The organism is Gluconacetobacter liquefaciens, from assembly GCF_003350405.1.
Taxonomy (GTDB): domain Bacteria; phylum Pseudomonadota; class Alphaproteobacteria; order Acetobacterales; family Acetobacteraceae; genus Gluconacetobacter; species Gluconacetobacter liquefaciens.
In genome coordinates, this window is sequence record NZ_QQAW01000004.1 from 229,687 (window position 1) to 287,357 (window position 57,671).

General features: G+C 64.3%; 43 protein-coding genes and 1 tRNA gene (2 of these 44 only partly in view). 18 read left to right on the forward strand and 26 right to left on the reverse strand.

The features are described from left to right. Both C7453_RS09370 and C7453_RS09375 read right to left on the reverse strand, forming a co-directional pair. Positions 1-59, reverse strand: partial view of a BadF/BadG/BcrA/BcrD ATPase family protein gene (locus tag C7453_RS09370; RefSeq protein ID WP_245948945.1) — the 5' portion only. Its footprint begins 922 nt before the window's first position; the window shows 59 of its 981 coding nt (coding positions 1-59); the start codon lies at positions 57-59; its stop codon lies off the left edge, out of view. A 116-nt stretch (positions 60-175) separates the two neighbouring features. Further along, positions 176-967 (reverse strand): DeoR/GlpR family DNA-binding transcription regulator, encoded by a 792-nt coding sequence (locus C7453_RS09375; RefSeq protein WP_114727276.1) that lies wholly within the window; start codon positions 965-967, stop codon positions 176-178. Positions 968-1,331: 364 nt separating this feature from the next. Here C7453_RS09375 and C7453_RS09380 point away from each other — a divergent pair, with 364 nt between their 5' ends. The 3 genes from C7453_RS09380 to C7453_RS09390 are packed head-to-tail and all read left to right on the forward strand — an operon-like array spanning position 1,332 to position 7,591. After that, positions 1,332-3,713: a TonB-dependent receptor gene (locus C7453_RS09380; protein WP_170143176.1), complete on the forward strand. Its 2,382-nt coding sequence runs from the start codon at positions 1,332-1,334 to the stop codon at positions 3,711-3,713. 3 nt (positions 3,714-3,716) lie between these two features. Continuing rightward, positions 3,717-5,723 (forward strand): alpha-galactosidase, encoded by a 2,007-nt coding sequence (locus C7453_RS09385; RefSeq protein ID WP_114727278.1) that lies wholly within the window; start codon positions 3,717-3,719, stop codon positions 5,721-5,723. Then, positions 5,723-7,591 (forward strand): beta-galactosidase, encoded by a 1,869-nt coding sequence (locus C7453_RS09390; RefSeq protein ID WP_114727279.1) that lies wholly within the window; start codon positions 5,723-5,725, stop codon positions 7,589-7,591. Before C7453_RS09385 ends, C7453_RS09390 begins: the two co-directional genes overlap by 1 nt. A gap of 66 nt (positions 7,592-7,657) precedes the next feature. Here the strand turns inward: C7453_RS09390 and C7453_RS19850 are convergent, their stop codons facing one another. Further along, positions 7,658-8,755 carry a TetR/AcrR family transcriptional regulator gene (locus C7453_RS19850; RefSeq protein WP_114727280.1) on the reverse strand — a complete coding sequence of 366 codons (1,098 nt, stop codon included), beginning with the start codon at positions 8,753-8,755 and terminating at the stop codon, positions 7,658-7,660. Between the two features lie 106 nt (positions 8,756-8,861). Between C7453_RS19850 and C7453_RS09400 the strand changes: the two genes are divergently transcribed. After that, a complete protein-coding gene (locus tag C7453_RS09400) occupies positions 8,862-9,458 on the forward strand; it encodes a glutathione S-transferase family protein (protein WP_114727281.1) in 597 nt (198 codons plus the stop codon). Positions 9,459-9,574: 116 nt separating this feature from the next. Continuing rightward, complete coding sequence (locus C7453_RS09405; protein ID WP_114727282.1) at positions 9,575-9,769, forward strand: hypothetical protein; 195 nt, start codon at positions 9,575-9,577, stop codon at positions 9,767-9,769. Between the two features lie 6 nt (positions 9,770-9,775). On the opposite strand, the gene C7453_RS09410 is transcribed toward C7453_RS09405, so the two are convergent. Beyond that, complete coding sequence (locus C7453_RS09410; protein ID WP_245948946.1) at positions 9,776-10,507, reverse strand: DUF2459 domain-containing protein; 732 nt, start codon at positions 10,505-10,507, stop codon at positions 9,776-9,778. Positions 10,508-10,692: 185 nt separating this feature from the next. Here C7453_RS09410 and C7453_RS09415 point away from each other — a divergent pair, with 185 nt between their 5' ends. After that, complete coding sequence (locus tag C7453_RS09415; protein WP_114727283.1) at positions 10,693-11,442, forward strand: TetR/AcrR family transcriptional regulator; 750 nt, start codon at positions 10,693-10,695, stop codon at positions 11,440-11,442. A gap of 15 nt (positions 11,443-11,457) precedes the next feature. On the opposite strand, the gene C7453_RS09420 is transcribed toward C7453_RS09415, so the two are convergent. Next, positions 11,458-12,240: an IclR family transcriptional regulator gene (locus C7453_RS09420; RefSeq protein WP_211311039.1), complete on the reverse strand. Its 783-nt coding sequence runs from the start codon at positions 12,238-12,240 to the stop codon at positions 11,458-11,460. 93 nt (positions 12,241-12,333) lie between these two features. Between C7453_RS09420 and C7453_RS09425 the strand changes: the two genes are divergently transcribed. From C7453_RS09425 to attM, 3 genes are all read left to right on the forward strand, one after another. After that, positions 12,334-13,800 (forward strand): NAD-dependent succinate-semialdehyde dehydrogenase, encoded by a 1,467-nt coding sequence (locus C7453_RS09425; RefSeq protein ID WP_114727284.1) that lies wholly within the window; start codon positions 12,334-12,336, stop codon positions 13,798-13,800. Positions 13,801-13,858: 58 nt separating this feature from the next. Then, positions 13,859-15,019: an iron-containing alcohol dehydrogenase gene (locus C7453_RS09430; protein WP_114727285.1), complete on the forward strand. Its 1,161-nt coding sequence runs from the start codon at positions 13,859-13,861 to the stop codon at positions 15,017-15,019. Between the two features lie 68 nt (positions 15,020-15,087). Then, on the forward strand, positions 15,088-15,879 hold the full coding sequence (gene attM / locus C7453_RS09435; protein ID WP_170143177.1) for an AttM family quorum-quenching N-acyl homoserine lactonase: 792 nt from the start codon (positions 15,088-15,090) through the stop codon (positions 15,877-15,879). An 18-nt stretch (positions 15,880-15,897) separates the two neighbouring features. Here attM and C7453_RS09440 read toward each other — a convergent pair whose 3' ends face one another. Next, positions 15,898-16,974, reverse strand: a complete 1,077-nt coding sequence (locus tag C7453_RS09440) for an ABC transporter substrate-binding protein (protein WP_114727286.1) — start codon at positions 16,972-16,974, stop codon at positions 15,898-15,900. A 185-nt stretch (positions 16,975-17,159) separates the two neighbouring features. Between C7453_RS09440 and C7453_RS09445 the strand changes: the two genes are divergently transcribed. Beyond that, positions 17,160-17,235: transfer RNA gene (locus C7453_RS09445), tRNA-Asn, on the forward strand. Positions 17,236-17,315: 80 nt separating this feature from the next. Here C7453_RS09445 and C7453_RS09450 read toward each other — a convergent pair. Next, on the reverse strand, positions 17,316-17,951 hold the full coding sequence (locus C7453_RS09450) for a LysE family translocator (protein ID WP_114727287.1): 636 nt from the start codon (positions 17,949-17,951) through the stop codon (positions 17,316-17,318). A 3-nt stretch (positions 17,952-17,954) separates the two neighbouring features. Next, positions 17,955-18,590, reverse strand: coding sequence for a TetR/AcrR family transcriptional regulator (locus C7453_RS09455; RefSeq protein WP_114727288.1), 636 nt, complete (start codon positions 18,588-18,590; stop codon positions 17,955-17,957). A gap of 116 nt (positions 18,591-18,706) precedes the next feature. Here C7453_RS09455 and C7453_RS09460 point away from each other — a divergent pair, with 116 nt between their 5' ends. Both C7453_RS09460 and yghU read left to right on the forward strand, forming a co-directional pair. Further along, positions 18,707-19,411, forward strand: a complete 705-nt coding sequence (locus C7453_RS09460) for a glutathione S-transferase family protein (RefSeq protein ID WP_114727289.1) — start codon at positions 18,707-18,709, stop codon at positions 19,409-19,411. Between the two features lie 15 nt (positions 19,412-19,426). Next, complete coding sequence (gene yghU, locus C7453_RS09465) at positions 19,427-20,296, forward strand: glutathione-dependent disulfide-bond oxidoreductase (protein ID WP_114727290.1); 870 nt, start codon at positions 19,427-19,429, stop codon at positions 20,294-20,296. A gap of 249 nt (positions 20,297-20,545) precedes the next feature. Here the strand turns inward: yghU and C7453_RS09470 are convergent, their stop codons facing one another. After that, on the reverse strand, positions 20,546-21,109 hold the full coding sequence (locus C7453_RS09470) for an HD domain-containing protein (RefSeq protein ID WP_114727291.1): 564 nt from the start codon (positions 21,107-21,109) through the stop codon (positions 20,546-20,548). 91 nt (positions 21,110-21,200) lie between these two features. Between C7453_RS09470 and C7453_RS09475 the strand changes: the two genes are divergently transcribed. Next, positions 21,201-23,351: a phosphocholine-specific phospholipase C gene (locus tag C7453_RS09475; protein ID WP_114727292.1), complete on the forward strand. Its 2,151-nt coding sequence runs from the start codon at positions 21,201-21,203 to the stop codon at positions 23,349-23,351. Positions 23,352-23,420: 69 nt separating this feature from the next. Then, complete coding sequence (locus C7453_RS09480) at positions 23,421-24,158, forward strand: UTRA domain-containing protein (protein WP_114727293.1); 738 nt, start codon at positions 23,421-23,423, stop codon at positions 24,156-24,158. On the opposite strand, the gene C7453_RS09485 is transcribed toward C7453_RS09480, so the two are convergent. Next, positions 24,145-25,428, reverse strand: coding sequence for a DUF5690 family protein (locus C7453_RS09485; RefSeq protein WP_114727294.1), 1,284 nt, complete (start codon positions 25,426-25,428; stop codon positions 24,145-24,147). The two genes, C7453_RS09480 and C7453_RS09485, sit on opposite strands and share 14 nt — an antisense overlap. A gap of 481 nt (positions 25,429-25,909) precedes the next feature. Here C7453_RS09485 and C7453_RS09490 point away from each other — a divergent pair, with 481 nt between their 5' ends. Continuing rightward, complete coding sequence (locus C7453_RS09490; protein WP_170143178.1) at positions 25,910-28,453, forward strand: TonB-dependent receptor; 2,544 nt, start codon at positions 25,910-25,912, stop codon at positions 28,451-28,453. 65 nt (positions 28,454-28,518) lie between these two features. Here C7453_RS09490 and C7453_RS09495 read toward each other — a convergent pair whose 3' ends face one another. Then, positions 28,519-29,439: an AraC family transcriptional regulator gene (locus C7453_RS09495; RefSeq protein ID WP_114727296.1), complete on the reverse strand. Its 921-nt coding sequence runs from the start codon at positions 29,437-29,439 to the stop codon at positions 28,519-28,521. Positions 29,440-29,893: 454 nt separating this feature from the next. On the opposite strand from C7453_RS09495, the gene C7453_RS09500 reads away from it, so the two are divergent. Genes C7453_RS09500 through C7453_RS09510 form a run of 3 tightly spaced genes read left to right on the forward strand, consistent with a single transcriptional unit; the run spans position 29,894 to position 35,716 of the window. Beyond that, positions 29,894-33,079, forward strand: coding sequence for an efflux RND transporter permease subunit (locus C7453_RS09500; RefSeq protein WP_114727297.1), 3,186 nt, complete (start codon positions 29,894-29,896; stop codon positions 33,077-33,079). Next, positions 33,072-34,247 (forward strand): efflux RND transporter periplasmic adaptor subunit, encoded by a 1,176-nt coding sequence (locus C7453_RS09505; protein ID WP_114727298.1) that lies wholly within the window; start codon positions 33,072-33,074, stop codon positions 34,245-34,247. The genes C7453_RS09500 and C7453_RS09505 overlap by 8 nt, the downstream gene beginning before the upstream one ends. Positions 34,248-34,249: 2 nt before the next feature. Beyond that, complete coding sequence (locus C7453_RS09510) at positions 34,250-35,716, forward strand: efflux transporter outer membrane subunit (protein WP_245948947.1); 1,467 nt, start codon at positions 34,250-34,252, stop codon at positions 35,714-35,716. 162 nt (positions 35,717-35,878) lie between these two features. Here the strand turns inward: C7453_RS09510 and C7453_RS09515 are convergent, their stop codons facing one another. From C7453_RS09515 to C7453_RS18925, 15 genes are all read right to left on the reverse strand, one after another. Then, a complete protein-coding gene (locus tag C7453_RS09515; RefSeq protein ID WP_114727299.1) occupies positions 35,879-36,763 on the reverse strand; it encodes an NAD(P)-dependent oxidoreductase in 885 nt (294 codons plus the stop codon). Between the two features lie 54 nt (positions 36,764-36,817). Continuing rightward, positions 36,818-38,233, reverse strand: a complete 1,416-nt coding sequence (locus C7453_RS09520; protein ID WP_114727300.1) for a TolC family protein — start codon at positions 38,231-38,233, stop codon at positions 36,818-36,820. Positions 38,234-38,253: 20 nt separating this feature from the next. Continuing rightward, positions 38,254-39,381, reverse strand: coding sequence for an ABC transporter permease (locus C7453_RS09525; RefSeq protein ID WP_114727301.1), 1,128 nt, complete (start codon positions 39,379-39,381; stop codon positions 38,254-38,256). Next, a complete protein-coding gene (rbbA, locus tag C7453_RS09530) occupies positions 39,378-42,134 on the reverse strand; it encodes a ribosome-associated ATPase/putative transporter RbbA (RefSeq protein WP_114727369.1) in 2,757 nt (918 codons plus the stop codon). The genes C7453_RS09525 and rbbA overlap by 4 nt, the downstream gene beginning before the upstream one ends. Positions 42,135-42,157: 23 nt before the next feature. Continuing rightward, positions 42,158-43,147: an HlyD family secretion protein gene (locus C7453_RS09535; protein ID WP_114727370.1), complete on the reverse strand. Its 990-nt coding sequence runs from the start codon at positions 43,145-43,147 to the stop codon at positions 42,158-42,160. 90 nt (positions 43,148-43,237) lie between these two features. Next, positions 43,238-44,503 (reverse strand): MFS transporter, encoded by a 1,266-nt coding sequence (locus C7453_RS09540; RefSeq protein WP_114727302.1) that lies wholly within the window; start codon positions 44,501-44,503, stop codon positions 43,238-43,240. Between the two features lie 86 nt (positions 44,504-44,589). Further along, positions 44,590-45,960, reverse strand: coding sequence for a bifunctional enoyl-CoA hydratase/phosphate acetyltransferase (locus C7453_RS09545; RefSeq protein WP_114727303.1), 1,371 nt, complete (start codon positions 45,958-45,960; stop codon positions 44,590-44,592). A 433-nt stretch (positions 45,961-46,393) separates the two neighbouring features. Beyond that, a complete protein-coding gene (locus C7453_RS09550; protein WP_114727304.1) occupies positions 46,394-47,404 on the reverse strand; it encodes a dihydroorotate dehydrogenase-like protein in 1,011 nt (336 codons plus the stop codon). A 217-nt stretch (positions 47,405-47,621) separates the two neighbouring features. Then, positions 47,622-51,245 (reverse strand): pyruvate:ferredoxin (flavodoxin) oxidoreductase, encoded by a 3,624-nt coding sequence (gene nifJ, locus C7453_RS09555; protein ID WP_245948948.1) that lies wholly within the window; start codon positions 51,243-51,245, stop codon positions 47,622-47,624. Then, positions 51,242-52,894, reverse strand: a complete 1,653-nt coding sequence (locus C7453_RS09560; protein WP_245948949.1) for an NAD(P)-binding protein — start codon at positions 52,892-52,894, stop codon at positions 51,242-51,244. The genes nifJ and C7453_RS09560 overlap by 4 nt, the downstream gene beginning before the upstream one ends. 304 nt (positions 52,895-53,198) lie before the next feature. Further along, positions 53,199-54,110, reverse strand: a complete 912-nt coding sequence (locus tag C7453_RS09565; RefSeq protein ID WP_114727306.1) for an N-acetylmuramic acid 6-phosphate etherase — start codon at positions 54,108-54,110, stop codon at positions 53,199-53,201. Between the two features lie 7 nt (positions 54,111-54,117). Further along, positions 54,118-55,629 carry a sodium:solute symporter gene (locus C7453_RS09570; protein ID WP_114727307.1) on the reverse strand — a complete coding sequence of 504 codons (1,512 nt, stop codon included), beginning with the start codon at positions 55,627-55,629 and terminating at the stop codon, positions 54,118-54,120. Positions 55,630-55,716: 87 nt separating this feature from the next. Next, on the reverse strand, positions 55,717-56,166 hold the full coding sequence (gene cynS, locus C7453_RS09575) for a cyanase (protein WP_114727308.1): 450 nt from the start codon (positions 56,164-56,166) through the stop codon (positions 55,717-55,719). Positions 56,167-56,181: 15 nt separating this feature from the next. Beyond that, positions 56,182-57,573, reverse strand: coding sequence for a sodium:solute symporter family protein (locus tag C7453_RS09580; protein WP_114727309.1), 1,392 nt, complete (start codon positions 57,571-57,573; stop codon positions 56,182-56,184). Then, positions 57,566-57,671: the 3' portion of a DUF3311 domain-containing protein gene (locus C7453_RS18925; RefSeq protein WP_170143179.1), read on the reverse strand. The gene runs 98 nt beyond the window's last position; 106 of the gene's 204 nt are visible here — the last part of the coding sequence; its start codon lies beyond the right edge, outside the window — the gene reads right to left on this strand; it ends in the stop codon at positions 57,566-57,568. Before C7453_RS18925 ends, C7453_RS09580 begins: the two co-directional genes overlap by 8 nt.

The following is a 57,671-nucleotide window of genomic DNA, read 5'->3' on the forward strand; positions in this document are numbered from 1 at the left end:
GTTTTCGATCCGCCACCATCCATCGCCAACAGGCAGGGCTCGCCGGAAGCATGCGGCACGTTCTTTCCCCCGACCAACAGGTGTCATGCGATGACCCGATGCTTCCGATCAGAAAGCTCTCATGTCAAGTCATTTATATGATCGTTTATGATCGTTACGATCATCAGCCGATCCATCACGCTTCTGCGGCCTCACTCCCCATGCCCCGCACCCGCGTGCAGGCAACCCCCGCCTGTTCGAGGCGAGCAAGCCATTCCGCGGGAATCCCGTCATCCGTAATCAGGTGCCCCAGATCCTCCAGCCCCGCGACGCGAAACGTCGCATGGCGACCGAACTTGCTGCTGTCGATCAACAGCAATCTCTCGCCCGCGCGCCGGACCATCGCGGCATTCAGGCTGGCTTCCTCACAATCGGGAGTCGCAATTCCACCATCGGGCTGCACGGCGCTCGCACCGAGAAAGAGCTGATCGAACCACAGCCCCTCGATGGAGCGTTCGGCCATGGGCCCGACGATGCTGCGGTTTTCATTGCGCACGCGACCAGCCAGCAGACAGAGCTGAAGCTCCGACGTATCGAGCAGCGCCTGCACGATGGCGATGCTGTTGGTAAACACGGTCAACGGAATCGGCCCCAGCCGCAGGCGCCGCGCCAGTTGCAGGACCGTCGTCCCCGAGTCGAGAAAGATCGAGGAATGAGGCCGCAGAGACGCATAAGCCGCCTCGGCGATGGCACGCTTGACCACCAGGCAATGGCTCTCGCGCGCCTCGAAGCCGATTTCAAGACCACCCGAATTGACGATTTCCGCTCCGCCATGTGTCCGGCGCACGTGGCCCAGTTCTTCCAGGCGTTGGAGGTCGCGCCGCACCGTCACCACCGAGGTATCCACGACACGCGCCAGTTCGTTCACCCCCGTGGTGCCATGGAGGTAGAGATAGTGACGGATCTGCGTCAGGCGATCGGGCTGCATGGGAACCTCCGACAGAACGGGCCGGATATTCTGGCACCATTCCCCCCCATTCTCAATTCGCCCATCAAAAACGATCACAGAGAGATCGGAACGATCCACCTCTCGCCGATTCGATGATCAATACGGAAATTATTTCGCCAGAAAACACCACAAAATTCCAACAAAACCGCACACTTTCATTCTATCTATCTGTATTAACATAATTTTTTTGGTATAATTTTTTATGATCGTTTATGATCGTTTTTGTATTGCAATTTCCTGACGGCCCATGGCTAAACTGCGTCATAACCTTGCAATGCGAAGCAATCCCATGAGCCAGCACGATCACGATCAATCATCATATTGTCGAATATCCCGCCGATCCGTGGGCCTGCTGTCACAGCTTGCCTTTCTTCTCTCCTGTTCGACCGCGCTCGCGGCGACCGCCGAGCCGGCCGGCGACAACATGGCGCGCCGCCATGATCATCCGCGCCCGGCATCCAGCCGCACCATGCCGGCGGCGACCCCGAAGCCTTCCGCGAAGGGGGAGGATATCCAGGTGGTCGGCGCGGTCTCCAACGCGACCGGCGTGACGAACACGACACCAGGCGGAGGCCTGCTGGCCCCTGAAACCGCCCCGCAGGCACAGCAGACCGTCACACGCGACTTCATCGCCAAGCAGTCGCCCACCAGCAATCCACTCTCGCTGATCCAGTATGTCCCCGGCGTCACGCTCTCCAGTGCCGACGCGTTCGGCCAGTCGGACCAGAGCAGCTTCTATATGCGCGGCATGGGGCAGACCTCGGTCGGCTATACGCTCAACGGCATTCCCACCGCCGACCCGACGCATTACGTCCCCTATACGTCGCAGGCCGCCGACACCGAGAATATCAGCCACCTCACGGTCCAGCAGGGCGTGGCGGACATCGCGATGCCGGTCTACAACGCTCTGGCAGGATCGATTAAGGAATCACTGGCCGATCCCGCCGAACATTTCGGCGGCAAGATCGACCTCAGCTACGGCAACCATCAGGCCGCGCGCGAATTCATCCGCCTCGACAGCGGCGAGATCGGCCATTCGGGAATCAAGACATTCGCGTCCTACTCCTACGGCACCCATGCGATGTGGCTCGGACCGGGCCGCAGCCGCCGTTCGCATGTCGATGCGATGGCGCTCAAGGAATGGGGGGACGGAAACAGTGCCCGCGTCTTCCTGACCTACAATCAGAGCAGCGAACCGTATCTGATGAGTATCACGAAGCAGCAATGGAAGCAGTACGGCCGCTCCGCCGCCTATTACGACCCGACCTACACAACGGGCGATTACAATTATTACAAGCTCAACGCGACCCAGCAGCACTCCGTCATCATCGGCGCGCCGGTTTCTTTCAATCTCGGCCACGGCCTCACCTTCGAGTCCGCGCCCTATTACGTGCATATCCACGGCGCCGGCAATAACGGGCAGACTCAGGCAGAATACGGCTATAACGGCACCCAGCCCACAGGAAACCTCAACCTCCCCAATGCCGAGGACGGATACGCATCAGTACTGGCCATCGACAACTGGAACCAGCACACGGCGGGTTTCAACAACACGCTCAGCTGGAAGCTCGGCCATAACGAACTGAAGGCCGGTTACTGGTACAATTATTACGACCAGCACGAAATCGCCCCCCTGTCGCAGATCGGCCCCAATGGCGAAGGCGAAAATTACTGGGGGAAATACCCTATCCGCGGGCAGGACGGCGTGCCCCTGATGATGTTCAACATCCACCTGATCCAGCAGCTCAACTCTCTGTTCATTTCAGACACCTACAAGGCACTGAACGACAGGCTGACCCTGAATGCCGGCTTCAAATACGTCATGATGTCCTATCATTCGACGAACGACATCCCTGGCGACCAGTATAATTACGGCCGCAACGACGCTCAGCCCCTGCCGCAGGTCTCCGCGTCCTTCCAGATCACCCCGCACGACCAGATCTACCTGGACGGCGCGACCGCCTTCATGGAACCGTCCGGCATCCTCGTCTACGGCACATACTGGGACGGTTCGGCACCGATCGTAGACCAGGCCCATTCAACAAACCTCAAGGCAGAATACTCGATTTCCGAGGAAATCGGCTACCGTCACACCGGCCTGGTCAACGTCACGGCCTCGTTCTTCAACTACAACATGACCAACAAGCAGAGTGCGATTTCCACTTATATCGGCGGCCGGCTGGTGTCGAATTACATCAATGCCGGCGGCCAGACCTCGCGCGGCTTCCAGTTCGCGGCCGGCCTGCGGCCGTGGCACGGCTTCAGCCCCTACGTGTCGTTCCAGTATCTGCACGTCACCACGGACAACAATCTGCCCCGCGGGGTCGACTATATTCGCAGCGCTGGCAAAATTGCCCCCTACAGCCCGAAAACCACAGTCAATGTCGGGCTGTCCTACGATAACGGCAATTTCTTCGCCAACGGGTATATGAGCTATGTCGGCTCGCAATACGCGACCTACATGGACGACCAGACGATGCCCGCCTACGCCACCGGCAACGTGACGGCGGGCTATCGCTTCAAGAAGCTGTGGATCGCCAAGTCCCCGCAGGTCCAGGTCAATGTCATGAACATAACCGACAACAAATATCTTTCGGCCGGCAATGGCGGTTACAATGCCAAGACCACGACGGGCGTCTTCGGTTCGACGATCGCCGGCAGGGCTCCCACCTATATCGTGGGCGGCGGCTTCGGCATCGTCTTCTCGGTCACAACGGGCTTCTGATTCATGAACATGAGAAAACTGGTCGTCTGTGCCATCCTGACGTCAAGCGCCCTGACCGCGGTCGCCCCGGCGCAGGCTGCCGACACCCTGGTCCTGGCCCCAGGCAATCCCGTCGGCGATCTGACCGCCGCACGCCAGGGCTTCGGCAATCAGGCGGTGCGACTGTCGTGGACCAGCCAGGGCGACAGGCTCGTCGATCCCCGGTTTTCCGACCTCGTCCATGACAGAACGATCACGCTGCGCGGATTGTTCACGCTGACCCTCGCTGACGGCAAGAGGATATCCAGCGCCGATCTGACGGTCACCCAATCCCCGCGCGTCGAGACGATCACGCCGGATGCGACCAGCGCACGCGCAGCCGACCGTCTGTCCGGCCGCGCCGTCACCGCACGATTCGCCGATTCGAAAGGCCGTTTCACAATCGCCTGGCGGGTCGAGCAGCGCGACGGCTCTCCCTATCTGCGCGAAATCGTGGCGCTGACCCCAAAGGCCACGCCCCTTGCGCTCAAGGACGTGGCGCTGTTCGAAGCCAATGTGGAGGCAGGCGAGGTCGTCGGCGACGTACAGGGTTCGCCCGCAATCGTCGATGACAGCTATTTCGGCATCGAAAATCCGCTGGCCAACAGCCTGGTATTCAACGGCCGCTCGCGCCTGACACTTGCACAGGCGCTGCCGATCCAGCCCGACCACACGCTGGTCGTCTCCGCCGTCGCAGGCATCGTCCGGCACGGGCAGTTACGCCGCGATTTCCAGATCTACGTCGAACGCGAGCGCAGCCACCCCTACCGCCCGTTCCTCAACTATAATTCCTGGTACGATATCGGCTATTTCACACCCTACACACAGAAGGACGCCGAGAACCGTATCCGCGCCATCGGCGAAGAACTGGTCCGCAAGCGGGGCGTGGTCCTCGATTCCTACCTCTTCGACGACGGATGGGACGACCGGAGCGGCTTCTGGCGCTTCAGCCGGGATTTCCCTTCCGGCTTCAAGCCGCTCTGCACACTGGCCTCGTCCTATGGCGCTGCTCCTGGCGTCTGGCTTTCCCCCTGGGGCGGCTACAGCACGCCACAGCAGATACGCCTGGCCAACGGGCGCAAGGCCGGCCTGGAAATCCGCGGGGACGGGTTCGACCTTTCTGGGCCGAAATATTACACTGTCTTCCACGACGCCGTCATGCGTATGCTCAAGCAGGACTGCATCAACCAGTTCAAGTTCGACGGCACCGGCAATGCCGACCAGGTCGCGCCCGGCAGCGTATTCAACAGCGACTTCGACGCAGCCATCCACCTGATCGCCGACATCTACGCCGCCCGCCCCAACACCTTCATCAATTTGACGACGGGTACCTTTCCGTCACCCTTCTGGCTACGCACCGCCGATTCCATCTGGCGCGGCGGTGAGGACGACATGCTGCGCGGCGTGGGCACCAGGCGCCAGCGCTGGATCACATACAGGGATTCCGATACCTACCACAACATCGTCGTCAAGGCCCCGCTCTTCCCCCTGAATGCGTTGATGTTGCACGGCATCATCTACGCACAGAAGAACCAGCGCCTGAACACCGATCCCGGCCATGATTTCCCCGACGAGGTGCACAGTTTCTTCGCCACCGGCACGGATGAGCAGGAACTCTACGTCACGCCGGACCTGCTCAAGCCCGCCGATTGGGACGTCATCGCCGACACGGCGAAATGGGCACGGGCCAATGCCGAGGTCCTGAAGGACAGCCACTGGGTCGGCGGCGACCCCGGCCGCCTCGAACCCTATGGCTGGGCGGCCTGGACACCGAAAAAGGCTTTCCTGACCCTGCGCAATCCCGATCAGGTTCCGCGCCGCATCCTGATCGAGCCGGCCAAGGCGCTGGAACTTCCCGAGGACGCGCCGACACGCTACAGCGTGCATCCATTGTGGGCGAAGTCCCCCGCGCCCCAGACCCTGGACGCCGCCACGCCCGTCGTCATCCAGTTGGCACCGTTCGAGGTCATGACGCTGGAACTGACACCCTGATGCGGCACGCGGGCCGCCGCGCCGTCCTCTCCGGCTCCATGGCCATTGGCCTGTTCACGGTCGGCGGCCGGCTCCTGGCCGCCGACCGTGAGGCGGCGTCCGACCCTTTACCGGATGGCCGTCCCCACGCCTTCACCCTCCATCGCGACGGTTTCCGCCTGGACGGCGCCCCGTTCCAGATCCGGTCGGGCGAAATGCACCCCATCCGCATCCCGCGCAGCGAATGGCCGGCACGGATTGCGATGGCGAAGGCGATGGGCCTGAACACCATCGCCATCTACCTGATGTGGAACAGTCTGGAACCCGCACCCGGACAGTTCGACCTGACCACCGACCGGCGCGATTTCCGCACCTTTCTGGCCTTGTGCCAGCAGGCCGGGCTATGGGTTTCCCTGCGCCCAGGCCCCTATGTCTGTGGCGAGTGGGATTTCGGCGGCCTGCCCACATGGCTGCTGTACGAGGGCGATATCCGCGTCCGCAGCATGGACCCAGCCTTCCTTGCCGCCGCCGAGCGCTATATCGCCACCATCGCACGGGCCGTGCGCCCCTTCATGGCCGATCGCGGCGGCCCGGTCCTGATGACGCAGATCGAAAACGAATATGCGTCCTTTGGCGGCGATCCCGCCTATATGGCCTGGACCCGCGAAACCTGGAACCGGTACGGCATAACCGGCGCCTGCACCACTGCCGACGGACTGGTCCAACTGCGCGAAAAACGCACCGTCCTGCCCGCGTGCGCAATCGGGCTGGACGGCGATTATGAACTCGACAAGGCCCGCGACCTCACATCAAAGGCTCCGCTCTGGATCAGCGAGGCCTATCCCGGCTGGCTGACCCATTGGGGTGAGAGGGGCATGGCGACAGTCGATTTCATCCCGGATTTCCAAAAAATCCTGGATCAGAAAGCATCATTTAATCTCTATGTCGTGCATGGCGGGACGAATTTCGGCTTTGGTGCAGGTGCGAACGCCCATCGTGACGGCAGCGAATTCCAGCCCGTGGTCACCAGCTACGATTACGACGCACCGATCGACGAGGCCGGACGCGCCACGCCGAAATATCACGCCCTGCGCGCCATGATCGCCCGCGCCACCGGCCGCCCCGCCCCTTCCGTTCCCCCAGACCCACCGGTCCTGGGCTTCGCCCCGGTCATGGCGCACGCCGCCGGTTCGCTCTGGGACGCCCTGGGCGATCCGGTCCATGCTCCAGATCCCGTATCGATGGAACGCGGCCTGCGCCAGTCTTCCGGCATGGCGCTCTATCGCTGTGTCATCCCGACCGGGCGCGGCGGCCCACTCCATCTGCCGCCGGTTCATGACGATGCGCGCCTGATCCTCGACGGCACGGATATCGGCACGCTGTCACGTCTCTTTCCAACGAAGACCCTTCCCGTCATCACACCCGCACCGCACCCCAGACACCTGGACATCCTGGTAGACAGTTTCGGCCACATCGGCTTCGGCCCCGCCATGGGCGACCGCAAGGGCCTGGATGGCCCAGTTACACTGGGCGGTATGCCACTCAGGGACTGGATGATCTTCGGCCTGCCCCTCGATGCCACCCAACGCGCGCGGGCCACCCGTCACCTACCGGCACCCGACCTTCCCACAGGTCTGTACCGCGCGACCTTCAACATGCCCGGCACCGGCAGCACCTATCTCGACCTGTCGGAATGGAAAAAGGGCTATGTCTGGGTCAATGGCCACGCGCTGGGGCGCTTCTGGTCGATCGGCCCGCAGCGGCGCCTCTTCTGTCCGGCGGAATTCCTGTATCCGACGAGAAACGACATACTGGTGCTCGACCATCACGTCACCGCGCCGGCTCCGATCGCCGGCATGCGTTTCCTGGTCGGAGCCGAGCCCGCCTGATCGACGCATCACCGCAAAACAATGCCAGGCCGACAGCCGGAACGCCTGTGGTGAAGCCGCGCCAACCTATCCCGCTCTGCTGCGGCACGCCAGTTCGTCGCCCGTAACCCATTCGGCATCCGGAGTTTTTTTGACCTGCCAGGTCACGGAAAAGCCCGATGGTTCAAGAAGCCGATAAATAAAGCGGTTGAAGCGATAGGGCGCCCCCTCACCCGCGTCATCCGACGACAGGACCAGCACCCCGGCATACCAGCCTTCGGGACTGGCATAGACCGCCGCACCGGCATTATTGGCATCGAACATGATATCGCGCCGCCGCTGGGCGTCGAAACCCAACAGATACAGTGCGGTATAGCCAGAGGCGGGTTCGATGTCCGTCTCAGCCAGTTGCAACCACGCCCCATCCAGGATCACGCTGCCGGTATAAGTCGAGCGATGAACCCGCCCGGAATGAAAATGCCCGGAACATTGCCAGGAACCAACCAGCCGCGCGGCCTCGATGGGCACGCCATGCGACGCTCCGGCGGCCAAGGCGCCGGTCGCCGCCAACGACACACCGAGCAAAGCGAGAGATCCGGCCACCAGGACGGTGCGCCGCCGCACGCCAGGCACGCCCTTTTCCTTCTCCGGCCCCGCCAGCGCCAAAAGGCGTTCCCTGGCCCGGCGCAGCACACGCCTATCGCCATGGGTCGCGATCCACAGCGTGGCCCCTTCAAGCTGGGCCAGCGCGTCAGCCGCATCATCATCAGGCGTCTCGCGGCCTCCAGCGCGCAGGATGCCGGCCATATGCCCCCGCAATGCATCAAAAAACGCCCTGACCGCCACCTGGCCCTCTGGCGTCGCCGCCGTCATGCCATAGGCAAGATGCAGACCAACGCAGCGCCCCCTTTGCTCCAGCGTATCCGCAATCCGCACGACCAGCAGGTGCCACGCGGCCCGCCAGTCCACCGAGGGATCGGGCAGGTCCGCCAGTGTCTCCTCCAGAGTCAGCGCCAGCACGTCAGGCACCAGCGCCTGCTTGGCGGGAAAGCGCGTATAGAGGCTTTGTGGCCGCAACCCCACACGCGCGGCCAGATCGCGCATGGATGCGCCTTCATAACCATGTTCGCGAAACAGCTCGCGGGCTTCGACAACGATCCGGCGAAGGGCAACAGGCTCTTTCATTCGATCCTTGACTCACGAACACGCACGAACGATCGTTCGTTATCGATAGACGGAATGCCGTAGCAGAGCAAGCAGGCCATCCGCAGGAAAAGGAGGGTACGCACCCATGCGTCTCTACGATCTCGACGTTTCGGGGAATTGCTACAAGGTCCGCCTCTTCGCCGCGCTCAGCGGCACGACGCTGGATCTCGTGCCCGTCGATCTCGCCGCCGGCACCCATCACTCAGCCGCCTTCCACGCCCTCAACCCGTTCGACGAAGTCCCGGTCCTGGAAGATGGCAGCCTCGTGCTAAGGGATTCGCAGGCGATCCTCATCTACCTCGCAGGAAAAAGCAGGGATCGAAGCTGGTGGCCCCAGGAACCGGCGGCTCAGGCAACGGTCGCCGAATGGCTGTCCGTCGCCGCCGGCGAAATCCGCAACGGCCCGAACGCCGCCCGGCTGATCCGGAAATTCGGCTATCTGCTGGACATGGCGGACGCCCTGCGTTGGACCAACCGACTCCTGCCAATCCTCGAATCCCATCTGCATGCGCAGGACTGGTTCGCGCTCGACCGCCCCACGATCGCCGATTGCGCCCTGTTTCCCTATCTGGCGCTTGCTCCCGAAGGGGGCATCGACCTCACGCCCTATCCAGCCCTGCGGCGATGGTTCAGCCGGGTACGGGCCTTGCCGAATTTCATCGGCATGCCGGGGCTGGGCTGAGACCGGAGCGCCTAACCGACGAACATCAGGGGAAAAATTACAGTCAACCGGCAACCGGAACGAAAACCGCGCGATTGAATAGCTGCCTCTCTCATTTCTCCCGCAAGGCGCTTTCCATGACCGACGTTCCGTTGCCACGCCACCCGTTCCGCCTCTCCACCGCCCTGTGCCTGGTCCTTCTTCCGCTGGCAGCATGCAGCTCCGCCAGTGGCGAGGGCGACGACCATCCGCCCCACGGCAAGAACGTCATCGTCGTCCCGCGGGGCACCGACGTCGTCTGCCCCGACGGCAACCATCCGCCCTGTCCGTAACACCGCTCACGGCCCCTCCGGACGGCACATCATGGCGGCGGCACGCGCGCCGCGCGCCATGACCTGGCCCGCGAACACCACTCCATCGTCCGAAACCGGCAAGCCCGCCCGGCCCAGCGCCTGCGCCACCCATCCGTTACAGGTATGGAACAGCGTATAGCGGCTGCGCGTCGCATAAAACAGGCTCTCCGGCCGATGGCCGACCGCGATCAGCCGTGGCCGACCGTCCTGCCCTCGCTCCAGATCCCCCCCGATAAATTCCGACAGACGATCGGTCTCCTCCCGGCTCATCGGCAGCACCACCACGGCATCCGGGCCATAGGCCCGATCGGGCGTGGTGGTCATGGCAAAGACCTGCACCACCGCCGGGCCGGGAAACGGCCCGATCAGATATTCCTCCACGCTGGACGCCGGCGCGGTGAAGAACGTCTTCTTGCCGTAACCGAACAGAACGGTCCGCGCACCGGGAAAGATATCGCGATAAACCGCCAGCGGGCCAGAGAGTGCGGCCACCGGCACGCCGATTTCGGTATGCCACCCCCGATCGACCAGATAGACCGCATTCCCGCCCACGGCCCGGCAGTCGGGGGGCCGACCGGTTCCGGCACAGCCGGCCAGCAGCCATCCCAAGACAGCCAGAACCGGCAGACGCCGTGCAACGGCGCATCCGCGCGTCATGCGCATCGACAGCACATCCGGACAGACCGCCTTTCCATGCCCCGAATATCGACCCTTCATGCCATTCCACGTTCCTGCCCGGACCGAAAAGACGCATGCCTCATCGCGCATGATAGCATGCGGACCCGCCGGATGCGGACGCGCGAACCACGCCCTTTCAGCCAGACCGCACATCAGACCATGGAACATGAACCGGCCATGCACTAAGAATTACCAGAAAGCAGGTATCAGGAGCACAGGTCGGCGTGAGCGCGAGGCAGAAAACCACCGGTTCGAACAGGACGCATGACGATCCCCCGACCCGTCCGGCCCGGCGCGGCCGCACACAGGCCCCCGCGACGGCCGATGCCGTCCCGAACCCGGAACGCCGGCAGGAAATCCTGGAAATCGCCGCCAAGCTGTTCGCCGAATATGGTTACAAGGCCACATCGATCCGCGAGATCGCCGAACGGGCCGGCATGATGGGCGGATCGCTATACTACCATATCCGCTCGAAAGAGGCCCTGTTCATCGAAATCCACGACCGGGCGCTGGACGCTGCGGCAAGGCGGGTGCGCGCCGCCATGGCCCCACACACCGCGCCATGGGCCAGGCTGGAGGCCGCGTGCAGCGAGATGCTGGAAATCCAGCTCAATGCCGAATCCCTCACCCTGCCGATCATGAACAATTTCCGCTCGGTGCCCGAGGAGGTGAAAGCCATCCTCGTCAAGAAGCGCGACGAGTTCGAAACCATCTTCCGCGACATCGTCGACGCCCTGCCCCTGCCGCCGGAGATGGACCGCCAGATCTATCGCATCCTGCTGCTGCGCCTGCTCAACACGGCGGATACCTGGTACCACGAAGGCCGCATGTCCCGTGCCGAGATCGCGATGCAGATCCTCGCGATCTTCCGCCACGACGCCCCGACCACGCAGCGTACCAAGGGCACGACGAAAAGCAGCACGAAGGCCGCCCCAAAGGACCCCCCGGCCCGCAAACGCCGCGCGGCGGCATAAGACCGGCAACGCCGGTCAGCCGCCGCCCAGCCGGCGCGACAGGTCGGCGGCAGCCTCGACCAGGCTGCGCCCCACTGTCGCGATCACCTCCGGCGTCGCCTCGCTGCGCGTAAGCGACAGCGCCAGCGCCGCCACGGCGTGGCCGGTATGGTCGCCAACCGTCGCCCCAAGGCAGAACAGCCCCTCGCGGATCTGCCCATCGTCGATCGAAAAGCCCCGCTCCCGCGTCTCGACCAGTTCCCGCCGCAGAGCGCCCAGCGAGGCAACGCTGTAGCGCGTCAGCGGCGCCGGAAATCCCTGCGCGAACAATCCGTCCAGGTCCCCCTCCGGCCGGGCCGCCAGCAGCGCCTTGCCCGTCGCAGTAAAAGGGGCGGGCAGACGCATGCCGATCCGAAACGTCACATCCAGCGGGCGACTGGCATCCGAACAGGCGATATAAACCACCTCACTCCCATCCAGCACCGTCATCGTCACGGTGAACCGTTCGAATCGCCGCGATTCAGCTATGGCATGCCGGAAGACCGAGACCAGATCGGTCCGGGCCAGGAAATCGCCCGCCCAACGCATGGGATGCGGCCCCGTCCGCAGGCTGCCGTCAGCCGCGCGCACCAGCAGCCCCAATTCCTCCATCGCCTGCACCAACCCATGCGCGGTGCTCTTGGGCAACCCCAGCGCGCGCGCCAGTCGAGAGAGCGTCGGCGCGTCGGAAGACGCCGAAATATGGTCGAGAATCGCCACCGCCCGGCGCAGCGCGGGCACATGCGCCCCGGCGGACCTGATCTGATCGTGAGCCTGCACCGCCCTCTCCCGTCTTGACCGAGGAAGCGCGATGCTCCCACAGTTCATCATGATGACCATCCGTTCAATATATTGAACGATAGGGAGACGGCAATGGTAACGCTGAAAGACCCGACCCTTCTGCGGTCGGACTGCCTGATCGACGGAAAATGGATCGCCGCCCCCGGACGTGACGCTCCAGAACGCACCACGCCCGTGACCGACCCGGCCACCGGGCAAATCGTCGGCCAGGTGCCCGATCTGGGCGCGGCCGAGGCCGAAACGGCCATCGCGTCGGCCGCCCGCGCCCTGCCCGCCTGGTCGGCCCGCACCGCGAAGGATCGGGGCGCCATCATGCGTCGCTGGTTCGACCTGGTGATCGCAAACGCCGACGACCTGGCGGCGCTGATGACCGCCGAACAGGGCAAACCCCTGGCCGAGGCGAAGGGCGAGGTCCTCTATGCCGCCTCGTTCCTCGAATGGTTCGCCGAGGAAGCCAAGCGCACCTACGGCGAGACGATCCCCGCCCCCACCGCCGACAAGCGGCTGCTGGTCATCAAGCAGCCGGTCGGCGTCTGCGCCGCGATCACGCCGTGGAACTTCCCCGCCGCCATGATCACCCGCAAGGCGGCGCCGGCACTCGCCGCCGGCTGCACCATGATCGTCAAGCCAGCAGAACAGACGCCGCTGACCGCCTTGGCCCTGGCCGTGCTGGCCGAACGGGCAGGCGTACCGGCCGGCGTCCTGCAGGTCATCACCGGCGATGCTCGCGCCATCGGCGGCGTGCTGACCGGATCGGACGTGGTGCGCAAGCTGTCCTTCACCGGCTCCACAGAGGTCGGGCGCATCCTGATGGCCCAGTCCGCCCCCACGCTCAAGAAACTCAGCCTGGAACTGGGCGGCAACGCCCCCTTCATCGTCTTCGACGACGCGGACCTCGACGCGGCGATCGAAGGCGCCCTGGCCTCGAAATACCGCAATGCCGGCCAGACCTGCGTCTGCGCCAACCGGCTCTATATCCAGTCCGGCATCTATGACGCCTTCGCCGCCCGCCTGGCCGAGGCGGTGCGGAAGATGAAACTCGGCCTGGGCACCGAACCCGGCGTCACCGTCGGCCCGCTGATCGACGACGCCGCGGTCCGAAAGGTCGAATCCCACGTCGCCGACGCACTGGCCCAGGGCGCGACATTGGTGACGGGCGGCAAGCAACCCCCGCTCGGCGGCAATTTCTACGAACCGACGATCCTGACCGGCGTCACCCAGAAGATGAAGGTCGCCCGCGAGGAAACCTTCGGCCCCGTCGCCCCCCTCTTCCGCTTCGAGACCGAGGAAGAGGTGATCGCCATGGCCAACGACACCGAATTCGGTCTGGCGGCCTATTTCTATACCGAGAACGTCCGCAGGGTCTGGCGCGTCGCCGAAGCCCTGGAATACGGCATGGTCGGCCACAATACCGGCCTGATCTCCAACGAGGTCGCGCCCTTCGGCGGCATCAAGCAGTCCGGCCTCGGCCGCGAGGGCTCGCGCCACGGCATCGAGGAATATCTGGAAATCAAATATCTCTGCTCCGCCATCGGCTGAAGCAGCCCGGCATCGGGCCAGAATCGTTCAAAAAACAAGATCAAAAGAGAATAACGATATGACCTTCACTCCCTTCGGCTTCACCACGGTCCCCCATATCCATGTGGAATGGGGCGGCGCAGGCCGCCTGGGCGAGACACTGGCCGGGCAGTTCGCAGCCCGGTCGGCCCTGCTGGTCACCGATGCCGGGTTGGTCCGCGCCGGACTGATTGACCCGGTGCGGACCTCGCTGGAACAGGCCGGCTTTCAGGTCACGCTCTTCGATGACGTCGTCGCCGATCCGCCGGAAAGCGTGGTTCTGGACTGCACGGCCGCCGCGCGGGCACGCGGCGTGGATATCGTCATCGGGCTGGGCGGCGGCTCATCGCTCGACATCGCCAAGCTCATCGCCGTCACGGCGGGGTCGGCGCAGGATCTGGCCTCGATGTACGGCGTCGGCAACGTCACCGGCACACGCCTGCCGCTGGCGCTGATCCCGACCACGGCCGGCACGGGGTCGGAAGTCACCAACATCTCGATCATCACCACGGGCGAGACGACCAAGATGGGCGTCGTCTCCCCCCAACTCTACGGCGATTTCGTCCTGCTCGATGCCGCGCTGACGGTCGGCCTGCCGCAGATCCACACGGCCGCAACGGGCATCGACGCCATGGTCCACGCGATCGAGGCTTATACGTCGAAATTCCGGAAAAACCCGATCTCGGACATGCTGGCGCGCGAGGCGCTGCGCCTGCTGTCGGCCAACCTGCTGCCCGCGTGCCGCGACGGCCACAACCACGCGGCACGCGAGAACATGCTGCTGGGCGCCCTGTTCGCCGGCCAGGCCTTCGCGAACGCGCCGGTCGCCGCCGTCCATGCGCTAGCCTACCCGCTGGGCGGCCATTACCACCTGCCCCACGGCCTGACCAACGCCCTGATGCTGGGGCCGGTGCTGCGCTACAACGCCCGCATCGCCGCCCCGCTCTATGCCGAACTGGCCGAAGTCGTCGGCGCACCAGGCACAGGCGACATCCACGCCCGCGCGGCCGCCTTCGTCACGCATATGATGACGCTGATGGACGAAAGCGGCGCCCCCCGCCGGCTGCGCGACGTCAAGGTGACCGACAACAGCCTCGCCATGCTGGCCCGCGACGCCATGAAACAGACCCGGCTCCTGGTCAACAACCCGGTCGAAATCACCGAAGAGGACGCCCTGGCCCTCTATCGCGAAGCCTTCTGAACCGCTCCGCGAAATCCAGTCGAAACCACGAGGCCGGCAAACGGCCCAAGCCACGAAGACGCACCACCATGACCGATATCCGGCTGTACATGTTCCAGAGCGGGTCTCTGAAATGCAAACTGCACAACATCAAGATGAACGAAGGAAACGGCGCGGATTATGAAATCCCGGTTCCCTTCTTCCTGATCACGCACCCCAAGGGCCACACGATCATCGACGGCGGCAACGCCGTCGAGGTCGCAACCGACCCACGCGGCCACTGGGGCCGCATCTGCGATGTCTACTGGCCCGTGATGACCGAGGAAGACGGCTGCGTGGCCCAACTCGCCCGCCTGGGCATCCGGCCCGAGGACGTGCGCTACGTCCTGCAATCGCACCTGCATCTGGACCATACCGGCGCGATCGGCCGTTTCCCGAACGCCACCCATATCGTCCAGCGGGCGGAATACGAATATGCCTACACGCCCGACTGGTTCGCGGCGGGCGGCTACATCCGGCGCGATTTCGACCGTCCCGGTCTGAAATGGCAGTTCCTGAACGGTATCGCGGACGACCATTACGATCTGTATGGCGACGGCGTGCTGACCACACTCTTCACACCCGGCCACGCACCGGGCCACATGTCGTTCCTGGTCCGCCTCCCCGGAACCGGCGCCACCCTGCTGACGATCGACGCCGCCTACACACTGGATCACTGGGAGGAACGCTCCCTGCCCGGCTTCCTCACTTCGACGATCGACAGCGTGCGCTCGGTGCAGAAACTGCGCGTCCTGGCCGAACGCACCGGCGCCCGGATCGTCACCGGCCACGACCCCGAGGCCTGGGCCAGCTTCCCGCAGGCGCCCGCATTCTACGACTGAACGAATGCCGGGCCGGTATCAGGCCGGCCCGGCATCCGGAATCACCAGTGCACCGGATTCATCGGCCTCCAGCACATTGACGCACAGCCGCCGCGCATAAGCTGCCGAACCGACCGCATCGGGCACGCGATCCAGCAGCTTCATTTCATCCACATATTGCGACACCTGCACCCGCAGGTCATGCCCCACGGGGCTGACACCCAGGCTCTCATGCCGCAGCATGGCCAGGATCTGGGCAGCATCCATGCCATCCGTCGCCTCGGCCATCAGCCCGGCAGCCTCGTCGGGATGCTGGCGGATCCAGTCCGAGGTGGCCCGTAGCGCCATCACCAGCGACGCAGCCCCCACCGGGTCGGACCGCAACAGGGCGTCGGAGAGGCCGAGGGCCAGATTGGTCCGCTGGCTGTAATGCCCGGTCGTGCTGTTCTCCAGTTCAAAGAACAGCGGATCGGGCGCGTGAAGCCATTCCCACGCCTGCGGATCATGCGCCGCCACGGCGTCGATCTCGCCTGCCCGTGCAGCCTCTTCAATTTGTGTCGGTGCCAGCGTCACCCAATGCACCGCATCGTCCGGATTGATGCCCTTGCGCCGCATCATGACCGAGAAGAACAGCCGGTCGGCCATATCCTGGTCCGTCACCGCGATTCGCATTCCGGCGACATTCTCCAGCCGCGAGCCCTTGACCCCACGCCGCACCAGCAGGCGAAAGCCCCCCGATTGCAGGCCGGTGACGAGATGCACCGGAATCGGGCCAAGCCGGTAACGGTCCAGCCAGGTCAGAATCGGCGCCGCCGCGCCGACGGCCCGTCCTTCCACCACATCGGCGATGGTCGCCCGACCGGTTCGCGCCCCATCCACAAGCGTCACGTCCAGATTGTACGTGCCGAAAAACCGCGCCTGCGCGACATGAAACAACAGACGATTCGACGACGGCCAGGACAGGACCAGCCGCCGCTCCCGGCCATCCGGCACGAGCTTGTGCATCACCACCGGCCGGGGGCGCCGATAATGCACCACCACGGCGCCTACACCCGCCGCCCCTGCTGTCACACCGCCCGCACCAAGCAGCAGGCGCCGCCGCGTCAGGCCACGCATGGATGACCGGCCCTCTGATCCATTCTCGTCTCAGGCCTCCTTCAGCCCATGTCCGGCGCAATGTAGGCCATCGCGCACGAGGCTTCTTCGCATGGTTGGGGCCTCCTCTCCTAGCCGTCAAAAAAAACGCATCAGGGGGGTTTACCTCCGTCCCGAACCTCCGCTATACGGTGCCCCGGCGCTGATCCCGAATAGCTCAGTTGGTAGAGCAAGCGACTGTTAATCGCTGGGTCGTAGGTTCGAGTCCTACTTCGGGAGCCACCCTCTTCATCATAAAACGATGCACCGCTCACTCGGCGGAGAATGCCCCGCCGGAGCCAGAGGTCTATACGCCCCGCGATCTATGCGCCCCGATGCTCGGTCAGCATCCGCGCCGCCAACCCACCCAGCACAGTGGCCATCACCCACCGCTGGGCCTTGGCAAAACCCGGCCTGGTTTCAAGAAACATCGCCATTCTACCCGCAGACAGTGCAATGGCGGCATTGACCAGTACACTGATGCCGATCTGCATGGCCCCCAGCATCAGGATCTGCGCCAGCATCGACGAACCGGGCACGGTAAATTGCGGCAGCAGCGACAGATACATGACGGCGATCTTGGGATTCAGCAGATTGGTCATGAACCCCATGAGGAACAGCCGCCGATTGCCATCCGCCGCCAGCGCCCGCACCTGAAACGGCGAGCGCCCACCGGGCCGGATCGCCTGCCACGCCAGAAAGAGCAGGTAGGCCGCGCCACCCAGCCGTAGCGCATCGTAGGCATACGGCACCGCCATCACCAGCGCCGTGATCCCGAACGCGGCACAGACCATGTAAAAGACGAACCCCAGCGCGACCCCACCCAGCGAGACCAGTCCCGCACGCGGCCCCTGACAGATCGAACGCGAAATCAGATAGATCATGTTCGGTCCGGGGGTCAGCGCCATCCCCAGCGCGACCAGAGCGAATGCGGCAAGATGCGTTACGGGCAAGATCATTCTTCAATCCTCTCGTGATATGGCACCGACCGGGCTGGCATCCGCTCGCTCGCCCGGCCCCGCCGCCAGCGACGCCATCAGGGCCGCAACCGCCCCGTTCAACACGGCGCGCTCAGGGCGGACCCGCACCAGCACGCGCACCCCCATCAACACGGCTAGACAATGCCGGGCCAGATCCGCCGCCGCCAGCAGGCGCGTGATACTGCCATCCTGCTGGCCCCGTTCGATACAGTCCAGAAAGAACGCTTCGATCCGGGCGAACGTGCCCACGATCACCGGCCGGAACTCGGCATCCCGCGCCGCGAATTCCAGCGCGGCGTTCACCACCATGCACCCCTTGTTCTCCGGGTCGTTCAACGAGCGCGCCATCACGTCTTCCAGATAGCCCCGCACGCCCTCCAGCGGCGTCATGACCTCATATCGCGCAATGCGCGGGCCGATCCCCGCTTCGATATACCGTTCCAGCGCCAGCCGAAACAACGACCGCTTGTCCCCAAAGGCATTATACAGACTGGCGGCGGTCAGCCCCGTCTCGCCGACCAGATCGCGGATCGACGTCGCATCGAACCCCTGCCGCCAGAAGCACGCGACCGCCCCATCCAGCACGGCCTCTTCGTCAAATTCTCTCGGACGCGCCATTCCAACATCCATCCACGGGTCATCGACCCATCTTGCCATACGCAACGCCACACGTCATTCTGTAACGCGCGTACTAAAACACCCCTTCCCATGCGCCCCGATCGACTGGAGGCTTCATGATCCGCTTTTATTTCCACCCCACCCCCAACCCCGCGAAGGTCGCGCTGTTCCTCGAAGAAAGCGGCCTGCCCTACACGGTCGTCCCCGTCGACACCCGCAAGGGCGAACAGCATGACCCGGCCTTCCGCGCCATCAACCCCAACGGCAAGGTCCCCGCGATCGTCGATCCCGACGGGCCGGACGGCAAGCCGGCGCGCGTTTTCGATTCCACGGCCATTTTGCTCTATCTTGCCGAAAAGACCGGCCGCTTTATCGGCACCCCGGCCGACCGGCCGGACCTGCTGTCCTGGCTGATGTTCATCGCCACCGGCCTAGGTCCCTATTCCGGCCAGGCGGTGCATTTCCAGTATTTCGCGCCAGGGGATCAGGCTTACGCCATCAATCGCTATCGACGCGAGGCCGAGCGTCATTACCAGGTCCTGAACGACCATCTGAAAGACCGCGCCTATCTCGCCGGCACGCATTATACCATTGCCGACATGTCCGCCTGGGGCTGGATCGACCGCGTGGCACGGGTCATGAACACGACGGATGACCCGCTGGCTCCGTGGCCGCACCTGAAGCGTTTCTTCCAGACCATCGACGCGCGCCCCGCGGTGGCCCGCGCCCGCGCCGTCGGGCAGGATCATGTCTTCAAGACGGCCACGGACGAACAATCGCTCCGAGCCCTGTTCCCGTCCAACTACCCGCCCACACCCTGATACCGGAGCATCACCATGACCGATTACACCCCGCCCAGGATCTGGACCTGGAACGGCGCAAACGGCGGCCAGTTCGCCAACATCAATCGCCCGATCTCCGGCCCCACGCACGACAAGGCGCTCCCGATCGGCCGGCACCCGCTCCAGCTCTATTCGCTCGGTACCCCCAACGGCGTGAAGGTCACGATCATGCTGGAGGAACTGCTGGCCGCCGGTCACGCGGGGGCCGAGTACGACGCATGGCTGATCAATATCGGTGCCGGCGACCAGTTCGGCAGCGGCTTCGTCGCCGTCAACCCGAACTCCAAGATCCCCGCCATGGTCGACCGCAGCGGACCGCAACCCCTCCGCATCTTCGAATCCGGCTCCATCCTGCTCTACCTGGCCGAAAAATTCGGCGCCTTCCTGCCGAAGGACATCGCCGGACGCACCGAATGCCTCAACTGGCTGTTCTGGCAGGTCGGCAGCGCCCCCTATCTCGGCGGCGGCTTCGGCCATTTCTACGCCTACGCACCGCAGAAGATCGAATATGCGATCGACCGCTTCGCAATGGAGGCCAAGCGCCAACTGGACGTGCTGGACCGCCGACTGGCGGAAAGCCCCTATATCGCGGGCGATACCTACAGCATCGCCGACATGGCGATCTTCCCCTGGTATGGCGGCCTGGTCAAAGGCTGGCTCTACGGCGCTTCAGCCGAGTTCCTGAGCGTGCAGGACTACAAACATCTGCAAGCCTGGGCCGACCGCCTGCTGGAACGCCCCGCCGTCCAGCGCGGCCGCATGGTCAACCGCACGAGCGGCGAACCGTCAGAACAACTGCGCGAACGCCACGAAGCCAGCGATTTCCAGACCAAGACACAAGACAAGTTCGACCCTGCCAAATAGTCGCCCCTCCAAAACCTGTCAGGACAGGCGCGCGTCCTGACAGGCCCTCATCCGCCGCCCATCACGACCATCAGAATGGCCGCGAAGGTTCCAGAAAACATTCCCATGGCTGCATTCGCCATGAGCCCACGATTTTCCGCATCAATAACAAATAAAAGATTCTTTTTAATAAAGTATACCGAAACGTAAATTATCGCAAAAAGAAGCACAAACAGGTCTCACCTGTCTGCAACAATCGATGAATTCTGTTCATGACACAGCCACATAGGTGTCCGGATTGGCAAGACCAGTCAGAAGACCACGATAGGATTCCAGCGACGGCACCTCCATGTCCTTCATCTTCCCGGCATCGTCATAACGACGGACCTGAATGGCCTCATGGAAATAAGGATTTTTCTCAAAATCCGTCGCCTCGTCCGGCGTGAACGGCCCCCCCTGCAAGCGCAGGCTCAGTTCCGAAGCAGAACTCAGCCCCTCGCGATAACCGGGCTCCCGAGCGCAAAGATACCGCTTGGCATCGACATGCATCACGATGGGCGCGATCACGGAAGGCGGGAAATAAGGCTGAAGCAGCGCCCCTCCCCGATGTTCATGATGCCCGTCTGTTCCCGAGCCTTCCGCCTGCGTTCCAGCATGATCAATGAACTGGCCGATATCATGAAGCAGCGCTGCCGCGACAATCGTATCGGGCGCTCCCTCCCGTTGCGCAAGACAGGCGCACTGAAGTGCATGGTCGAGCTGCGAGACGTCCTCACCATAATCCTGTCCACCAAACTCGGCGAAAAGGTCATAGATACGATCGACAATGTTCATGGTCACCCGGCACTTGGATTTCACTCTGGACTATACCAGATATACGGCCTACTTATTGGCTTCTCCGCCGCAGCATGGCAAGGAAAAAGATATGTCCGATCCGTCACGCCGCCGCTTCCTGTCGGCGGCCGGCGCATCCGTCGCCAGCCTCCCCTTCACACGCAACCTGATCGAACGCGCCCTTGCCGTCGCCCCCGCCCATCGGACCGGAACGGTGCAGGACGTTCAGCATGTCGTCATCCACATGCAGGAAAACCGCTCGTTCGATCATTATTTCGGCGCGTTCAACGGGGTCCGCGGCTTCTCCGACCCACACCCCCTGCGCCTGCCGGGCGGCAATGCGGTGTGGCGCCAGCCGTCGTCGGAACATCCGGACGGGTATGTCCTGCCCTATCACGGCGACAGCCGAAGCACGCGATCCTTTACGGTCGACGGCGCCGATCAGGGTCACCTCGCAAATCTCACGATCTTTGCCGGAGGCCGCTTCGATCAATGGGGTGCCACGCGGGAAATGCGGCAGAGAATGCTACATTTCACAGGTGGAGACCTTCCATTCTATCACGATCTGGCCAATGCATTCACGATCTGCGACGCCTGGCATGCTTCGACGCTGACGCAGACCTATCCCAACCGCCTGCATCTCTTCTCCGGCTGCAACGGCGGGGGCACGGTCGGCGGCGATCCGGAGATGGACAATTACGGCGAGGATGAAACGCCCAGCGCCGACATGGCGCAGGATCAGCCTCTGCGCCCCGGCGCCTACAACTGGCACACTTACGCCGAACGCCTGGAAGAATCCGGCATAAACTGGAAAGTTTATCAGGAATACGATAATTTCGGCGACAATCTCCTCTCCGTCTTCCCAGCCTTCCGTCCCTGTGCACCAAATTCCAGCCTGTACGCACGCGGCCGATCATGGGTCAGCGAGCACAAAACCGCTCCCGATCGCATCCGTTCAGACGGCACCCAGCTTGTCGATGCCTTCCGCGCCGATATCTCAGCAGGCCGGTTGCCACAGGTTTCATGGATCGTGACGGCGAAAGATCTTTCCGAACATCCCGACGCCATCCCGGCACGCGGCGAATTCGTGACCGCGAAACTGATCGAAGCCCTGGTCGACCACCCCGAGACCTTCGCCCGTACCGTCTTCATCACGATCTATGACGAAGCGGGCGGCTTCTTCGACCACATGCCGCCCCCCGTGCCGCCGCTGACGCCGGAACAAGGTCTCAGCACCGTCTCCACCGCTGGCGAGATCAAGCACTACCCACCCGGCTCCCCACACCCTGGCCCTCAACCGATCGGCCTGGGCATACGTGTGCCCGCCATCATCGTCAGTCCGTGGAGCCGGGGGGGCTATGTCTGTTCACAATTGTTCGACCACACCTCCGTCCTGCGGTTCCTGGAACAGTGTTTCGGCGTGAAGGAACCCAATATCAGCGACTGGCGTCGCGCCGTCTGCGGCGACCTTCTCTCGGCATTCGATTTCTCGCGTTCCGCCCGGCATGCGCCGCTGGCCTTCCCGCATATTCGCGACACCCAGGACCGCATCGCGCGCTCCCTTGCCGGCACCGCCTTCGCAATCCCGGCCGTGCAGAAACAACCCCGCCAGATGGCCGGACAACGCCCCGTCCGTCCCCTGCCCTACGAATTCAGTGTGCAGACCGCACCCGATGCCGATGGCATGTTGGGCCTGACCATCAGCAACACCGGAGCCGCAGGCATCTGCCTGAGCGTCCATGACAATACCGACCGCAACCCGCCCCTCTCCTTCACCGTCGGCGCGAGCCATCACTGCAATGCACGGCTGTGGGCGGGCATCCAGGGCGACAGCGGGCATGATTTCACCGTGCGCGGTCCGAATGGCTTCGTCAGACACCAACGTGGCGCATCCTCTCGCCCACCCGTCAGTGTCAGGACGGAGGCCGGAGAAGGCCAGACCCTCCGCCTGTCGGTCACCAGCCACCACACCACGCCGCAAGAGATCCGCCTGACGGACGAAACCCTGAGCAGCACAGCAGCTACGCACCATGCCACACTACCGCCGGGCGGCACCCGCCACTTCACCATTCCGTTGACACGAACCGATGGCTGGTATGCGCTGGCAATCGGCAGCAGCGTCGATCTCTCCTTCTGGATGGGGCTATACGGCGCCGCACGCCCCACAAAAACGGATCCTGCCCTAAACGTCCCATCCGATGGAGAGGCAGAACAACCGCCCTCTTCCCTTCATCATGCTTGACGCTGTATCCACCATCCATGATGCTGGCCGGCCATCGCAAACGCCGCTCCATCGTCAGGAGAATGCAGCCTGTCTCCGTCCGGTTCCGAAAACGACAACGTCGAACCCCACTATCTTCGCCTCCGCAACCAGGTCGCAGATGAAATCGAAGCCGGTATCCTGGCTTCCGGTGCCCGGTTGCCATCCGAACGCAAGTTCCAGGAACTGACCGGCAGCGCCCGCGGCACCATCCGCGAGGCGCTGTCACAGTTGGAAGCCGAAGGCCTGATCTACCGCAAGGACCGCAGCGGATGGTACGTCTCGCCCAAACCCGTCACATACGATCCCACCCGCTGGTCGGGTTTCATGACCTATGTGGCGGAACAGGGTCGCGTGCCAGCCACCGAAACCCTACAGGTCAAGACGGAAAAACAGCCCCCCGCCGTGCTCGATATTTTCGGCAAGGGCGTCCGTAACCCCCTGTATCGGGTGGAACGACGACGCAGCATCGACGAACGGCCGGTTCTGGTAGAAGAAATCACGATCAACCCGGCCCTGGCGCCCGGTCTGGCCCGACACAACCTCAACGGGTCGCTCAGCAGCGTCCTGCGCGAGGTCTATGGGCTGGCGGTCACACGCAACCACGTCGAAATGCGCGCCTGCGCCCTCGTGCGCCATACGGCGGAATGTCTTGGCGTCAAGTCCGGCACGCCGGGGCTTCTCGTCATCCGCACCAGCTATGACGCACGCGGGCGTGTCATAGAATACGATCAGGAATATTGGTGCGCCAACGCCATCCGCATCGAGGTAGATCTCACGGTCGCATAACCCGCGCCCTGCCCCCCAGACGTCGATGCGCGACAAACAGCGACACCAGGCCAAACCCCGTCACGATCGCTGCTGTGACATAGGCAAAATCGACATAGAACGACAGCCAGTTTTCCTTCGCCCCGCAGACATTGCGCAGGACGATAACCGCCACGCTGCCGCAATATCCGGCGGCATCCGCAACGTAAATCAGAAAGCCCGAATTGCCGGGCTTGCCGATCGCGGCAATCATCCTGTCGAACAACATGGCATTGAACGGCGTATAGGCCAGATAGAGCCCCATCCCGGACAGAATCATCCAGACCAGACCCGAGATGACACCGCACCGGAACGCCAAGGTCGCCCCCGCCAGCAGTACGGCACCGAGAATGATCAGGGCCTGCATCGTCTGTAATGCCGCCAGATTGTTTCGCACCCTGTTCAGCGCTGCCAGCACCACCAGCACACCGATGGCCACCGGTGCCTCACTTTCCGTAAAAAGGGCGGCAACATCCCGATATCCGGCCGCATGCCATAGCTCAGGAGCAAAATTATCCCGAAAATCGCGGATTGCAGTCAACATCACATATCCGACGACAAGCGGGAAAATCATCGTCCAGTTCGCCCGCAGCATCGCCATGCGCTCCGCCCGAAACATCGGCACACGCGGCATCCGTTCCGCTTCATCCTGCCGATCCGGCGGCGGTAGGATTTCCAGTGCCCAGACCGAAATCAGCAGAAGCGGGAAGAACACGCCCCCCACGGCCGCCGGCATCCACCAGACGCTGACACCAGCCTGCAACATCACCTCCCCCACCGATTTCATGACACCGGAAGAAAAGATGAAACTCGCACACAGGATCGCACCCAGAATATCGGATTCCCGCCTGCCTTCCAGATAACTGAAGACCAGACCCCATATCATGCCGAGCGGCAATCCGTTCAGCAGAAAGAACACCGCATTCCAGGGCGCCGGCGCCAGGGCAAAGAGAATCAGCGCCACCCAGGCGATGGATACCAGGCCAATGATCGCATACCCCCGCCCCTGCCGCCCGAACTGGGCAACAACCCTGATGCCGATCAGCTTGGAAAGCGCATAGCCTGCAATCTGCATGATAATAACGGCCGATTTGTAATCCAGCCCGTCAAGAAATGGCGCAACCCCGGAAAAAATGTCGGCCGCGACAGGCTTTCGAAAGGCGTACATCGAAAAATAGGCGGTAAATCCAGCAATGCCACCAACCGCCGTGATGGCGGGACGGGACAGGCGCGAGGCAAGTTTCGGCTTCATTCATCACCATTTGGTATATACCACAAATCTATAACCTGACACCGCCAATGCCGAATGAAGGTTATGTGACAGACCGATTGACAAATAAAGACATATCCGGCTGCCGACACCCTCACCACACATAGAGTACAAAAGAGATTTTAAATGTATTATCAAAGAGAGAATGCGATTTCCCTCCCGCGTCACTGATTCTTAACAATACGCATCAAACTCATTTTGGTATGGACCAATTACGTTTTACATGGCCAACCGGGAGCCCACGATGCCCTCTCCGATCGACCACTCCGTCATACGGCAGCGCGCCGCTGCCCCGCGCAATCAGAGCCGTCTGGCGCTCCTTCTGCTGACCACGACACTCATCAGTCCGCTCGCACTCGCCGATCGTCACGCCTTTGCCGCGGATGCGGTACCCACGAGCGACACCGACAGGCAAACCGCCGAAAATAAAAAGAAAATCTCTCATCCTCGGGCAGAGAAAGACGTGTCCGTCCCACATACGACGGCGGCCGAGTCGATCATCGTCACAGCCGCGACCCCCGACAAGACGGCCATCCAGCAAAAACGCCTGATGACGGGGATCAGCGACAGCCTGTCGGCCGAAGACCTGCGCAGTTCCACGACCAGTTCCATCGCGGACTCCCTGACGAAGATCCCGGGCGTCAGTGCGATCGTGAATCAGACGACCGGCCAGGGCCAGTACGTGACCATCCGTGGCTTGGCCGGCACTTACAACAACTTCATGATCAACGGCGCAAAAGTCGCCAGCACGAACGCCGAAAGCCGCGACGTCTCTCTCAACCTGCTGCAACCATACGGCATGGCAGGCGTCACGGTCTCCAAGACACAGACACCAGACATGATGGGCGACGCCATCGCCGGCTCGATCGACTTCAGAACGCCGACCGCCTTTGATTTCAAGAAACCGCAGATGCTGCGGGTCTATTCCGCCGCAGGCTATAATGACAGCGCGATGTCACAGAACCAGTCTTCGTTCGGCGGACAGATCCAGGTAGACGGCGCACGCAGATTCCTCAATGACAGGCTGGGCGTCTACCTGTCCGGCTACTACGTCGTCGACCAGACGCTGGGTCAGGAAATCGAAAATGACGGCGAATATCGCCCTTATTATAAAGCTCCCGATACCACCAGCCACGTCGATTTCAACAGCCTGCAACTTCCAGGCATCGACCTCGCCTATCGCCGGACCCGACAGGAACGGGTCGGCGGCTCCTTTGCCGTCGATTATCACGAGGATATCTGGTCGGCTTATCTGCACGGCCAATATGCGCGGCTTCAGGTCAAAGGCGACCTCGATACGACCGAATATAACAATACCGGCAATTACTATAATGCCTCCGGAATCTGGTCTCCCAGCCAGTTCCTCTTCGGCCGCGAATTTCAGGTCGCTGACGACAACCAGTATCTGGCCAATCTCCAGGGCGGTGGAAAGCTGGACAAAGGCCGGTTCCATCTGTCCTTCAATGCCAGCGTCAGCCGCGGCCAGGATTCGACTCCGAACAAATATTCCACCGAATATGACAAGACATTCGACGAAGGCATAAGCTGGAGCCACATCGACCCCCGCTTTCCAACCGTCACGGCCAGCCCCTTCGCCAACTCCGTACAATACAATCCCGCCCTTCTCCAACTGGATGGCGCGTCGCTGGAGCGCAGTGCAACGACGAACACAGTCGTTTCCACCAATCTGGACATCAAATACGACGTCAACGATATCATCAGATACTTCAAAGGCGGTTTTCAGTTCAGAAACTCGACCCGCAGCTATTACGATCATCTGCTCTGGCAGGGCGATTTCTCAGGAACGTCGCTGGATGGCCTCAACCTCGCCCAGTCCGGTCTGCTCGGCCGCACCGTCAACGAAATCCTGCACAACCATTATTATTACGGCCCCATCTACTCGCGGGAGGCCGTCATCAGCGCCATCCGTTCCGCCATGCAGGCCACACCCGGCGCCGGCACCGACGCAGCCAGCATGTATGGCAACGACACGAACACGACCGAGCGTGTATTCGCCGGTTACATCATGACCGATATCACCCTCGGAAAACTGTCCCTGATCGGCGGCCTGCGCTACGAGCGGCGCAATACGGAAAGTGCCTTCTTCAACAACGATTCCGGTATACTCAGCCCCGCCTCCTCATACAGAGGTTATGGCGTCTTCCTGCCCAGCATCACAGCCAACCTGCCCGTCACCCGTAACCTGCTGTTCCGCGGTGCAATCTGGACCGGATATTCGGCACCGGAATACGGTTATCTCTCCGGCTCGCAGACCGTCACCCGCAATCCCGGCACTGGAAATATCATCGCGATCTCTCAGGGCAACCCCAACCTCAAGGCAGCCAGATCCCTCAATTTCGACCTGTCGGGCGACTATTACATGGACGCCAACAGCATGATATCCGTCGCGGGATATTACAAAAAACTTCGCAATTTCATCTTCACGAATGGAGACTCCGTCCCCGCCACCAACGAAGTCGGCAGCATCGACGTCACCCAGCCTCAAAACGGCAAGAATGCCAGCCTCTATGGCGTCGAATTCACAGCCTCGCGGACGCTGCTCGGGCTGATCCCCCATTCATCGCCGCTTTACTTCCTCGACGGCTTCGGCGTCTCCGGCAACGTCACCTTCCAGCGTAGCAGCGCCAATAGCGGGCAATCCTGGCGCACCGAGAACACGCCGCTCGTCTACGCGCCGAATCTCCTCTACAACATGTCGCTGAATTACCGGAAATACGGCCTCGACGCCCGGCTGTCCCTCTCCTATCGCGGCAAATATATCGAGCAGTTGCGCGCCAACCAGATCGACAAATGGGTCCAGCACAACAGAAACCTGAGCCTGCATGTCGGCTACAATATCACCCGCAACCTCCAGGTCGCCTTCGACGGCAACAATCTGCTCAACGACTGGGCCTATTTCACAACACGAGGCGAAGCCGTCCAGTACCAGAAAGATTATATCGAATTCGGCCGCACCTTCCTCTGGCATCTCGACTACGCGCTGTAATCTCCCGACCACCTGATCCCCCCTCCCCCTTTCGTTTCCGAAAGGGGGAGAGCCAACTCACCACGTCATTCCACAAGTTCAAGCTCGCGCATGTTCACCGCGTTTTCCGCCCGGATACGCTGCGCATCCCGCGCCGGCGGGCTGCCGAACATGCGCCGATATTCCCGGCTGAACTGCGACGGGCTGTCATATCCCACCGCAAAACCCGCCTCGGCGGCATCCACGCCGCCACTCATCAATTGCCGCCGTGCCTCCTGCAGGCGCAGCCGGGTCCGGTATTGCAGCGGACTCATCATGGTCGCGGCCCGGAAGTGGCGATGGAAAGAAGACGGACTCATGCCCGCCAGTCGCGCCACCTCCGCAATATCGAATGCTTCCGCATAATGCTCGCGGATCCAAGCGATCGCCCGGTTCAGATGGGACAGATTGCTCCCGGCAGTGGCGATCTGCCGCAGCACACCCCCCTGCGGCCCTTGCAGCAGGCGATAAAGCAGTTCCCGCACGATCGAGCGCCGCAGAAACGCAATGTCGCCCGGCTCGTCCAGCAACCCCACCAAACGAGTGACCGGGTCGAGGATATGCCGCGTCAGGTCGCTGACGACCATGCAGCGCGAGCAATGCAATGCCCCTCCGTCCTGACCCTGTGGCATCTCCAGCAGCACATCGGCAATCTGCACCGGGTCCAGCGTCAGGCATAACGCCAGATAAGGCTCGTCCACGCTCGCATGGGCGATGTGACTGGTCACCGGCAGATCGACCGCCGTCACCAGATATTTGCTGGCATCATAATCGAATGTCTGGTCGCATAGCATGACCTGCTTGCTGCCCTGCACGATCACACAGAAGCGGGGTTCATAGACCAGATCCATCGGCGTCGTCGGCGCCTCGGCCCGAAACAGCAGAAGACCCGGCAGAACCGTGTTCGTGCTCGGCTTTACACAATGCCGTTCGATCGCATCGCGCAGACGATCAAGCAGATCCTGCATCACCCCTCCTTCCAGCATCGACCTCGGAACCTGACCGAAAATGCGGTAGCCGGTAAGCCGTCAACTTTCCCCACAACCCCATAGCGCATATCCGATCCGATCACCGAAGACATTCATCCCCCTTGCGCGGATCGTGCAATCATATGGTCGGATCGTATTATCATGAAATTTTACACCACAAAAAATCTCAATTTTCTTTATTATATACAAACAGATAACGCCCATACACACTTCACGCTTTCCGTACCGGCACCCCAGCCAGATAGGATCATGCAATAAAGCGCGCGGATCGCTCTACCGCCCTATCGGTCATCGGTTGCATGATCCCCGCATACCGGCGCCGGGAGCCCTTCACATCGGTCTGGTGTCGACATGACGCCATCGTCGCGGACGGCCCACCCGGCACCCCTCGGAGCGCAACCGTCGCTCCTCCTTCCATCACATAGAGAGACCCATGGGTATCGTCGCATTCGCGCTCCGACGGCCATATACGTTCCTCGTCACCGGCGTCCTGATCCTGCTCATGGGGGTCACGGCACTCTTTCGTACGCCAACCGACGTCTTTCCCGCCATCGATATCCCGGTGGTGACGGTCGTCTGGTACTATGACGGGCTGGACGCGGCGGAAACGGAAAAACGCCTCAGCACCTATACGGAATTTTCCGAGAGCTTCTTCGTCAACAACCTGCGCACCATCGAAAGCCAGACCACCCCCGGCCTGGTTCTTCAGAAACTCTATTTCCAGCCGGGCGTGAATGTCGACCTGGCGGTGGCGCAGACCGTCTCGGCCACGAACTCGATCCGCGCCTTCCTGCCACCCGGCGTACAACCGCCCATCATCATGCAATACAGCGCCTCGTCCGTGCCCGTGCTGCAACTCTCCCTGTCGTCCGACAGGCTGACGGAGAGCGAACTGTACGATTACGGCGTCTATCGCGTACGCCAGCAACTCGCCCCCATTCCGGGCACCATGCTGCCGCCTCCCTATGGCGGCAAGATCCGTCAGGTCATGGTGGATATCGACAGCACAAGGCTGGCAGGCCTGGGGCTGACGCCGCTGGACGTATCCAACGCCATCAACGTACAGAACCTGACCCTGCCGGCCGGCACGACGAAGTTCGGCCCCACCCAATATGACCTGCGCATGAACGGCATGCCCGATGTGGCCGCCCGACTGAACCAGGTGCCGCTGAAACGCGACCCGAAAACCGGCGCCATCGTGCGGATCGCCGACGTGGCGCAGGTTCGCGACGGTACGGCGGTCCAGCAGAATGTCGTGCGCCGCGAAGGGCAACGCTCGGTGCTGCTGTCGATCATGAAGGCCGGCAACGCCTCGACGCTCGACGTGGTCAACGCCATCCGCGACAAGGTGCTGCCGGTCACCCGCGCCGCGGCTCCGCCAGGCATGAAGATCGACGAACTGTTCGACCAATCGGTCTTCGTCAAGGCCGCCATCTCCGGCGTGGCGTCCGAAGCCGTGATCGCCGGCCTGCTGACGGCGGCGATGATCCTGGCCTTCCTGGCAAGCTGGCGCTCGACGCTGATCGTCGCGGCCTCGATCCCGCTGGCCATCCTGTCCTCGATCGCCATTCTTTCGATGACGGGCCAGACCCTGAACCTGATGACATTGGGCGGCCTGGCCCTGGCTGTCGGCATCCTCGTCGACGACGCCACGGTCACGATCGAGAACATCCACCGCATCCGTCACGACGGCGCCGAACTTCGGCGCGCCGTCCTGGACGGCGCCGCCGGCATCGCGCTGCCCACCCTGGTCTCCACGCTGGCGATTTCCTGCGTGTTCGTCTCGGTGGAATTCCTGACCGGCCCGTCACGCTTCCTGTTCACGCCGATGGCTCTGGCCGTGGTCTATGCCATGCTGGCCTCCTACGCCATCAGCCGCACGCTGGTGCCGATCCTGGCCGCCCTGCTGCTGGGGGCGGAAGAAGAACAGGCCAGACGGCGGCGGGATGCCGGCCTGCCACCTGGCCGCATCGCCCGCTTCGGGCAAAGGTTCGACCACCATTTCGAACGTCTGCGCGACCGCTATGTCGCCCTGCTGCACCGGCTGATCGCCAGTTCCTGGAAGGTACCCGCACTGGCAGGCATCATGCTGCTGGCCGCGGGCCTCGTGGCCACCCAGGTCGGCCAGGATTTCTTTCCCGCCATCGATGCGGGCGAATTCCGCCTGCATGTCCGTACCCCCGCCGGCACGCGGATCGAAAGCACCGAGAAGATCTTCGATCGCGTCGAAGACACGATCCGCCAGATCGTACCGGATAGCGAGCGCGACCTGATTCTGGACAATATCGGCATTCCATTCCGCTACAGCATGCCGTTCGACGACGGCACCACGATTGGCCCCAATGACGGGCAGATCATGGTGGCGCTGAAGGAGCATCACCGCCCCACCGCCGATTATATCCGCACGCTGCGCACCGAACTGGCCCGGCGCTTCCCCGACTGCGTGTTCTATTTCCAGCCGGCGGACATCGTCACCCAGATCCTGAATTTCGGCATCCCGGCCCAGGTCGATATCCGCATCGCCGGCTACGACCAGGCCAACAATCGCAAGGTGATGCGCGACATCCTGCACGAGGCCGCGCAGATCCCCGGACTGGTGGACGTACACCTGCACCAGCAGATCGCAGCCCCCGAACTGCTGATCGCCATCGACAGGGTAAGGGCCCAGGATCTGGGGCTGACGCTGAACGACGTCGCACGCAACGTCATGGTCTCGATGGCCTCGTCCAATACCGTCACACCCAATTTCTGGGTCGATCCCGCCACCGGCATCCAGTACCCGCTGGCCGTGCAGACGCCGCAATATCGCGTCAACGGGATGGGTGACCTGCTGAACACCGTGATATCGCCCGCCCGCGGCGCAACCGGTACGCCCTCCCTGCTCAGCAACGTCGCCACGATCTCCCGCGGCATGGCGCAGAACGTGATTTCACATAGCAATATCCAGCCGGTTCTCGATATCGACGCCAGCGTCGAAGGACGCGACCTGGGTGGCATCGCGCGCGCCATCGACCAGATCGTCGCCCGCCATCGCGGCCAGTTGTCACCCGGCAACACCATCACGGTGCAGGGCCAGATCGACAGCATGCGCTCGGCCTTCACCCGGCTGGGTATCGGGCTGCTGGTCGCGGCATTGGCCGTCTACCTGCTGATGGTCGTCAACTTCCAGTCCTTCATGGACCCGTTCGTGGTGGTGCTGGGCCTGCCGGGCGCGATGTGCGGCATCGTGTTCATGCTGTTCGTCACCGGCACGACCTTCTCCGTCCCCTCCCTGATGGGCGCGATCATGAGCGTCGGCGTCGCCAGCGCCAATTCGATCCTGCTCGTCACCTTCGCCAAGGAACGCCGCGCCGACGGACATTCGGCAGCCGAGGCCGCCATCGCCGCCGGGCAAGCCCGCCTGCGCCCGATCCTGATGACCTCCCTGGCCATGGTGATCGGCATGCTGCCGATGTCGCTGGGGCTGGGCGATGGCGGTGAACAGAACGCGCCACTGGGCCGCGCCGTGATCGGCGGCCTGATGGTCGGAACCTGCGCCACGCTGTTCGTGGTGCCCTGGCTCTACAGCCGCCTGCGCCGGCGCGAGAGCCGCCTTCTCGAGGATTATCGCGATGTCTGACATCTCTTCCCCCGCCACCCCGCCATCGCGCACCGGCCGCACGACAGGCACCGCGATCGGCCTGGGCCTGGCCGCCCTGCTGGCATACGGCGCGGTCACGCATGTCGAGCACGCCCGCGCCGTCCGGGCGCTGGCCGATACCCGCCGCAACCAGGTCCCCGAAGTGCTCACGATGCGCGTCCACACCGATACGACGCCGGTGGCGCTGGACCTGCCGGGCGAAACCGCCCCGCTGGAAACGGCGGCGATCGGTGCCAGGGCTTCGGGCTACATCGAAAAACGGTTCGTGGATATCGGCACCCCGGTCAAGGCCGGACAGGTCCTGGCCCTGATCCGCGCCCCGGAACTGGACCGGCAGGTCGCCCGGGCCCAGGCGGCACTGGCCCAGGCCCAGGCCGACCTCGATCTGGCGCGCGTCACGGCGCGGCGCTCGGCGGGACTGGTCGGCGGCGGCGCCGTCAGCCAGCAGAATTTCGACGTCGACCGCATCACCCAGCAGGCAAGGCTGGCCGAACAGGAGGCCGCACGCGCCTCGCTGGCCGACATTGCCCAGCGCCAGGCCTACACGACCATCACCGCGCCCTTCGACGGCGTGGTAACCGCCCGCACGATCGAGGCCGGCGACCTGGTCGATGCCGACAATGTCCAGGCGGCACCGCTGTTCGTGGTCGCCCGCACCGACCGGCTGCGTGTGCGGGTCCATGTCCCCCAGGACCAGGCCACCGGCATCACGGTCGGCACACCGGCCGCACTCTCGCTACCCGCGCGTCCCGACCACCGTTTCAATGGTACCGTCACACGAACCGGCCATGCGCTGGAACGCGACAGCCGCATGCTGCCCGTCGAAATCGAACTGGATAATCCGGGTGGGCAACTGGCATCCGGCGTCTACGCCACCGTGCATTTCGACCTGCCGCGCACGCACGGGGTCACGCTGGTCCCCGCCGAAGCCCTGAATTACGAAGCCGATGGACTGTCGGTCGAAACCGTCTCGCCCGACAACCGCGTGACGGTGCGACACGTCACGGTCGGGCGCGATTACGGCGACCGGATCGAGATCCTCGACAATCTCCCCGACGGCAGCCAACTCATCGTCCACCCACCCTCCGGGCTGCATGACGGCAGCACCGTCGCCCCCCACCGCGATACCGAGACAAAGGGAGCCTGACGGTGCGGCCCATCAGACCCTTCGTCCCATTGGCCGCCGGCTTCGCCCTGCTGCTGTCCGGCTGTACCATGATCCCGGCCTGGCACCGTCCTGCCCCCGCCGTCGCAACGGCGTGGCCCACGGGCAACGAGGCCACCGACCGTACCGACCTCCCCGACTGGCGGCGCTTCTACCGCGATCCGGTCATGCGGCATCTGGTCGAACTGGCGCTGGCAAACAACCGCGACCTGCGGATCGCCCAACATCAGGTCGAAGCCGCCAGCGCGCAGTTCGACATCGAAAATGCTGCGCTGTTCCCCACCCTGAATGGCGGTGCGATGGCGAATGTCCAGAAGGAATATGCCAGGATCTGGAGCCTGTCGCAGACCAGCGGCCCGTTCTACATGCGTCAATACGCCGTGGGGTTCGGCGTTTCAGCCTATGAGGTCGATCTGTGGGGCCGCATCCGCAGCGCCTCGCAGGCCGCGTTCGACCGCTATATGGCCGATGCGCTGAACCGCGAGAACATGCAGTTGAGCCTGATCGCCGCCGTGGCATCGGGCATGCTGACCTGGGTCGCGGACAACCAGGCCGTCCTGGTCACCCAGCAGGTGCTCGACAGCCGCCAGCATACGTACGACCTGGTTCTGCAGGCGGCCCGAACCGGCACGGTCACGGCGCTGGACGTGGCCCAGGCCGAATCCGCCCTGCATGATGCCGAAACCAGCCTGCAGATCTATACCCGCCAACGCGCCCAGGCCCTGGACCAGTTGACGCTGCTGGTCGGCACCCCGCTGGACGACGCCACGACGCGGACCTTGCAGACACTCACATCCCTCGACGCTGTCACGGCTTTCCCCAACGTTCCGGCCGGCCTGCCATCGGACATGATCGCCCGCCGCCCCGACATCCTGTCGGCGGAAGACGTGCTGCGCGCGGCGAACGACGATATCGGCGCCGCCCGCGCCGAGTTCTTCCCCAAGATCCAGATCACGGCGGCAAACGGCACCGCGAGCAACAACATCACCCGCCTGTTCCAGAGCGGCATGGGCGCCTGGAACGTCGCCCCCCAGATCACCGTACCGCTTTTCGACGCCGGGCGCCTGACGGCGCAGCTCCGCGTCGCGAAGGCCCGCAAGAAGGAAGAAATCGCCCGCTACGAAAAAACGATCCAGACAGCCTTCCGCGAAGTCGCCGACGCCCTGGCCGGACGCGAGACCTATCTGAAGCAGCGTCATGCGCAGGATGCCCTGATCGCATCGAACGATCGCCAGTACCGGCTGGCCCTCGCCCGCTTCCACGCCGGCTACGACCCTTATCTGTCCACCCTGGTCGCCCAGCGGGACCTCTACACCGCCCGCCTCGGCGGTATTACGACGCAGCTTCAGAGCATGACCAACAGCGTAACCCTCTACAAGGCGCTCGGCGGCGGATGGGACAGCGCAATACCGCCGCGCGCCGTCGCCTCCATCGGTGGCCATATCCTGTAACGACCGCCTGCAAGGTCGCATCCCGAAACGATCGGCAAACGCGTGGCCGGCCATGCCGGCCACGATTCGGCGATGCGCGCCCCTTCAGGCCACCCTCACCCACCAGCCAACATTTCCCGGCCGGTTCCCATCCTTTGCCGACCCGGTCCGGCAAGCACCCGATCAGCGCGTCAGTCCCGCATCCCGGCGGGCATTTTCCATCAGTACCACAAAATCCCGGTCGGCATCGCCCGCCGCCATGGCCGCCAGAAACCGGTCGCGCGCAATCGCGGCATAGGGCAGCGGCACCTGCAGATCATGGCCGGCAGCCAGCACCATCTCCGTATCCTTCAGCCCCAGCCGTACCGTGGCACCCGGATCGTCATAGGCCCGCTCGACCATCATCTTCCCGTAATTCCTGTGTACCGGCGCGTTATAGAAACTGCCGGTCATGATCTCGAACACCGTCTTCGGGTCGATCCCCGCCTTCTCGTTCAGCGCGAAGACCTCCGCCATCTGCTCAATCGTGGACATGATCAGGAAGTTCAGCGACAGCTTGACCAGATTGGCCTTCGCCGGGTCTTCGCCGGCCAGGAAAACCCGCTGCCCCAGCACCTCCAGCACCGGCGTCAGCCGCGTCACCACCGTCTCCTCACCTGCGGCGATGACGAACAACGTCCCGGCCTCAGCCGCTGGCGGCCGGCCCAGCACCGTGGCGCTGGCATAGGCCTGCCCCCGTTCCGTATGGCCATCGCGCAGCCGGTGCGCCTGCGCCAGCGATATGGTCCCGCAACAGGCATGGATCGCCCCCGGCGCCAGCGCCGAGGCCACGCCATCCGGCCCGAACGCAGCCGCCTGGACGGCCGCATCGTCGATCAGCATCGACAGCACGATCTCCACCCCACGGGCGGCATCCGCCGGGCTCTCCGCCCGTCGCGCCCCTTTGGCCACCAGATCGTCCGCCTTCGCCGGCGTCCGGTTCCAGACCGTCAGGTCATGCCCCGCTTCCAGCAGGCGCCGCGCCATGGCATGGCCCATCGCGCCCAGCCCGAGAAATCCGATCTTCATGCCCCGTCCTCCAAGACCCATCATCAGGTCAGACATTGGGGTGAAGGCGCCGCCTTACCAACCCCCACCAAGGGCAGTCGCCAGCCTGATCGTCGCCATGGCGCGCCCATCCTCCGAGCGCACGCCCGCATCCTCGGTCGCAATGGCATTCAGCCGCGCCTGAAGCGCGTCGAGCAGCACCCCCTGCCCACCATCGAACAGCCCCATCCGGTCCCGCGCCTCGCGCTGCGCCGCCACCAGCGCGGCCGACAGCCCCTGCCCCTGCGCGTCCAGCCCCGCACGGCTTTCATAAGCCGTCTCCACCTCGGAAAGAGCCTTCAGCAACGCCTGATCGTAGAGCGTCACAGCTTCGTCCAGACGCGCATCGGCGGCATGGATCTGCGCATGAATGCGTCCGGCGGTAAAAATCGGCAGATAGGTCGTCAGCGCCATCAACCCGCCACTCCCCGACAGGCCCGGCAACCCATCGAAGCGCAGCCGCCCGTTGCCACCGAAGAACTCCAGGCCAAACCGCGGCAGCAGGTCGGTCCGCGCACTGCGCAGCCGGTCCAGCGCGGCCGCCACCAGGTCCCGACGGGCCCGGATGTCGGGCCGGCGATCCATCACCGCAACGGGCACGATCCCGGCCGGCACCGGCGGAATCACGAACGCCGCCGGCTGCGGGATGGCTGGCGCCTGCTCGGGCGGCCGCCCCGACAGCACCGCAATCCGCCGCCGCCGCGTATCCATGTCCGCCACCAGCATCGGCCGCGTGGCCACCAGCGTCCGGCGCCGTGCGCGGATGGCGTCGATATCCGCCCGCGTTGCCTGCCCCGCCGCCATCCGTGCGGTGGCATAGGCTTCCATGCGATCCAGCACCGTGGCCGAACGATCGATCAGCGCCACACGCCGCACATCGTCCACCGCCCCGACATAACTCTCCACGACATCCGCCGCCACCAGCATGCGGGTGCCGTGAAGCTGCTCTTCCACCGACTGGGCAACCGCCCGTACGGCACGCAGATCGGCATGACGGCCGCCAAAGATATCCGGCTCCCACGCAGCGGCCAGCCCGGCCAGATGCCCATCCGTCGCCGGATCGCCCAGATTGGGCGCCAGTGCCGCCGGCACCGCCGGATTGCTCCAGCCCAGCCCCCCGCCCGCAATGTCGCCGGTCGCGCCAACAGTGGGATAGAGCGCGGACCGCGCCACCGCCACAAAGGCCTCCGCCTGGCGAACATGATCGCGCGCCACGGCCAGATCCGGGTTGGCCGCCAACGCCCCCTCGACCAGCCGGTCCAGCACCGGATCGTGCCATTGCGTCCACCAGCGTGCGAGATCCACCGCCGGCCCCGCCTCCGCCGGCGCTTCAGCAAACCGCGCGGGCAGCACCACCTGCGACGGCGGCGCGGCACTGTCCCTGACCGTGCAGCCACCGGCGAAAGCCGTGCCCAGCGCCAGAACAGCCGGCAAAAGGCAGCGGGATGACATCCGTTTCACACCAACTCTCCTCATCCCTGCCGCGCCAGCATGGACCGAAACCGCACCAGCGCCGTCAGCAGAAACAGCACTGCTGACACGACGATCACCAGCAGCGGCAGCCACACGGTTTCCAGCCCGGCACCACGATACAGAATGGATTGCGTCAGGCTGACAAACTGCGTCGTCGGCAGCACGCCGATCACCGCCTGCAACAGGCCCGGCATGTTCGCCACCGGCGTCGCGGCGCCCGACAGCAGATAGGCCACGGCATAGACCGGCACCGCCAGCAGGCCGAATTGCGGCATCGCCGGCGCAATGGTCGCCAGCATCATCCCCAGCGCCGAAACCGCGATCACATAGGCAAACAGGCACAGGGCAAACAGGCCCACCGATCCCGCCAGCGGCACGCCCAGCCAGACATGCACCACCAGCAGCAGCGACAGCAGGGCCGCAACGAAGATCACCAGCGCATTCGCGACAATCTTGGCCACCGCGATCTCACCCGCCGAGACCGGCAGCACCAGCAGATGCTCGATCGTGCCATGCTCGCGCTCGCGAATCACGGCGGCCCCCACAAGGATGATCGACAGTACGGTGACGTTGGTCACGATCTGCATCACAGAAGTGAACCAGGCGGATTCCGAATTCGGATTGAAGCGGATGCGCGGCACCAGATGAAAGGGCAGCGCCGGCCCCGCGACCGGGCGCGGCATCGCCTCGGCGATCCGCCGCAGGAAGATGTCCTGCAGATAGACAACCCCAAGCCCCGCCTGGGTCATGGCGGTGGCATCGACCTGGATATCCAGCGACGGCATCCGCCCGGCCAGCAGATCAGCCTCGAAACGCGGCGGCACATCGACGACGAAGATCAGCGTCCCCCGGTCCAGCCGGTCTTGCGCCGTCCTGCGGTCCACCAGCACGGGCGTCTGGAAATAGGGTTCCTGCACCCCCTCGCGCAACTGGCGCGACAGGGTGGAATGGTCCTCGTCGATGAAGGCGATCGTGGCATGCGAGACCTCGGCCTTCACCCCATTGGCGACGATCAGGATCGCGGCGGTAAAGGCAAAGACGATCAGCCCCAGCAGCACGCCATCCCGGCGCAGGCTCAGCGCCTCCTTGTGGCAGAGCAGCCCGACGGTGATCCACCAGCGCCTCATGGCTCCTGCTTCCGGATCAGCAGACGGGCGCCCAGCATGCAGACGATCGCCGAAACCGCCAGCACGACATAGGCCGTGGTAAACGTCCCGGCCCCCACCCCCTTGGTAAAACTACCCAGGCTGATGATCTGGAACCACCCGGCGGGAAACGCCATGCCGACCCCATAGCCAAGGCCCGAAAGGGTCGAAACCGGATAAAGCAGCCCCGAGAAATTGACGCCCGGTATCAGGCAGATCAGCGCCGCCCCGAAGATCGCGGCCACCTGCGAGGTCGTAAAGGCCGAAACCAGCAGCCCCAGCCCCGTCGCCGCGAACAGATAGAGCAACGCCCCGAACGACAGCGCCAGCAGCGACCCCTTCAACGGCACGCCCAGCAGCGTCACCGACAGCAGCACCAGCACCGCATAGGCCACCAGCGCCACCAGCACGTAGGGCATCTGCTTGCCCACCAGATACTGCCCCACCGTCGCCGGCGAGGCATAGAGGTTGATGATCGAGCCGATCTCCTTCTCCCGCACCACCCCCAGCGCCGTCAGCATGGTCGGGATCAGGATCAGCGCCAGCATGATGATCCCGGGCGTCATGGCATAAACGCTGCGGAATTCCTGATTATAGACAAAGCGCGGCAGGATCTGGACCGGCACGACCGCCGTCCTGACCACCCCCTTCTCGCGCATCAGGGTCAGCATGGCCTGCATCACCACGCCTTCGGCATAGGAGCGGATATTCGCTCCCAGGAACGGCACCGCACCATCGATCGCAAGCCCGATCGCCGGGTTCCGCCCGGCCGCGACATCGCGGCCGAAGGCGGCGGGAATGTCGATGCCGACATCGACCTCGCCACGCCGCAACCGGTCCTCCAGCGTCGCGCTGTCGGGCGATGCGGCCCGCTGCACGAAATAGGGCGATCCCCGGAACTGCGCCACCAGTTCCCGGCTGGCCTGCGTCTGGTCATGATCGCAGACGGTGAAACGTACCGTGTTGATATCGAACGAGATGCTGAACGCCGCGATCAGCAGCAACACCGTCGGCCCCCCCACGGCGAACAGCAGGCGCAACCGGTCGCGCAGCAATTCCACCGCCTCGCGCCGCCCGAACGCATAGGCCCGCGCCACCCAGCCGCGCAGACCCGTCGCCGGCACATGCCGGCCCGGCGCGGCAACGGCCGGCCCGGCGACCGCCTCTCCTGCCGGCACGTTCTCCCTGTCCCCCGCCATCGCCTCTTCAAGATAGGCGACGAAGGCATCTTCCAGCGTCGCGGCGTGCCGGGCCTGCACAAGTTCATCCGGCGTCCCCACCGCCAGCACCCGCCCGCGATGCATGAACGAGATCCGGTCGCAGCGCGCCGCCTCGTTCATAAAATGGGTCGAAACGAAAATTGTCACCTGCTTCTCGCGCGACAGCGCCACCAGATGCTTCCAGAACATCTCCCGCGCGGCCGGGTCCACGCCCGATGTCGGCTCGTCCAGAATCAGGATCGACGGATCATTGATGCACGCAGCCGCCAGTTGCAGGCGCTGGCGAATACCCAGCGGCAATCCCGCCGGCCGCAGATCGGCCACGCCATCCAGTGCGAAATCCGCCAGCGCCGCCCGCACCCGCGTCTCGGCCTCACCCGCCGAAAACCGGAAAAGCCTTGCCTGCAAAAGCAGGTTCTGCCGAACCGTCAATTCCTCATACAGCGAAAATGCCTGCGACATGTAGCCGATATGCATCCGGCTCTCCAGATCGCCCGCGCGCACCGGTTTCCCGAAAACCTTGGCACTCCCTGCGCTCACATCCAGCAGGCCGGTCAGCATCTTCATCGTGGTCGATTTGCCGCAACCGTTGGAGCCGAGAAATCCGAAGATTTCGCCCCGCCCGATATGAAAACTGACATGATCGACGGCCACGAAGCGCCCGAACTGCTTGGTCAGCCCATCGGCCTCGATCGCGGGTGCCCCGCCCGGATCGAGATAAGGCGGAATCGAGAAGGCCGAGGCCCCCGCCCGCTCGGCCTCGGGCAACAGAGAGATGTAGGCGTCTTCCAGCGTGGCCCGCCCGGTACGGTGCAGGATGGCTTCCGTCCGGTCGCAGGCCAGCACCTGCCCGTCATTCATCGCCACCAGCCATTCGAACCGCTCGGCTTCTTCCATATAGGCCGTGGAGACGATCACGGTCATGCCCGGCCGACGGGCACGCAACTGGTCCACCAGCGTCCAGAACTGCCGGCGCGACAGCGGATCGACGCCGGTGGTCGGCTCGTCCAGAATCACCAGGTCCGGGTCATGCACCAGCGCGCAGCACAGGCTGACCTTCTGCTTCATGCCACCCGAAAGCTGGGCGGCCGGACGATCGGGAAAAGGCGCCAGCCCGGTCGCTTCCAGAAGCTGCCCGATCCGCGCCGCGCGGGTCTGCGCATCCAGCCCGAACAGCCGCGCGAAGAAATCGATATTCTCCCGCACCGATAGCGTCGGATACAGATTCTTCCCCAACCCCTGCGGCATGAAGGCAACGCGATTGAGAAAGGCCTCCCGCTCGCGCCGGTCGGCCATGTCGCATCCCAGCGTCAGCACCCGGCCGCCCTGGAGCCGCCTTACCCCGGCAATCAGCCCCAGCAGCGTCGATTTGCCCACCCCGTCCGGCCCGATCACGCCGATGGTCGTCCCCGCCGGCAGATCCACCGAAACACCCCGCAGCGCCTCGGTCGTCCCATAGCGATGCCGAACATTCTCAACCCGTATCCCCGCCCCCGGCGAGGCAGGCGGCGGCATGGCGGCCACGGACACGGCGCCGCTCACGGCGCGGCCCGGCGCGCTCCGCCGGGGCCGGCCGGCCAGGGGGCCGAGGCATCGGTCCGCACATAGCCCTCACCCGTCATGCCGGCCTTCAGCAGGCCACCCAGATCCTTCTGGGCCGTGCGTTCCACCCGCAGCCGCACGCGATAGACCAGTTGCTCGCGCTCGGTCGCGGTCTCCACATATTTCGGCGTAAACTGCGCCTCGGGCGAGATATAGGAAATCCGCGCCGCAACCGCGCCGGTCTCCAGATCGTCGAACACGATCCGCGCCTCATCCCCCACCCGGACCTGCCGGACGACCCGCGCCGGGAAAAAAACCGTCAGATACGGGTCCACAGGGTCCAGCAGCGAATACAGCCGCCCACCCGCCGGCAGAACGCTGCCCGCCTCGACAACGCGATATTCGATCCGCCCGCCAACCGGCGCATGGATCACCATGTCATCGACCGCCGTCCGGGCCTGCGTTACCATCGCCGCCGCCGCATCCACCGCGCGGCCGGCCTCCTGCACCGCCTCCGCCGCACCGTCACGCACGCGCTCGGCAACATCCAGCGCCGTCTGTCGCTGCGTCACTTCCATGTCCGAAACCAGCATCTGCCGTCGCATCGTCCGGGCATGGGCCAGTTCGTCACCCGCCAGCCGCGCGGCCTGGGTCCGCGCCGCCAGTTCAGCCCGTGCCCGGCCGGTCGCCGCCTCGGCCTGCCCCTGCCGGGCGATGGCCGCCGCAAGCTGGGCCCGCGCCTCGGAATCATCCTCACGCGCCAGAATCTGGCCCTGGGTAACGGCATCCCCCTCCTGCGCGTCCAACGCGCCGATCCGCCCCGGATATTTCACCGCCACGTCGATCCGCGTCAATTCCAACCGCCCGTTGGAATGATACAGGCCCGGCACCGCCCGTCCCAGTTGCCGGTCCCACAGCCATCCGGCCACGGCAATAACGGCCACCAGACCGGCCAGACCGCCGGCAACGAGGATCTTGCGTGACATCTCCACCCGCTTCCCGTTCATCCCGACAGACACCGTATCCCGTTCTTCGGCATGCAAGAAGCCAAAGTGACACGGGCAGTTATGCCGGTCCTACCCCGCCCGCACCGCAGACCCGGTCTCGCGGATGAACAGGGCGACCACACCGGCCAGCACGATCCCCACCACACCGACCGAGAAGCCTTCGCGAAACACCGTCTCCGTCAATCCGGCGGTCCCGGCCAGCCTTTGCAGAAGCCACCCGAACAGCGGCGACGCCACCGCACTCATCACGAACACCAGGAAATTGATCGCCCCCGTCGCGCTGCCCTTCACGCTGTCGGGATTCACTTCCTTGATGGTGCTGTAGGGGATCATGGCCGCCCCCGAGGCAAAGCCCAGGATAAAGGCCAGGATATAAGGCGAGAACATGCCCGGCGGCGGATAGATGATCGCCACGGAAGACAGCAGCATCGCCACGATGCCCCCGAACAGGACCGGCTTCCGCCGCCCCAGATGATCGGCCAGATACCCCATGACAGGGCAGCCGAAGACCCAGCCGATCGGCACCATCGCGGCCCGACTCACGGCTTCATGGTAGCTCAGATGCCATCCATGCGTCATGAACGACACGCCCCAGGTCATGCTGCCCACCGTGGTCGGCAGAAACAGCAGGCCCGAACACAGGCCGCACAGCCACGATTGCCGATTGCCCAGCACGATCCGATAAGGCGCCAGAAGCGACCCTGTCTGCACCGAAGCACTTTTTTCCTGGCGCGGCGTACCAAGAAAGATCGCAACCGCCACAATCGCCGTCGCCACCCCGGCATAGATCCAGAACGACCGCCACGTCACCACGCCATGGATCAGCCACGCCACGGTCGATTGCCCCATCGCCCCGCCCAGCATCCCCACGCACTGGGTCACGCCGATCGCGGTGGCCAGATAGCGCGCCGGAAAACCGTGCGACGCCAGATAGACCGCGCCGACAAAGGCGAACGCCGCCCCGGCCCCCTGCAACAGGCGCCCCAGTTCCGCCATCCACGCCGGCCCGGCACCGAACATGGCGATCCCGACGGCCAGCACGAATGTACCCGCCGGCAGCGCGATCTTCGCCCCCCACCGGTCCATCGACGCACCCGAGATCAGCGAGCACGCCGAATAGGTATAGTAATAAAGCCCCAGCAGCGAGGCCAGCCCCGCCGTCGTCAGCCCCATGGTCGCGGTCAGTTCGTCCATCATGACGCTGGGCGCCGACCGGACGGAATATTGCAGGAAATAGAACAGCAGGCAGAACGCCCAAGCCAGCACATAGCCGGCCTGAAAGCCTCCCTTCGCCTGAACGCCGCCCGCGGGCGGCGCACTGGTAACCATGGTCATCGGCGTCTCCTCCCCTCGCCACTGCGTGGCGGGTTTTTATTGTTTTACCGAATCGAAAAAGAACGCTTCCGCCCCCGGCGGTGCCCTCATGCCGCGCCGTGGGCCATGATCAGCGCAATGGCGCAGGAGGTCAGCCGCGCCTGCTCGGAATCCGCGCGGCTGGTCAAAATCACCGGCACCTTCGCGCCCAGCACCACGCCCGCGGCATCCGCGCCGGCCAGGAAGGACAGTTCCTTGGCCAGCATGTTGCCCGCCTCCAGCGTCGGCACGATCACGATATCCGCCCGCCCGGCCACGGGAGAATCGATATGCTTGATCTTCGCGGCATTCAGGTTCACCGCGTTGTCGAAGGCCAGCGGCCCATCGACGATGCCGCCCGTGATCTGCTTGCGGTCGGCCATCTTCGACAGCACGGCCGCATCCAGCGTGGACTGGATCGCCGGGTTGACGGTCTCCACCGCCGAAAGAACGGCCACGCGCGGTTCCGCCAGACCCAGCACATGCGCGAAATCGATCACGTTCTGCACGATGTCATGCTTGGCCCGCACGTCCGGCGCAATGTTCACCACCGCGTCGCTGATCATCAGCAACCGGTCATAGAACGGCACGTCCATGACAAAGACATGGCTCAGGCGGCGATCGGCGCACAGGCCGGTCGGGCGCGCCACCACTTCGTGCAGCAATACGTCGGTATGCACGGCGCCCTTCATCAGCAGGCGCGCACGCCCCGAGCGCACCAGCGCCACCGCCTGGACCGACGCCGCATGCGCGTCCTCGGCCTCGACGATCTCCAGCCCGTCGATCGACAGGCCGGAATCCTTGGCGACGGATTCGATCAGCGCCTTCGGCCCGACCAGGATCGGCTGCCCCAGCCCACGCTGGGCCGCATCGCAGGCCGAACGCAGCGACAGGTCATCGCAGGGATAGGCCACGGCGATCGGCAGGGCCGGCAACTGGGCCGCCTTCTCGCACAGGGTACGGAAACGGCGATGCGTCACGATATGCTCGAACGACGAACAGGCCATGACCACCGATTGCGGCGCCTGCGGCGCCTGGATCTGCATGGTGCCCCGCGCCACCTCGCCCCCGTCCTGCCGCACGCCGACGAAGGACAGGTCCAGCAGCGCATCCGCATCATGCTTCGCCACCACCTGGCAGGTCACCACCACCCGGTCACCGACCGACAGGACATCGCCTCCCAGCGTCAGCGCATAGCTGCGCACCACGCTGCCCACACCGGGGAAGCGGGTGCTGACCAGCCGCATGACCAGGATGCCGATCCACACGCTCGCCACCGACTGCGATACGGAAGCCGTCTCGACCCCTGCCCCATCGGGCTGCCATCCGCCCAGCAGGTCCGCATTGTCCCTGGTCAGGATCTCGGTCAGGTCGGCCTTCTCACCAACCGCGATATCCTTGAACAACCGATTGGTCACGAGTTCCTGGGTCTTATCCACCAGCGATTTTCCTTCGGACAGAAAGGGGATGAACGATCAATTTCCCGTTATGATACCGGCGAACAGGCAACCGCGTTGATCCCGATCAAAGCAGACCCATTACTGCCAATTTTAGAGCCTGACCGAAAATGCGCGCTGGCGGCAATCCAACGCGCGTTTCCTGCGCTTCGGTGCTCATGGCCGTCAAGGCCACTCCGCTCCGATGCTCGGAAACACACGTCGGGCGCGGCCCGAAACGGGCCGCTCTCGCTCGCCAGCCCACATTTTCGGTCAGGCTCTTAGAGACGGCCAGAGAAATCGGCCCGCCGAGCGCGCATGCCGCAAAGCAGTGCGCCCGGCGTGTATTTTCAAGCATCTGAGCGGAACGGCCCTGATGGCCGCCCACTTTTGCAAAAGTGCCCCTTAGGGTCTGACCGAAAATTCGGTCAGCTTCCTACAGTCGCGAAGCCGATCGCGCATCATAGGTGGTCAGGATCGTCCGATACTGCGCCCGCAGGAACTGCGCCGCCTCATCGGGCTGCCCACCTGCCGCAAGCTGCCCCTTGAAGGCCGCCACCGACTCATGCCCCCGGCGCTCCATCCAGCCGCGCAGTTCGCCCAGCAGCGTGCCCAGATACGCCGGCCCATGCCGCAGCAGCGCGGAGGTCGTCATCACCGCATCCGCCCCCGCCAGCAGATATTTCACCACATCCGCCCCGCTCCACACACCCGTCGATGCCGCGATCGAGGTCGGAATCCGCCGCGACAGCAGCCCGACCCACATCAGTGGCAGGCGAATGTCGTAAGGATTGCTCAGATGCAAGTCATCGCGCGCCGTCAGCGCCGCCAGATCGACATCCGGCCCGTAGAACCGGTTGAACAGCACCAGCCCATCCGCGCCGGCCTCGGCGAACTGCGCCGCCATATGGCCGGGCGCACTGAAGAAGGGCGCCATCTTCACGCTGACCGGCACGCCCACAGCCGCCTTCACCCGGCGCAGGATCTCCAGCGCCGCCGCCTCGACCGAGGGGCCACTTTCCACCGGGTCGGCGGGCACGCGATAGATGTTGAGTTCGATCGCCGACGCCCCCGCCTGCTCCAGCTTGCGGGCGAAATCGACCCATCCGCTGGCTGAACAGCCGTTCAGGCTGGCGATGATCGGCACTCCGGCCCGCTCCACCGCGCGCCGCAGAATTTCCAGCCGCCCATCCAGCACGTTGCTGCCCGCATCCGGCGGCCAATAACCCGCCGCTTCCGGCTGGGAATCGGTCACCATCTCCGTCATGGCCGCCTCGGCCAGTTCCTGGGCGACGATCTGCTCCTCGAAGATCGACGACAGCACAACCGCCGCCGCCCCCGCATCGGCCAGCCGCATGATGCCATCCAACTCGGCACAAAGCGGCGACGCCGAAGCAACGATCGGATGCGCCAGCTCAAGACCAAGATAAGTCGTTCTCAAATCCATGCCCCTACCCCTCTCCCATTATAAAATCTAAAGAAAATACGCAGATATAATCGAAGTTTATGCCCGAAAACGTGGACTGGTGAGCGAGAGCGGCCCTGCGGGCCGCGCCCGTCGTGCATTTCCGAGCACCGGAGCGGAGCGGCCTCAATGGCCGTGAGCACCGGAGCGCAGGAAACGCGCGTCGGCTCGCCACCAGCGCGCGTTTCCGGGCATAAACTCAGGGGATGTCTTCCCAGTGGGGTAGAAACCGGCTGCCGTCGCGGGCGGCCATGTCTTCATAGACGCGATAGCGCTCCTGCGCCGCCGCCTCGGCCTGTTGCAGCAGATGCCCGGCCGATTCCGGATGCGTGCGCAGCAGGGTCTTGTACCGCAGTTCCCGATAGGCATAATCCTTCAGCGGGATCCGCTGAGGCGGCGAATCCAGCCGGAACGGATTCAACCCGGCCTTGCGCATCGTGGGGTCGAAGCGGAACAGCGGCCAGTATCCCGATGCCACCGCCCGCGCCGCCTGCTTCATGCCGGTGCGCATGTCGATGCCATGCGCAATGCACTGCGAATAGGCCAAGATCAGCGAAGGCCCGTCATAGGCTTCCGCCTCACGCATCGCGATCAGCGCCTGTTCCGAGTTCGCCCCCAGTGCAATCTGCGCGACATAGACGGTGCCGTAGGAAATCGCCTGCAACGCCAGGTCCTTGCGCGGCACCCGCTTGCCGGCGGCCGCGAACTTCGCACTCGCCCCCAGCGGCGTCGCCTTCGAGGACTGGCCGCCGGTGTTCGAATAGACCTCGGTATCCAGCACCAGCACGTTCACATTGCGGCCCTGCGCCAGCACATGGTCCAGCCCGCCGTAATCGATGTCATAGGCCCAGCCATCCCCACCGACGATCCAGATCGAACGCCGGACCAGGAAATCCGCCAGAATCAGAAGGTTTTTCGCATCCGGCCCTTCGATCGCAGCCAACCGCGTCTTCAGCGCCGCCACCCGCTCGCGCTGCTCGGCATAATCGCGCTCGGTGTGCTGCGTCTTGGCAAGGATGGTCTCCGCCAGATCCTGCCCCACCTTCGGCGCCAGCCGGGTCAGCAGATCGCGCGCCAGCCCGGTCTGCTTGTCCACCGCCAGGCGGAAACCCAACCCGAATTCGGCATTATCCTCGAACAGCGAGTTCGCCCAGGCCACCCCGCGCCCCTCGGCATTCGCCTTCCAGGCATGGGCCGGCATGTTGGCGGCATAAATCGCCGAACAGCCCGTGGCATTGGCAATCTGCATCCGGTCACCGAAAAGCTGCGAGATCAGCTTCAGATACGGCGTTTCACCACACCCCGCGCAGGCACCGCTGAACTCGAACAACGGTTCGAGCAACTGCACGCCCCGAACATTGGCCTGATTCACCGTCGTCCGGTCCGCGGTCGGCAATGTTTCGAAGAAGCTGATATTCTCCCGCTCCTGCTCCAGGATCGGCAGCTTCTCGCCCATATTGATGGCCCGATGCACACCATCCTCGGCAATGGCGGGGCAGTTTTCCACGCACACGCCGCAGCCCGTGCAATCCTCGACATAGAATTGCAGCGAGAAACGGGAATCCGGATACCCGCGTGCATTGACCGGCGCGGAGCGGAAATGCTCCGGCGCCCCCTCCAGCGCGTCCTCGTCATAGATCTTGGCGCGGATCACGCTATGCGGGCAGACAATGCTGCACTGGCCGCACTGGATGCACGCATCCTGATCCCAGATCGGCACCTCGACCGCGATATTGCGCTTCTCATATTGCGTGGTGCCACAAGGGAACGTGCCATCCGCCGGGATCTTGCTGACCGGAATCGCCTCACCCCGGCTGGCCATGATCTCGCCCGTCACCTCGCGCACGAACAGCGGCGCGGTCGCCGGCACGATCGGCGGCATCGCGACCGTCCCCGTGGCCGCCTGCGGCACCGTCACTTCATGCAGCGCGGCAACCGCTCCATCCACGGCGGCGAAATTCAGCTTCACCACCGCATCGCCCTTGGCGCCATAGCTCTTGGTGATGAAATGCTTGATCTGCGCCACCGCCTCGTCCGGCGGCAACACCTTGGACAGATGGAAGAAGCAGGTCTGCAACACCGTGTTCACACGCGGCCCCAGCCCGATCTTCAACGCCACGTCCGAGGCATCGATCACGAAGAAGCGCAGCTTCTTGGCCACGATCTGGTCCTGCACCCGACGCGGCAGCTTGTCCCACACCACATCCGGCCCATACGGGCTGTTCAGCAGGAAGGTCGCCCCGTCGATGGCCGGCCCGAGAATATCGCGCTTGAACAGGAATTCGAACTTGTGACAGGCCACGAAATCCGCATGGCGGATCAGGTAGGGCGCCGCGATCTGCGCCGTGCCGAACCGCAGGTGCGAAATCGTCTCGCCGCCCGATTTGTGCGAATCATAGTCGAAATAGGCCTGCGCGAACCGCCCCGGCTGCTCGCTCAGGATCTTCACGCTGTTCTTGTTCGCGCCCACCGTGCCGTCGGCGCCCAGCCCGTAGAACAGGCAGCGCACGGTATCTTTCGGCTCGATATCCAGGTTCTGGTCGTATTCCAGCGTGGTATGGCTTACATCGTCGTCGATGCCGAGCGTGAAATTATTCTTCGGCGCGGGCTTCGCCAGTTCGTCGAAGACCGCCTTGACCATGCCCGGATTGAAATCGCGCGACGACAGGCCGTAGCGGCCACCGATCACGCGCGGCATCGCGGCAATCTTTCCATTGCCGAATGCCTGTGCCAGCACGCCCAGCACGTCGGCATAAAGCGGCTCCATCGGCGCGCCCGGTTCCTTGGTGCGGTCCAGCACCGCGATCGACTTCACCCCCGGCGGCAGCGCCGCCAGGAAATGCTCCGCCGAGAACGGGCGATAAAGCAGCACCTGCAAGGCGCCCACCTTCTCTCCGGGCCGGTTCGCTCCCTGGCGGTTCATCCACAGCGCGGTCTCCCGCACCACTTCCGCACCCGACCCCATGCTGATGATCACACGCTCGGCATCCGCCGGCCCGTCATAACGGAACAGGCGATAGGCCCGGCCGGTCTGGGCGGTGAACCTGTCCATCACCTCCTGCACGATGCCCGGCACCTTCGCATAGTACGGGTTCACCGCCTCGCGCGTCTGGAAATAGGTATCGGGATTCTGCCAGGTACCGCGAATGAACGGATTATTCGGCGTCAGCGCGCGGTTGCGATGCGCATGCACCAGATCGTCGTCGATCATGGCCCGGATCACGCTGTCGGGCATGATCTTCAGCATGTTGTATTCGTGCGACGTGCGGAACCCGTCGGTGAAGTGGATAAACGGCACCCGCGCCGCCAGCGTCGCCGCCTGCGCGATCAGCGCCAGGTCGTGCCCTTCCTGCACCGAGGCCGCACCCAGGATCGCGAAACCCGTCGGCCGCGCCGCCATGATATCCTGATGGTCGCCGAAGATCGACGATCCACCGGCCGCCAGCGCACGCGCCGCCACATGAAAGACCGTGGCGGTCAGTTCGCCGGCGATCTTGTACATGTTGGGCAGCATCAGCATCAGCCCCTGCGACGCCGTAAAGGTCGTCGTCAGGGCACCGCTTTGCAGCGATCCATGCACGCAGCCCGCGGCACCGCCTTCGGCCTGCATTTCCTGCACTTCGGGGATATCGCCCCAGATATTGCGCAGCCCCTGGTCCGACCAGGCATCGGCCAGTTCGGCCATCGGCGAGGACGGCGTGATGGGATAGATGGCGCAGATCTCATTGACCCGATAGGCCACATGCGCGACGGCGGTGTTGCCATCCATCGTGGCGGTCTGTTCGGTCATGTCGACCTTCTCCGTTCCTGTCATGTCGCTCATGCCCGCACCTTGAAGGCCGACGGTGCCGGGGAGGTATCCGTTCCCACGGCTTCCGGCTCCATTTCGATCGCATGGCAGGGGCACTGCTCGAAACAGGCCGCGCACCCGGTGCACAGATCCATCGAAACCGCATAACCCTGCCCCGGCCCCAGCCGGGTAATCGCCTGTTCAGGACAGGCGGCATAGCAATTGTCGCACTCGAAGCAATTGCCGCACGAAAGGCAGCGCTGCGCCTCATAGCGGGCATGGCGCTCATCCAGCCCGGCATCGACCTCCGCGAAATCGTGGCGTTCGGCCACCGGCGTCTCGGCCTGCACGCTGCGCGGCGCATCGCGGTAATCCGGCAGATGCAGCATGTCGAAGCTGACCAGCGGATGCGCCGCCGGATGTTCGTAGGTCCGGCCCGCCAGCCACGCATCGATCGCCCGCGCCGCCAGCTTGCCGTGCCCAGTCGCCGTCGTCATGGTCCGCGCGCCACCAATGCAGTCGCCACCTGCGAAAATACCGGCCTGCCCGGTCATCAGGTCGGCATCCACCGCAACGGTGCCGTCCTTCTGCACCTTCACTGCCGTCGCCTCCGCCAGCAGCGACAGGTCGGTGTGCTGGCCCACCGCCAGCACCACCGCATCGGCGGCCAGCCGCTCCGTCTCGCCTGTCGGCGTCACGCTGCCATCGGGGTTCATGGTCACCTTCTCGACCACCAGCCCGTCGGCACCGAAATGATCGACCACGCTCAGCCAGCGCACCTTGGCCCCTTCGGCGACGGCCTCGGCCGCCTCGGCCGGCAGGGCTTCCATATGCTGCTGGTCATAGCGGAAGATGATGACCGTATCGGTCGCCCCCAACCGCCGCGCGGTCCGCGCGGCATCCATCGCCACGTTGCCGCCGCCGACCACCGCCACCACGCGCCCCAGCGCCGGACGCCCGCCCCGGCTGACATCGCCCAGCAGGCTGATCGCGTCGGTCATCTTCCGGCCATCCATGGCCGGAATGTTCAGGCGGTTGGCCAACTGCGCGCCAACCCCCACGAACACCGCGTCGAAGCCCCCTTCCTGCTTCGCCCGCACCACGTCGTCGACCCTCTGGCCACACCGCAATGTCACCCCGGGCACCCCCGTGATTCGGGCGATCTCCCTCCCCATCACCTCTCGGGGCAGACGGTAGGCCGGGATGCCGTAGCGCATCATCCCGCCCGGCTGCTCCGCCGCGTCGCGGATCTCCACCTGATGCCCCATCCGCGCCAGATGCCAGGCGCAGGACAAGCCCGCCGGTCCCGCGCCGACGACCAGAACCTTCTTGCCGCTGGCCGGCGCCACCGAAACCTGCCAGCCCTTCTCGGTCGCCAGATCGCCCAGAAACCGTTCGACCGAATGAATGGCCACCGGCGCATCCAGTTCGCCCCGGTTACAGCCGCCTTCACACGGATGGTAGCAGGCCCGACCATGGATGGCGGGCATGGGGTTGTTGGCCACCAGCGCGTGCCACGCCTTCTCGTACTCGCCAGCCTGGGCCAGCGCCAGCCAGCCCTGAATGTCCTCGCCGGCCGGGCAGGCATGGTTACAGGGCGGCAGGAAATGCATGTAGACGGGCTTCTGCCAGCGCCGGCTGCCAACCCCGCGCCGCGTCGTCTCCTGCAGCACCTGCGTCATGTCATCGAGTTTCAATACCATCCCAACCCCCAGCGCACCGGGCCGGCCCGCGCATTATTGGCGCGTGACCCTCCCCTGCCGCACGATCGGTATCACGACCCTTTTCGTTTCGGTACCGATCCAGATAAACCCTCGACCGGCTCCGGGCACAGAATCGGCACCGTCCGCCCTCCCGAGGATTCGTGGGATTTGTGATAACATCGAACGACCATCGGCCCGTTTGACCGAGGTCAATTACGACAAATTTCTCTGATCTGTCATGAAGATGGCCGCCCCCTCCCGATGGAGGCAGAGACGCCCGCCGTCAGTGTCCCAGCACTGCCCGCAGATCACCACCATGCTGCCGGAGCGCCGCTTCGGCATCGGTCAGGCTCATGCCATGCCGGATCAGCACCGCCCGCTTGACGTTGCCGCCCGAGGCTTCCAGCGCGTCGGCAATCTGCTCGTCCGTGCCGCCGGCCAGCAGCCGCACCATCCGCGCCGCGCGTCTCTGCAATTTGGCATTGACCACACGCATATCCACCATCTGCCCGCGATAGGCATGGCCCAGCCGGACCATCAGCGCGGTCGAAAGCATGTTCAGCGCCGCCTTCTGCGCAGTACCCGCCTTCAGCCGCGTCGAGCCGGAAATAACCTCCGGCCCGGTCGGCAGCACAATCCCCAGTTCCGCCTCGCGCAACAGCCGTCCATCGGGATTCGATGCAACGCCCACCGTCAGCGCGCCGCACACCCGCGCGGCGGCGATCGCGGCGCAGGTATAGGGCGTGGCCCCGCTGGCGGCGATGCCCAGCACCACATCCTGCGGCCCCGGATCATGCGACAGGATCTCGGCCCGGGCCGCCTCTTCCTGGTCCTCGGCCCCTTCCACGGATTCAAACAGCGCGGCCGGCCCTCCAGCCAGCATCAGCACCAGCCGGTCGCCCGGCCAGCCGAAGGTCGGCGTCAGTTCCACGCCATCCTGCAACCCGATGCGCCCCGACGTGCCGGCCCCGACATAGAACAGCCGCCCCCCGGCTCGCAGACCCGGCAGCGCGGCCTCGACCACCGCCTCCATCTGCGGCACGGCCGCCCGCACGATGGCCACCGCCGTCAACTGCGCCTCGGCCAGCGCATCAAGGATCGCGCCGGTCGGCCAGAGATCGATCTCGGCATAGCGCGGGTCGCATTGTTCGGTGCCGATACCGGGCACGGGGGCGGAAAGCGGGCCTGTCGTCATGGTCTGATCACTTCTCGGCAACGGAATCCACCCCGCCTGCGACACGGGGCGAGGAAAACATCATGGAAAGGCAGGCCGGCACCAGCATCATCCCGATGCCGGCCGGAACCAGCCACGGAAAGGCGATCACCCACCCCACCCGCTGGGCCAGCATCATCAGCGCGGCCATGCCGGCCAGCGAGACCACAACCCCGAACGCCGCATCACGCCCCCGGGCCGCCGGGCATAACATTCCGAACAGGAACGCCCCCAGCGTCGGCCCATAAGACCACCCGGCAACCGTCAAACCCAGGATGACCGCCGATTGCGCCCCCTCACCCAACACCAGGGTCACGCCAACCAGCGCCACAGCCCAGAAGGCGGTCAACGCCCGGGCAGGAAACAGCGGCCCCGCCCGCCACGCACAGACCGCTGCCAGACGGTCAAGAACCTGCGCCGGCACCGGTCCGAAATCGGTCAGGACAGAGCCGGCCATCGCATTGAGAGTCGCGGACAGCGACCCCATGGTGGCGCTCAACACCCCCGCCACCAGCAGGCCGCTCAACCCGGCCGGCAGGCCGGTAACGATGAAATGCGGGAACAACTCGTCCGGTGAACGAAACCCCAGCGCCGACAGCGACGCCCCACCCGATCGTACCCACAACTGAACCCCGACCAGCGACAGCAACGTGAACAACACCCCCACCAGCACGGCACTGCCGATCAGCGCCATCCGCGCCGCCCGCAGGCTGCGGGCGGCCAGCAGCCGCTGAACCATCAACTGGTCGGTACCATGCGAGGCCACGGACAGGATCGTCCCACCCAGCAACGCGGCAGCAGGGGTGAACGGGTCGGTAAACCACCGTCCGCCGGGCCGGACGTGAAACAGAGCCAGCCGCCCGGCCTGCCAGGCGTCATGCCAGCCATCGGCCCCGCTCCACAGAATGCCCACGCACAACGCGGCGCCGAACAGATAAATGACCAGTTGCACGCTGTCGGACCACACGACGGCCCGCAGGCCGCCGAACAGCGTATAGGCCAGCGTCACCGCCATGATCGCGACCAGCACCGTCCCCCGCCCCACCGGCAGGCCGGCATGGGTCAGCAGCCAGACCAGCGGCAACATGCCGGCCAGCAGGCGCACCCCCTCCGCCACCAGCCGCGTCAGCAGGAAGGCCCCCGCAGCAATCCGCTGCACCCCATGCCCGAACCGGCGGCCAAGATACTGGTAGGCGCTATTCATCCGCCCCTGAATATAAAGGGGAAGAAACCACACGGCCACGACCAGCCGCCCGATCAGATACCCCGCAGCAAGACCCGCGAAGACCAGACCATTGGTGTAGCCCACACCCGGCACACTGATGAAGGTCAGGGTCGACGTCTCGGTCGCCACCAGCGACAGGCAGAGCGCCCACCAGGGCAGATCATGATGCGCCGACAGGAAATCCCCCGCCGAGCGCCCCCGCCGCGCCATGGTCAGCGTAACGGCCAGCAGGATCACGAAATACAGGCAGGTCACGGTAATGTCGGCAGGTCGCATAAGCCCCTCTGGCCGGCGAAAATCATGAAGCGCGCCCGGACGATCGCAGCATAACGGCGCGGCCGGACGCGAGAAAGTCCCAGCTTCTCAGAAAGGCTTGTACGGCAGGAACTTGCCGGAAATCGTGACATGCACCCGATCCCCCGCCGGATCGGCCTCACGCCCCACCTGCATGCGGAAATCGATCGCGCTCATGATCCCGTCACCGAATTCCTCATGGATCAGTTCCTTCAGCGCCGGCCCGTAGACGCTGAGCATCTCATACCAGCGATAAAGCAGCGGATCGCTGGGCGCCCCACCGTCGAAACTGCCCTTGTACGGCACTGTGCACAACCAGGGCAGCGCGGTCTGGTCCAGTTCGAACAGACTGATAACAGTGCGCGCTTCCTCCTCGGAGAACACCATCTGCCCCAGGCAGGCGCAGGTGGTCCACTCCTTGCTGCGCCCGACCTGCCGGGCGATGTCGGCCCAGTTCAGTCCTTTGCGGACCCTGGCAATCACGATCGCCTCGGTCACGTCTTCCCGGCTGGTATACATGCATGCCTCCCCTGGTCAGGCGATATCGGAAACCGATCCTACGACGCGCTTCCGGCGTTCCGTCCACTGGATCGCAGCGGCCACCAGCAGATTGGCCACCAGACCGATCATCCCGGTATTGAGCCCGGCCGGCTGCAAACCTGCAAGCGCGCCCCCCATGGCCACCACATCGCCGACCACCAGCCCCGCCCCCAGCGCCCGGGCCGATAACGGCCAGCGCCAGACGATCGCGGCAACACCGGGAATAAACTGCGACACGCCAAGATAATAGAAGCTGGTCAGCGTCACCATCAGGCCGGACAGATGTCCCGCCGCCAGGATCGAGAACAGCAGGTAACAGGCGATCACCGCCTGCGCTCCGCGCCGCTGACCCGCATCCGAAAGACCATGCAGCAGGTTGCGCGATACCAGCGGGCCGATCGCAAGACAGGTGCCGGCCAGAATCACCAGCCCCGACAACGCGCAGGCACCGGCGGCCAGCCCGACCATCCAGTCCGGCAGCAGCGCGCCCGCCGCCACCATGAACACCGCATTGGGCGAAGGCACCGGCAACCCGGCCGACCGTGCATACAGTGCCACCAGATAGAGAAACGGAAACATGACCATGTAAAGCGGCATGACGATCTGGTTGCGGCGAACCGTCCGTGCCGAGCGCGCGGTGAACACGAAGGCAACCGTCTGGGGCGCGACACAGAACGCCACCGCCTGAAGCGGAATGGTGGAAAGCGCATAGACCTGGTCCCGCAGCGCCACCGGGTGGCCGGTCCATGCCACGGCCGGCAGATGCGCCATGCCTCCGGCCCGCAACGCGGCCAGCCCCACGACCGTCACCGCGATCAGCACCAAACTGTCCTTGATCACCGAGACATAAGCCGGCGCGCGTATGCCCGAGAGCATGATCCAGACAAAGGTCAGGCCGGCGGCGGCGGTCGTCGTCCATTGCTCGGGCAGCGCCCAGTGAAACTGGTCGATGACGCGCAGCAGGCCGACAATCTGCAATTCGCCCATCGGCAGCAGGCACAGGATCGCGGTCAGCACCACCAGCCGTTCCAGACCCCGGCTGCCGAACCGAGCGCGGAACAGATCGGCCATGGTCAGGGCCTGACAATCCCGACCCGCCCGCCAGATCAGCGGATTAAGGAAATAACCGACCGGATAGGCCAGCACGATATAGCTGAGGAACCAGATGATGAACGACGTACCGGCACTGTAAGCCGCCGACGGAAACCCCATGATGCTGCCGATGCTGTAGGTTTCCCCCACCGCCAGCATGAAGACCAGGATGCCGCCGAATTGCCCGGACGCTACGAAGAAATCCCGGCTGTCCTGATGCCCATGGCCACGTCGCGAGAACAGCGCCACCATGATGGACAGCAGAATGACCAGAAAGAAGATGATGCTAGCCATCATCCCCTCCACGATCGAACGCCAGCCAGACGACGACCATGCACAGCGAGGTCAGGACGAACCAGCCGAACAGCCAGCACACCACCAGCGGCACGCCG

Bases quoted from the DNA above. Each gene is read 5' to 3' on its own strand.
- C7453_RS09520 (WP_114727300.1), bottom strand. From the start codon at position 38,233: ATGTCATCCCGCTGCCTTTTGCCGGCTGTTCTGGCGCTGGGCACGGCT.
- C7453_RS09495 (WP_114727296.1), bottom strand. From the start codon at position 29,439: ATGCAGGATCTGCTTGATCGTCTGCGCGATGCGATCGAACGGCATTGT.
- C7453_RS09440 (WP_114727286.1), bottom strand. From the start codon at position 16,974: ATGCGTGGCCTGACGCGGCGGCGCCTGCTGCTTGGTGCGGGCGGTGTG.
- C7453_RS09390 (WP_114727279.1), top strand. From the start codon at position 5,723: ATGCGGCACGCGGGCCGCCGCGCCGTCCTCTCCGGCTCCATGGCCATT.
- C7453_RS09425 (WP_114727284.1), top strand. From the start codon at position 12,334: ATGGTAACGCTGAAAGACCCGACCCTTCTGCGGTCGGACTGCCTGATC.
- C7453_RS09570 (WP_114727307.1), bottom strand. From the start codon at position 55,629: ATGCGACCTGCCGACATTACCGTGACCTGCCTGTATTTCGTGATCCTG.
- C7453_RS09560 (WP_245948949.1), bottom strand. From the start codon at position 52,894: ATGACGCAGGTGCTGCAGGAGACGACGCGGCGCGGGGTTGGCAGCCGG.
- C7453_RS09505 (WP_114727298.1), top strand. From the start codon at position 33,072: ATGTCTGACATCTCTTCCCCCGCCACCCCGCCATCGCGCACCGGCCGC.
- rbbA (WP_114727369.1), bottom strand. From the start codon at position 42,134: ATGCCGCCGCCTGCCTCGCCGGGGGCGGGGATACGGGTTGAGAATGTT.
- C7453_RS09385 (WP_114727278.1), top strand. From the start codon at position 3,717: ATGAACATGAGAAAACTGGTCGTCTGTGCCATCCTGACGTCAAGCGCC.
- C7453_RS09430 (WP_114727285.1), top strand. From the start codon at position 13,859: ATGACCTTCACTCCCTTCGGCTTCACCACGGTCCCCCATATCCATGTG.
- C7453_RS09400 (WP_114727281.1), top strand. From the start codon at position 8,862: ATGCGTCTCTACGATCTCGACGTTTCGGGGAATTGCTACAAGGTCCGC.
- C7453_RS09475 (WP_114727292.1), top strand. From the start codon at position 21,201: ATGTCCGATCCGTCACGCCGCCGCTTCCTGTCGGCGGCCGGCGCATCC.
- C7453_RS09535 (WP_114727370.1), bottom strand. From the start codon at position 43,147: ATGTCACGCAAGATCCTCGTTGCCGGCGGTCTGGCCGGTCTGGTGGCC.
- C7453_RS09375 (WP_114727276.1), bottom strand. From the start codon at position 967: ATGCAGCCCGATCGCCTGACGCAGATCCGTCACTATCTCTACCTCCAT.
- C7453_RS09450 (WP_114727287.1), bottom strand. From the start codon at position 17,951: ATGATCTTGCCCGTAACGCATCTTGCCGCATTCGCTCTGGTCGCGCTG.
- C7453_RS09455 (WP_114727288.1), bottom strand. From the start codon at position 18,590: ATGGCGCGTCCGAGAGAATTTGACGAAGAGGCCGTGCTGGATGGGGCG.
- C7453_RS09565 (WP_114727306.1), bottom strand. From the start codon at position 54,110: ATGACGACAGGCCCGCTTTCCGCCCCCGTGCCCGGTATCGGCACCGAA.
- C7453_RS09405 (WP_114727282.1), top strand. From the start codon at position 9,575: ATGACCGACGTTCCGTTGCCACGCCACCCGTTCCGCCTCTCCACCGCC.
- C7453_RS09525 (WP_114727301.1), bottom strand. From the start codon at position 39,381: ATGAGGCGCTGGTGGATCACCGTCGGGCTGCTCTGCCACAAGGAGGCG.
- C7453_RS19850 (WP_114727280.1), bottom strand. From the start codon at position 8,755: ATGAAAGAGCCTGTTGCCCTTCGCCGGATCGTTGTCGAAGCCCGCGAG.
- attM (WP_170143177.1), top strand. From the start codon at position 15,088: ATGACCGATATCCGGCTGTACATGTTCCAGAGCGGGTCTCTGAAATGC.
- C7453_RS09550 (WP_114727304.1), bottom strand. From the start codon at position 47,404: ATGGATTTGAGAACGACTTATCTTGGTCTTGAGCTGGCGCATCCGATC.
- C7453_RS09580 (WP_114727309.1), bottom strand. From the start codon at position 57,573: ATGGCTAGCATCATCTTCTTTCTGGTCATTCTGCTGTCCATCATGGTG.
- C7453_RS09460 (WP_114727289.1), top strand. From the start codon at position 18,707: ATGATCCGCTTTTATTTCCACCCCACCCCCAACCCCGCGAAGGTCGCG.
- C7453_RS09500 (WP_114727297.1), top strand. From the start codon at position 29,894: ATGGGTATCGTCGCATTCGCGCTCCGACGGCCATATACGTTCCTCGTC.
- cynS (WP_114727308.1), bottom strand. From the start codon at position 56,166: ATGTATACCAGCCGGGAAGACGTGACCGAGGCGATCGTGATTGCCAGG.
- C7453_RS09540 (WP_114727302.1), bottom strand. From the start codon at position 44,503: ATGACCATGGTTACCAGTGCGCCGCCCGCGGGCGGCGTTCAGGCGAAG.
- C7453_RS09410 (WP_245948946.1), bottom strand. From the start codon at position 10,507: ATGAAGGGTCGATATTCGGGGCATGGAAAGGCGGTCTGTCCGGATGTG.
- C7453_RS09470 (WP_114727291.1), bottom strand. From the start codon at position 21,109: ATGAACATTGTCGATCGTATCTATGACCTTTTCGCCGAGTTTGGTGGA.
- C7453_RS09485 (WP_114727294.1), bottom strand. From the start codon at position 25,428: ATGAAGCCGAAACTTGCCTCGCGCCTGTCCCGTCCCGCCATCACGGCG.
- nifJ (WP_245948948.1), bottom strand. From the start codon at position 51,245: ATGAGCGACATGACAGGAACGGAGAAGGTCGACATGACCGAACAGACC.
- C7453_RS09515 (WP_114727299.1), bottom strand. From the start codon at position 36,763: ATGAAGATCGGATTTCTCGGGCTGGGCGCGATGGGCCATGCCATGGCG.
- yghU (WP_114727290.1), top strand. From the start codon at position 19,427: ATGACCGATTACACCCCGCCCAGGATCTGGACCTGGAACGGCGCAAAC.